Source organism: Pseudomonas sp. TH08 (assembly GCF_016651275.1).
Taxonomy (GTDB): Bacteria; Pseudomonadota; Gammaproteobacteria; order Pseudomonadales; family Pseudomonadaceae; genus Aquipseudomonas.
Genome location: NZ_JAEKEE010000004.1, coordinates 519,043 through 576,713 on the forward strand (window position 1 = coordinate 519,043; position 57,671 = coordinate 576,713).

Sequence of the window (57,671 nt, forward strand, 5' to 3'; positions counted from 1 at the left end):
CCATTGCCCGTCGCGCACGGCGTAATCGCGGAACAGGCCCTCGGTCTCGAAACCGAACTTGCGGTAGAGACCGATGGCCGCCTCGTTATCGGCGTACACCGACAGCTCGACACGGTGCAGATTCATCCAGTTGTCGGCGACGTCCAGCGCCGCTGCCAGCAATGCCGAACCCACACCCTTGCCCTGCCACGCCACCGCAACGGCCATGCCGATGCTGCCGGCGTGGCTGCGGCGAATCCGCGAAAAGTTTTCCAGGCCCAGATTGCCGATCACCCCACCCTGATGCAGCGCCACCAGCTGCAACACGCGCTCGTTGTCTGGCATCAGTCGCTTGCGCCAGATCTCGGTGGATTGAAACGGCATTTGTAGCACTTGCCGGGTTACAGCCGGATCGTTGTAGAGCGCAGTGATGCCCTCGACGTGAGATTCGTTGAAACGCTCGATATGAATGGCGGGGTTGTGCTCGGGCATGGCGGATCTGTCCGTGATCGATGTGTGGCCGACCACTCTAAACCGCTCTATCAAATACATACAAACTGTAGGAGCTGCCGAAGGCTGCGATCTTTTGATCTTGTATTTTAAAAATCAAAATCAACATCAAAAGATCGCAGCCTTCGGCAGCTCCTACAGGGGAATGGGGCATTGGGGTCAATGCTGAAACCATTCCTGGCGTTCGTTGAAGGTGTGGTGGATCAGTTCCACCAGCGCCTGCACTTCGGCCAGCGTTTGCGACTCGGCATTCACCGCCAGCCACGCCTGCAACTGCATCGACTCCTCGAACAATCCCGGCAATGCCACCAACCCACGGTCATAGCGGCTCATGTACATGGGCAGCAGGCCGATGCAGGCGCTGCAACGGATCATCTCCAGCATCAGCTCGTAGGACTGCATTTGCACCACCCCGGCCAAGCGTTGTTCGACGAGGTTGTTCCACGGGCGGAAGCTGTCGATCTGACGATCGTGCTGCCATTGCACCAACATGAAATCGGCGAGGTCGTCGGGGCTCTCCGGGCGCGCAGTGACGCGCGAATAGCGTTTGGCGATGTGCGGAAGGTAATCCAGTCGCGCAAGACGCTGCGGTTCGCTGGTGGCGAAGGTCGGGCCGGGGTGCGCAGAGTCGCCGTGGGCGAGCCAGAGGACAATGTCGGCGCTGACCGCACGCAGGGACAACTCGCTGTCGAGAGCGATGATCTCCAGGCGCACGCTGGCGTTGCGCCGCAGCAACGCGATCAGGTCACGACCGAGAATGTCATGCAGGATCGATTCGGCGACGGCCAGACGTATCAGCGGCTGCTCGACCACCGGCAGTTTGCGCTCGTTGGCCAGGGCGACCAGTTTTGCCTGGAGTTGCTGACCTTCGCGGGTCAGGCTCAGCGCACTGCCCTGAAAGCTGAACAAGGTATGTTTCAGCTCCTGCTCCAGTTGCGCCAATTGCTTGCGCAACAAGGTCGAACGCACATTGAGACTGCGCGCTGCCTGCATGAAACAGCCGCAACGGGCACTGACCAGAAAGTATTGCGCAACATCGCTGTCGATCGTCGCGGCGTGCGCCAGCCACGGTTCGCTGTTGTTATGTGGCCAACGAAAGTCGGCGCTGCCATGTCGTCCTGCGGGTTCGGTGAATGACATCGATGACTCCCTGTCGATCTTTGTATTTATGAATTCCACACATCCCATGTGGGAGCGAGCCTGCTCGCGAAAGCGGTGGGTCAGTTGACAATGACTAACCTGACCCACCGCTATCGCGAGCAGGCTCACTCCTTCAGGGGCAATGTGTGTCAGTTGCCCAGGACTTTGTTGAGTTCGGCGCCGTCGATGCTCAGCGTTGCGGTGTTGAGCATGCCGTCCAGATACGCCTGGGCAATCTGTTCCTGCCGCTGGGCACGCATGGCCTGAGTCAATTGATCGCGCAATTCATCCAGCGTCGCCGTGCGCGCTGGTTGCTGCTCGGTGAGTTTGATCACATGGAACCCGGCGGCGCTTTGCACAGGGTCAGACACGGCGCCGACCTTCAGCCGAGCCACCGCACCGCGCACTTCCGGCACCAGTTGCTGCAACGGTTGCAGGCCGCTATCGCCGCCCTTTTCAGCGGTCAGGCGATCCTGCGAATACTGGGTCGCCAATACGGCAAACTCCCCCGGCGCCGCCTGCGCTTTTTTGCTCAGCTCGGTCGCTTGTTTGCGCACAGCTTCCAGACTCTGCGCATCCGGCACCGCCAGGAAAATCTGGCTGACCCGATACAGCGGCGGCGTCATCCAGTTAGCTTTGCCGGCGTCATACGCCTGCTGCAACTCGGCCGCACTCGGATAGTTGGCGGGCACCTGGCTGACCGACTGCAAATAATCGCGAAAGACAATCTGCTCGGTCGCCGCACGGGTCTGACGCAGGACTTCCGGGCGCTGTGCCCAACCTTGCGCGTCGGCCTGCTCCAGCACCGCTTTCTCCGCCAGTCGCGCACGAATCCAGCGCTCCAGTGCGTCACGATTGCCGCGCAGTTGCTCACGGGTTTGCTCCGGCACTGTCGCCAGCAATGTCTGCAACTCCGCAGGCGTTACCTGCTGATTACCCAAACGCGCGACCGCCGGCCCCGTAGCAACCGCCGCCAGCGGCGACGATTGCTGGGCGGCGACCGGGTCATTGCCCGGTCGCACGGCCAACGCCACGGCCACCACCAACAGCGCTACAGCGGCAGCGCTGATCACCATGGCAGGCTTTTTCACAGCGCGACTTCCTCTTGCTCGGTCACGGCGACTTTAGCCGTCTGTGCCACCGCGCCGTTCTGGGCGAAGTCGCGCAGATAGACGATGAATTCCTGCAACAGGCGATCCCACAATTCGAGGTTGCCGCGCAGGTGATCGTTGCTGACCCCAGCCGCAACCACCACGTCCATTTCCATCACCAGAAACTCGCCCTGCAATGACAGACGCGCGAAACGCCGCGAAGCATTCCATCGCTCGGCGACACCTTCGGGCAACTCGCCCTGCACCCGCAGCGCGCAGCTGAAGGTGAAATCAACGTAACTGCCCCGCTCCACTGCCGGGTTGCCGAAACGCACGGCATAACCGATGCCCTGGCTGGCACTGAGCAACTGCACGATGCCGTTCTGCTCGGTCTGATTGACGCGATAACCGGCCGCTTGCAGGACTTCGGTCAGGGATTGCGGGGAAACGTGGCTGATCAATTGAGTCATGACTTCTTCCTTGTTCATCAGTGTGCGAGCGCCGCTTGTGGCGCATCGAATTGGGTCTTGTAGAGGTCGTCGCCAAAACCCTGGGCCAGTTCATCGAACTTGACCCGAGCGCTGCCCGCGAAGGGCTGGCGGATCTTCATCACCTCGGCCACATCGATGTTTTCGTAGGCGGTGAGGATCTGCTTGGCGACGCCGTACATCTGCTGATTCTTGACTGAACATTGCTGCACTTGTGTGTCACGTTCAGTCAATTGCGCTTGAAGCTTAGACCGTTCTGCCTCTTTGGCACGGGCCATGACCAATAGCTCGTCGTAGGCCTTTTTGAACTTGCCGGTCTGCTCGGTGCTGGCCGCGACTTGCGCCTGGGCCTGGCTGTGCAGGCTTTGCTGCTGCCCGGCCAGTTGCTCGGCAACGCCCTTTGCTTTGGCCAGTTCGGCGGTCAATTGCTTGATTTGCGCCTGCGCAGCCTTGGCCTCGTTCTGCGCCGCCAACTGCGCCGCGCTGGCCTGCGCCTGCTGACTTTGCAAGGCCTGCAACTGTTGAGTAGTGCTGCGCAACTGGGTGCGCAAGCGCTCTTCCATGCCTTCGGCACTTGCCCCGGTGGCGATCAGCAAGCCAAGTCCCAGCCATAACACACGCGTTTTCATAACCCTCTCCCGGCGCTTTAGAAGCGCGTGTTGATCTCAAGCTGCAAGACGTCGATGTCGAACGGCGCGCCGTACACCGCTTCGGTGCTCAACCAGCGACCCGTCGCATAAACGTTCTTTGCCAGACCGTAGTTGCCGCCGATGAAATAGCCTTTGGCGTTGGTGCCGCCGAGGTGGAATGAGGAATCGTTGAAGCCGTCCGGCAAGGCATCCGGCTGGATGTATTTGTAGCCGGCGAACATGTTCCAGTCGCCCTGTTTCTTCAGCTCCAGCGCGCTGCCGAGGGTGAACTGCACCATCCACGCATTGGCGCCGCTTTCGATCTGGCCATTGCTGTCGAGGTTGTTGACGATCTGCCCGGCGGAACGCTTGCGCATGTCGCCTTCGTCGTAGCTGAGGTTGTGGATGTAGTTACCCTGGCTGCGCAGCTTGAAGTCTTGCGGCAGGTCGGCATCCCAAACCACGTTGAGGTCGAGCAAGTTGAACTCGGACGCGAGGCCGACAAACTGCGGTTGTGGCGTTGTGCTCGGGTTAAGCGGGTTCGGCGTGATGTCACGCAACAGGAACACGCTGTTGCCCTTCTGCATGAACGCCGCACGGCTGCCATCGCTGTCGCAGCCCGGCGCGCCGGCCCACGGTTCGCAAGGGCTGGAGCGTTCGCCCTGGATGTCGTCGAAACGGTAGTAAGCCAACGCGCCTTTCAAGCGGTTGTTGCTGTTGATCGCCCACTTGGCGCCGACCTGCGCGCCGTACAGCCATTTGTTGTCGCTCTCTTCCTTGTCGAAACCGTTGCTGCTGGTGGTGTCGTTGGTGTAGTCCACCGGGAACGCGCCGACGGTGCCGAACACACCCCAATCGCGGTTGAGTTTGTGGTCGAAAATCGCCGCCACGCCGTCGAAATTCAAGTCGTTGGAATACAGCATGTCGGTGGACATGAACGGGTTGGCGAAACGGCCACCGGTCAGCGTCAGTTCATCCGTCGGCTTCCAGTTCAGGTAACCCTGATCGAGCCAGATGTCCTTCTTGGCGAAACCACCGCCTAGGCTTTGCGTGGTCGACACCGGGTTGTTGTCGGAACCGGTGCCGATGCGGATGCCAGCGGTCCATTCCGGCGAGATCACTGCTTTCATGCCCAGCCGTGCGCGAATGCGGAACTGGTTGGTGCGGTCTTCGCGGGTATTGAGCAGCGGCGGCAGGCTGGTGCTGCTGTTCGGATTGACGTCGTAGGGGCCATTGTTGTTGAGCTTGGCGAAGTCGACGATTTCGTTGCTGTTGTTATCCGAGTAGTAGCGCGATTCGTCACGCAGGCGAATGTCGCCGTCGAAGCTGATGCGCGAGGCCCAGTCCGGGAAAGTGTTCGGCGCTGCCCAGTTTTCCTGTTTGGCAGTGGCCATGACTTCAGCTTTGACCTGATCGCGGATCTGGTCACGCACAGCGGCCGGCACGTATTGCACACGCACATCGCCCGGTGCCGCAACAGGTCCGGCGGCCACTACGGCGCTGGACGCGGCAGCCTGCTTGGCCTGCGCCGCTTCGTTCTGCGCCTGAGCGATCAGGGCGTCGGCCTTGTCCTGTTTCAAAATGCCCTGCTCGACCAGCAAGCGGATCAGATTGATCGTGGCGTTCTCCGAGGGCGCAGGCGCTGCCACGGCCTGACCGACCAGGGTCGCAATGACCATGCCGACCGCCAGGGACAATCGATTCACGTTGGAAATCATCTGCACACAACTCCTTTTCATACAGCTCTATGAATTCGGTTAACCCGGACGCCGCCCTTGCAGGGACAGGCGCACAGGCAAAGTGATGGAGGCCGGAGGCCGTTCGCTCAGGGCCGGCGCACCGCGCAGCGCGGCCAGCACTTGCGTATCAATTTCGGGATTGCCGCTGGACTTGATCAGCTCGACCCGAGTGATCTCGCCGACGCCGCTCAGCCAGACATCGGTCTGCAGCGAAAACGCGAGGTTGCGCAGGTCAGGGTTCTCGCGCAGCAGCCGCTGAAAGGTGAACGCGAGGAACTGGCTGTAAGTCCCGGTGCCCAGTCGCCCGCCCCCGGCGCCGGCCATGCCGCCGCCCTTGCCCGCGCCGATGTTGAAAGCGTCGTTGCCGGACTGCGCATCGCCGTCCATTTGCATAGGATTGGCCAGGTCGTCCGCCGGCGATGGCGGCGCCTCTTCCTCAGGCTTGACCTCTTCGGGCTCCGGCGTTGGCTCGGGCTCGACGACTTTTTCTTCCACCGGGGTTTCCGGCTCCGGCGGTTTCTCCGGCGGCGGTGGTGGCGGTGGCGGCAACGGAATGATTGTCGGCACCTTCGGCGCTTCGCGGCGGATGCCACTCATGTCGTTGGCCCACTGCCACAGGAACCACGCGGCGAGCGCGCCGATGATCAGCCCGGCGCCCCACTTCGCGTACCGCAGCACAGGCTTCTGCACGGGCAGCGGCTCAATCGGGAGTTGTGCGGTCATGACTCAGCCCTGCGTCGGTTTGCCGGTCACCAGACCGACCTGAGACAGTTCGAGCCGGCGCAACAGATCCAGCACTTCAATGACTTTCTGGTATTGCACCGTCGCGTCGCCGCGCACGATCACCGGGAAATCCGGGCTCTGCGCCTTCTCGATGCGCAGGCGTTCTTCCAGCTCGGCCAGCGTCACCGGGTAGGCATCGAGGAACACCTGACCGCCGTCGTTGACCGAGATCGCCTTGGTCTTGGCCTCGGACAGCGACACCGAAGCGCTCGCCTTGGGCAAATTGATCTGAATCCCCGAGACCTGGGCGGTGGCAGTGAGGATGAACATCACCAGCACCACCATCAGCACGTCGACCAACGGAGTGATGTTGATGCTGTCTACCGCGGCATCTTCGTCATCGTCGTGGGAGGCATTTACGGACGCCATGTCAGTGCTCCTCAGGCCGGTACGGAATGGTTGGCGTGATGGCCGCGCGGGTGCGACGCCTCACTGAACTGGCTCTCGCCGTGCATCTCCGCCAGACGCGTGATGAACTCATCGACGAACACGCGCATGTCAGCGCTGACTTCCTTGTTGCGGGTGATCAGGCGGTTGTAGCCAAACAGCGCCGGGATCGCGACGAACAAGCCCATGGCGGTGGCGAGCAAGGCGGCGGCCATGCCCGGGGCAATCGCATTGATGTTGACGTCGCCGGCCATCGCCGTGCCGAGGAACACCACCATGATCCCCATCACCGTGCCCAGCAGGCCGATGTACGGGCCACCGGCGATGGCGTTGGACAGGGTCGAGAGTTTTGAGCTGAGTGCCTGATTTTCGCGAGTGCGCACGCCGTCCATCGAGCAGCGGATCGCTTCGATGGTGGCCGCTGAAACCGACGAGGTATCGGCGCCCTGTTCACGGCGAGTGCGGATCTCTTTCACCGCCACCAGATAGAGGCGCCACAGCGGCGAATGCTGCAAACGCTGGGCGAGTTGCGCGTCGTCGGCGAACATCTCCAGACGCGTGCCGACCTTGGCGAACTGCACGCGGAAGTCTTCGTTGGCCTTGCTGACGCGGCCTAGGGTGCGGTTCTTGCGCAGCATGATGATCCACGACTGGAACATCATCAGCACCAGCACGGCAATGATCACCCAAGCGTCGATGGGTACGGCGTTGAGCAGGAAGCCGAGGCTGCCGAAACCGAAACCGGATTGTTCTTCATCGACGCCGTAAGCAACCAGTTTCGATTCGGCGCCTTGCGAAGTGGCATCGGCCAGCAACAGCGGCGCCGGACGGGCGACTTTCGACAGGCGCAGCTCGTCGATGGCACCTACGAACGGTTGATAAGGGCTTTCGTGCAGGTCAGCACCGATGGCCATGACCGAATTGAACGCCGGCATGGCTTGCGCCAGTGTCGCGCCTTCGCGACCGTTGATGTACAGGGTGACTTTTGAGCCTTCGGCGGTCAGCGCGACGTGCTGCCATTGGCCGGGATTCAGCGGTTGCGTGGCGATGGCGCGCTGGCCGTCAATTTCCACGAATGGCACGCCCTGATTGACACCGATCAGCAAGCTGTTGGCACCTTCACGGCGCGCCAGAATCAGTTGCTCGCCATTGGCCTGATCCAGCCGCAGCCAGGCGCTGAAGGTGAACGCACTGCCAGCGTTGTGCTGAAGCGATGGACTGGCCGGCAGCAGCAACGGCTGGTTGCTGAACTGCAAGGCTCGCCCGACAACGCCGTCAATCGCCGCACCGGTCGCACTTTGCGCGGTGTTGCCGTAGGCAGTGGTGTCTTTGGCGGGAGTGCCGGTGGCGCCGTCGAAATGATAGAGCGCGGTGTAATTCGGGTCGAAGGTCAACTGACCGTTGCCGGTCGCCGGGGCCTTTTGGTTGCCGTAGTACATCCAGATGTCCTGGCGCTGACCGCCCTCGACATTCGGCACATCGACCCAGATCAGCGCCATGCCCATCAGCGCGTCGAAGCTTTCGATCTGGTGGTTGAGCACGGTCTTGTCATCGGCGGCGACGAAGCGCAGATCCGAGCCGTCCTCTTTCACGCCATCGAAGGTGAAATTGCCGGTGTGCAGGCGCACCAGCAGCGCGGTGCGGCCCAATGGCTGATTGATCGCCGCGCCCTGCGGCGTGGTGTCGACGGCGATCTGTTTGCGGTAATGCCAGTCGTCCTGCCACCAGGCCTGAGCCGTGGCCGGGAGCACGAAGCCCAGGCAGATCAACAACGAAAGGAAGAGGCGCTGCATGAACGTGCTCCTTGTCAGAAAGTGGCTTGAAGGTTGAAGTGCAGGCGCGATTCCTGTTTCGAGGTGTTCGGCCCTTCGAGTAGCGGGTAGCCCCAGTCGAGGCTGCCGGACAGCCATTTGCTCAGGCTGGCGCGGGTGCCGAGGCCGACACTGGCCAAGGCGTAATCGGCGTCCTGATCCGGCAGCTCATCGCGTAGATAAAGCTGTGCGCCTTCGGCAAAGGCATAGAAACGCCAGTCCTGCATCCAGGTGCCGGCGTACTTGGCCAGCGATGGCGTGCGAATTTCCTGACTGAGCAGCACACCGTCGTCAGCGGTGCGCTCGGCAGCCAGATAGCCGCGCACCGAAGTGGCGCCGCCGGCAGAGAACTGTTCGTTGGAAACCAGTGGCCCGGACGCTAACTGGAACGCAGCTTTGCTCGCGCTCTGCCAGTCGCTGTCGAATGTCCAGGTGTAATTGCCGTCGCCCTTGAGCACGGCGAAGCTCGGTTTGGCGCGGTAGCGTTTGTAGTCGAAGTCTTCGTCGGAACTGCCGTAACCAAAGAGGCTGCGGGTAGCCGCGACCAGGCTCAGGCCGAGGCCGAGCTGGCTCTTTTCGGTATAGCGATAGCCGTTGTAGGCGAAGGTGAAGGGCGCGTACTTGAGCGGCACCTGATCGCTTTCGCCGGACAGGGTCAGGCGTTCGTCGAAGTCTTTGAAGTCGACGCCGGCCGACAGCGAGTTCGACCAGTTGCCGCTGGAGGGCAACGTGTAGATCGCTGATACGCCGTAAGAATGACCTTTGCCGAGCACGTTGCTGCCACCGATGGTGGCGACGTTGCTGTCGGACTGGTAACCGGAGACCTGCACGCTCCAGCGCTCGCTCAGCGGCGCGGTGTAGGAACCCGACCAGACCTTGGCGTTGTCGGTGTCCTGCGGCGCGGTGAAGAACGTCAGGTTGACGCTGTGGCCGAGTTGCCAGAGGTTGTTGTAACCGAGGCTGGTGACTGCGCGCAGCTTTTCGGTGTCGGCGCTGTAGTCGTTGTTGAGGCCGACGCTGGCCGTCCATGGGTTCTGATCTTCAACCTGCAAATCGACGTCCATGGTGCCTGGGCGCTGACCTTCACGCACCAACGGCATGACCTGACGGCCCGGGGTTTTGTTGAGCTGCGCCAGTTCGCCCTGAACCTTGGCGAAGTCTGGTACCTCGCCTTCCTTCAGCGCCGGGACGTTGTCGCGGATGTCCAGCGGTGAGTAATGCTTGGCGCCGACCACACGCACCCGGCCAACCTTGGTTTCGCTGACTTGCATGTAGACGATGCCGTCGGCCACCGCTTGCTCCGGCAGCTCGACAAACACCGACTGATAGCCGCGTTCCTGATAGGCCTTCTGCAACGCATCACGTGCGCCTTCGATGTCGTTCATGCCTTTTTGCGGGCCGAGAAACGGGTACACCGCCTCTTCAATCGCCCGTGCATCAAGCACGGTATTGCCGCGCACGAAGTATTCGTTGACGTCGACCAAACGTTGCGACGCCGCTGTTTGCGCAGCCTCTTCGGCCAATGCCGGCTGCGCGCCTGCCGTCACCAGCAGCCAGCCGCACAGCGCCAGCCGTGACTTGAAAATCGGTTCCACACTACCCCCTGAATTCGCGATGACCTGTTGGCGTTTCAACGCCCGGCGTGTTGCCGCTGTTAATTGCTGACGTGCGGGGCGCAGGCGTGCTTGCCCAGCCAGGTGTGCAACAGCGCGAAGTTCAAGGAGAACTCGGGCATTTGCAGCAAGGCACCGCAGAACACTTCGCCGATGATTTTCTGGATGAGCAGCACCGCACGCGGGTTATTGAGCAGCGTGGCGATGTCGCGACTGAGGATGTTGAAGCTCCAGACTTTCTGATTCAGACCGAGGCCGACGAACCAGCGGAACAGCAGGTTGTAATTGAGCTGTTCATAAAGCTGCTGTTCGCTGGGCACCGAATAGAGCAGTTGCAGGAGCAGGATGTGCATGACCGTTTGCGCGGGGATGAGCATGCCGGGCTCGGCATTGAGGTCGTGCAACAGGTCGCGATGGGCGTCGAGCAAATCGTCGATCTGCGGGCGCAGCAGCACCAGCGAATGACCGGGCGGAATGTAGCTGGAGACCTCTTTCAAGGCGCCCTGCCAGTCATCCTGCGAGACAATCCAGACCCACGGCGCGCCGTAGCGATACACCGAAACCGGCTTCTTGCGCGCGGCTTCGACGATCTTCGACAAGCGTTGATCGAGTTCCTGCATGCCCACTTTCGAGTAGCGTTCCATAGTCCCCATTGCCTCACTCCCGGCGTCCCGCCTCGGCTTGTGAAAAGCGCCCCGTTGGGCCCCTCAAGCGCGTTACATAGGCATGACCGGACTGGCGATGTGCTACCGAACTTTTGTCATAAAAGCTTCATTACAGAATTGATCGGGATTTAACAGACAACACAAAACCCTGTGGGAGCGAGCCTGCTCGCGAATGCGGTGTGTCAGTCAAGTAGAAGGTAACTGACAGGACGCTTTCGCGAGCAGGCTCGCTCCCACAGGGGGATTCGTGGGGACTTTGGATCAGGTGTAGACAGGCCAGGTGTCGACGATCTTGCCGTTGCGCACGGCCAGCAGATCGCCGAATTGCAGGAGCACCGCTTCGGTCTGGGTCGGGCGCAGGAAGACCTGGTCTTCTATGGTCAGGCCGACGGTGCTGGAACCGTTGACCATTTCCTGATTCGAACTGCGGCCGTAGACACTGTTGCTTTGTAATCCGGACGGCGATTCGAACTCGGCCATCCAGTTGCCGCCATAGATGAAAAAGGTCTGGCGCTGATTTTGATCCCACCACGAAAAAAGCTTCGACTTGTCATCCAGTGCCGGGATGTTCACCGCCCCCGTGCTTTTCAATACCGGCGTGGCGATATAGGCCGCCGGCACATGGTCGACCAGCGACGGCAAATCATAGTGAGTCGGCTTGAGCATCGCCGTGCCCACCGACACTTCCGTGCTCAGCTTTTCGTTTTCATGCATGCGATAACTCGGGCTACCGGCGGTGTTCAGGCACAAGCCGTCGTGCCACAACTGCGGAAACTGCTGGCGGGTGAAATCAACGCAGCGCTGATAGATCGCCATGACCTTGGCAAACAGCTCTTCCGGCGATCCGAGAATCCCCGGCACGCCCATGCCCACGAACGGGTCATAACCCATGAACCCGGCGAACTGCAGATGCTGCGGGTTGGCGTTGATCAGCGTAAGCATCTGCCCCAACACATTCACATCACTGACACCGCCGCGATGCAGACCAACGTCCAGTTCGATGTTGATCCGCATCCGCGTGCCCAAACCCTGCGCCAGCGCGAGGTATTGCTGCAAACGTTCGGGGCCGTCGAGCAACCATTGCAGTTGCTTTGCCGGATCAAACGAGCCTTTGTGGGCTTGATAGAACAGCTCTGCCGAACGCACCGGCAGTGGCTTGCCGAGCAAGATGTCGGACTGTGGAAACGTCACGGCATCGTGATTGAGAAACGGCTGATGGAACGACATCAGTTTTTGCGTCCCTGCGCGTTGGGCGATGTAGCTCAATAACCCCGGCGACGGCAGCGACTTTTCTACCAATCGCAGTTGCTTGCCTGCGCGTCTTACCGATTGCATCACCACATCAATGTTGTGATCCAGACGATCCAGATCAATCAACAGCACCGGTCGCATCGGCCCTTTGTCCTTCAGCTCTTTATTCAGCGCACGGAAATATTCGCTGTACGGCGCGCCCCGATCCCCCGGCCGCAGCCACGCGCCAACGCCCACCAGTAACGCGCCGACCCCCAGTGTGCCGAGGAGGAAGTTACGTCGATTGACAGCCATCAGCTCACCCCCAGAATTGATGAAAGATGCGCGTTGAGAAATCGGCCATCTGGATCGAGCGCTTGACGCACCTCAACAAATTCGCGCCAGCGCGGATACAGCGGTTGCAGGTTCTTCGCGTTGAGCGTGTGCAACTTGCCCCAATGCGGCCGCCCGTTGTACTTCCAGAAAATCGGCTCCACAGCCGCGAAGAAGTTGTGATGGTCCATCTGGTAATGCTGGTGTACCGAGATCGAACAACTGTCGCGGCCCTCGAACATGCTCAGCGGGATGTCATCGGCCTTGACGTAGCGGTACTCGATGGGAAACCAGGTGCGTAGATCCTTGTCCTGAATCAGCTTGAGAATTTCACGCAGACACGCCGGACCGTGCTCCGCAGGCACCGAGTATTCCATCTCGTTGAAACGCACCGTGCGCACATTGGCGTAGATGTCGAACGAGTCGCCCACACGGTCATCGAAACTCGCCAGATGGCGCAGGCTGTTGAGCATCGTCCGGCGCAGGTCGGGGAAGTCGCTGGCGTACTTGTCGATCTTTTCGATCAAAGTGACGAACTCGTTGCCGCCCTCCTCTTCAGGCGGAATCGGCGGCGTGGCCGGATCGTCGGTTTCGTTGAGCGCAATGGACAACGCATAGTCGGAATGAGTGACGACGAGCATTTCCCAGTGCTGGTTTTCACGGGTGTTCTTGTCGAGGTCTTCCAGCAGCTCTTCGGTTTTGGCAATCCATTGGCGTTCGCGCAAGCGGTAGGCCGGGCGGTTTTGCAGGCGGATTTTTGTCGCTACACCGAGGGCGCCAAGGGATACGCGGGCAGCGTTGAACACCTCGGGATGGCGCTGGCTATCGCAGTCGAGCACATCGCCGCTGGCGGTCACCAATTGCATGCCACAGACGTGAGCGGAATAAGACTGAAAGTTTTTCCCGGTGCCGTGGGTCGAGGTCGAAATCGCCCCGGCAAGGGTCTGGTAATCGATATCAGCCATGTTTTGCAGGGCCTGGCCGATGTCTTTCAGTGGAGCACCCATGCGCGACATCGGCGTGCCGGCGGCGAATTCGGCTTGCAGGGTTTTCGCATCGTGATCGAGCAGACCGTTGAAGTAACTCAGCGAGAGCAACGTGCCGTCGGTGGGCACCAACGCGCTGAAGGAATGCGCCGAGCCGACCGGACGGATCTTGCCTTGCGCCTGCCTGATGACGGTCGTCAGCTCATCGAGATTCTTCGGCGCCAGTCGCGCCGCCGGCAGGCAACTTTGCCCGCCCGACCAGTTGCGCCACGGAATCAAGCGTGGCGCGCGCAGTAATTGGCCCAACGCCGGGTTGCTCGCCAAGGCACTGAACGCGCCGACGATGCTTGCCCGCTGCAACAACTGACGCCGTGTCAGATCCATGGTCATGCCGGGCACCTTATTGTGGGAGGGGCTGGTCGGCCATGAAGCCGATCAGTTGCAGGAATTGTTCTTCGCTGCATTCAACGCACTGGCCCATCGGCGGCATGCCGTTGTAGCCGTTGATGGCGTGATCGAGCAGCGTGTCAGTGCCCTGCTGGATGCGCGGTGCCCAGGCTTTGCGGTCGCCAGTGAGCGGCGCGTTGGCGGCGGGATTAGCGTGGCAGAGCTGACAGCTGTTGGCGTAGATCTGCGCCAGGGCCGGGTCTTTGGGCACGGCGTTGTTGGCGATGCTGGAACTGGTCGTCGGTTTGGCGTCATCGCCACAGCCGGCCAGTGCGATGGCCAGAGTCAGCAATGCGATGCATCGGATTGAACGCATGACGTTCCTCGCGTGGGATGCCGCTTATTGTTGTAATCACACCTTAAGACAGCGGCAGACAACGGTTGAGGGCATTGCGGGACAACGAGGGGGGCAAACGGGGCCAGCCAATGTTTCGGGCGAGCCCCCTGTAGGGATTTCGGTTCGGCCAGCCGCCCTCTGCTCTGCGCCTTTGCGTGACATTCGAGTGACATTTGCGGGTTTAAATTTCGGCGCATTCAGGCGTATAACCTGTACAGACTTTTCAATTGCACGCCGACTTCAAATACGGGGTAGCGACATGACCACAGCAAACATCCTTGGCAACCTCTTCCCTTCTGTCAGCGACATCCCGGAAAAATACCGCCTCGACGGTCAGGTCGAGCAACGCGAATACCTCGTCGATGGCGAGTTACGCCGCTGGGACGGCCCGCTCGCCACGGTGCGCAGCCCGGTTTATCTGAAGGGTGACCATGGCGACGAACAAGTGATCCTCGGCAGCACGCCGCTGCTCGATGCCGACACCGCCCTCACCGCTCTCGACGCCGCCGTGCGTGCCTACGATCGCGGCCAGGGCCTGTGGCCGACCATGCGCGTAGCCGAGCGCATCCAGCACGTCGAAGCCTTCCTCGGCCGCATGCGCCAGCAACGCGACGCCGTAGTCAAACTGCTGATGTGGGAAATCGGCAAGAATCTGAAGGACTCGGAAAAAGAGTTCGATCGCACCTGCGACTACATCGTCGACACCATCAATGCCCTGAAAGAACTCGACCGTCGCTCCAGCCGTTTCGAGCTGGAACAGGACACCCTTGGCCAAATCCGCCGTGTTCCGCTCGGCGTCGCCCTGTGCATGGGCCCTTACAACTACCCGTTGAACGAGACTTTCACCACGCTGATCCCCGCGCTGATCATGGGCAACACCGTGGTGTTCAAACCGGCCAAGCTCGGCGTTCTGCTGATCCGTCCGTTGCTCGAAGCGTTCCGCGACAGTTTCCCGACCGGTGTGATCAACGTGATCTACGGCAGCGGCCGCGAAACCGTCAGTGCCTTGATGGCCAGCGGCAAGATCGACATCTTCGCCTTCATCGGCACCAACAAAGCCGCCAGTGACCTGAAGAAGCTGCACCCGAAACCGCACCGTTTGCGCGCCGCACTGGGCCTGGATGCGAAAAACCCCGGCATCGTTTTGCCGGAGGTCGATCTCGACAACGCCGTCAGCGAAGCGGTCACCGGCTCGCTGTCATTCAACGGTCAGCGCTGCACGGCGCTGAAAATCCTCTTTGTGCATGAAGACGTCGTCGACAGCTTCATCGAGAAATTCAACGCCAAACTGGCCACACTCAAACCGGGTATGCCGTGGGACAGCGGTGTGTCACTGACGCCATTGCCCGAGTCGGGCAAGGTCGATTACCTGCATGGCCTGGTCGCGGACGCGCGCAGCAAGGGCGCCGAAGTGGTCAACCCGAATGGCGGCGAATCCCGCGAATCGTTCTTCTACCCTGCCGTGCTCTACCCGGTGAACCCGCAGATGCGCGTTTATCAGGAAGAACAGTTCGGCCCGGTGGTGCCGATCGTGCCGTACCGCCATCTCGACACGGTGATCGATTACGTTCTGGAATCGGATTTCGGCCAGCAGTTGAGCATCTTCGGCACTAACCCGGTAGCGGTCGGGCGTTTGGTCGATACGTTCGCCAACCAGGTTGGCCGGATCAATCTGAACGCCCAGTGTCAGCGCGGGCCGGATACTTATCCGTTCAATGGCCGCAAGAATTCCGCCGAGGGCACGTTGTCGGTACACGATGCGTTGCGGGTGTTTTCGATCCGCACGCTGGTGGCGACCAAGTTCCAGGACAGCAATAAGGATTTGATCAGCGAGATCATTCGCGGCCGCGATTCGAGCTTCCTGACCACTGATTACATCTTCTGACGAGGGCCTCGCACTGAGTACTTACAGCTCCCACCGACTGCCACCGCTATTGCGCCGTGTTCTACGTCCATTGCTGGACCCGTATCGGCGCTACCGACACGCACGGCTGATTCACGCCGTGCGCGTGGCATTGGGTTTGCTGGCGACAATCCTGCTGACCACCGGCATCAACCTGCCCCACGGCGAGTGGGCTTCGGTGACCATGCTGGTGGTAATCGGCGGCTTGCAGCACCACGGCAACATCGGCAAGAAAGCCGCTGAGCGCGCCACCGGTACGTTGATTGGCGCAGGCGTCGGCTTGTTGTTGGTAGCACAGCAGGCGTGGCTCGGCATGCCGTGGCTGACCTACTTTGCGATGGCGGTGGTCTGCGGATTTTTCTCCTATCACGCCATCGGCAAGGGGGGTTACACCGCCCTGCTCTCGGCGATCACCGTATTCATTGTCGCCGGGCATGGCGACAACCCGATCACCGACGGCTTGTGGCGCGGCGTCGACATCCTCATCGGCATCGCCCTGGCCCTGGCGTTCTCTTTCGCTTTGCCGCTGTACGCGGTGTACTCGTGGCGCTACAACCTCGCCGATGCCTTGCGTGATTGCGCCACGGTATACGGGCGAATCATCAGCGGCCAGCCGGTCAGCGCCGATGAGCACCTGAAACTGATGAGCCGTTTGGGCGCAGTCATGGTGCAACTGCGCTCACTGATGCCGTCGGTGTCCAAGGAAGTGAAGATTTCCATGACCGAACTCGATGCGATCCAGCGCAACCTGCGCATGTGCATCAGCACGCTGGAGATCCTCGGCAACACCCGCCCGGACGCCAATGATCCGCACGCCATGGCTCATCTGCAATCGGCGTTAAAGGCCGAACATCGGCAGATCCGTGTGCAATTGATCGGTATGGCGCGGGCATTGAAGACCGGTGCCGCCCAACGCCTCGACCGGCCACTGGAACTGCCCGACGCCAGCCTTGACGAGCCGGTCTACAGCCCGCTCGATGGCTACCGATTGCTGACCCGGCAACTGGCGGCCAACGTCGGCGAAATGCGCCAGCGCCTGGCGAAAACGGCGCCACGCTGGAACATCTGAGAGCTACCGCGCGAGCAGACGCCGTGCCTTGAAGCCCCAGCCCTGTTGCATGCCGGCAGCAGCCAGCAAAATTGCCGCCACACCCAGCCATTGCAGGGTTTCCAGGCGATGACCGAAGGCGAACCAGTCAACGAAGATCGCCGCAATCGGATAGATAAACGACAGTGCGCCGGTCAATGCGGTCGGCAGTTTCTGGATCGCGCCGTATAGCAGCACGTACATCAGGCCAGTGTGGACGATGCCCAGCGTCACCAGGCTGGCCCAGGCACTCGGCGCTTGTGGCAGTGCGGAAAAATGCGCGAACGGTGCGAGCAGCAACACCCCGGTGCACACCTGAATCAGCGCAATCAGGTGGGGTGGCGTACCGGTCAGGCGCTTGATGATCAACGCGGCAATCGCGTACAGCAGTGCCGCGCCCAGCGCCAGGCCAATGCCCATCAGATAGTCGTTACCGCTCTCGCCTTGCGTGCCGTGGGCGCTGACGATGGCGAGCATCCCGGCAAACGAAACGCCCAGCCAGAACAGCTTGTGTACGGTGATTTTTTCGCCCAGAAACAGCGCTGCCAGTCCCACCAGCATGAACGGCTGTACGTTGTACACCGCGGTGCCGATAGCAATCGAGGCCCGCGAGTACGAGGCGAACAGCAGTAACCAGTTGCCGACAATCGCCACAGCGCTGAGCACGGCCAGCAGCAACGTTGTGCGGGTGAGAATTCCCGGTCGCAGAAAGCCGAATGCCGCGCAAATCAGCAACAAGGTGCCGGCACCGAATACACAGCGCCAGAACACCACATCCAGCACTGGTTGCCCGGACACCAGCACGAACCAGCCGATCGTCCCGGATATGAGCATGGCGGCGGTCATTTCAACTGTGCCGCTACGGAGTGTTTTGTCCATTATTGATCTCCTGTGGTCGTGGCAAAAGTATGCCGATCCCGCCGTTCAACTCTCCAGCACTAAAAGCAGGCTAAACTCGATATTTGCCTTTTTTATCGCGGGTAATTTTGCTTGATTGCCTAATACTGGAGTTTGTTCATGACCGACGATATTGATCAGATCCTCATCAACGCATTGATGGAGGATTCGCGGCGCTCGCTGAAAGCACTGGCGCAGCTCAGTGGATTGTCTTCGCCGAGCGTGGCCGAACGTCTACGGCGACTGGAGGAGCGTGGCGTGCTCAAGGGCTACACGGTCGAAATTGATCCAAAATGCTTTGGTTATCAGTTGCAGGCCATCGTGCGAGTGCGGCCACTGCCGGGACAACTGCAAGAAGTGGAACGGCAGATTCAGTCCATTCCCGAGTTCACCGAGTGCGACAAAGTCACCGGCGAGGACTGCTTCATCGCCCGTTTGCATGTACGTTCGATGGAGCAACTGGACACCCTGCTCGACCGCCTTAATACAATGGCTGAAACCAATACAGCGATCGTCAAGAAGACCCCGGTCAAGCGTCGCTTGCCGCCGATGGCGTGAGTGCTTTTTCGTGATGTTCTGCGTGGGTTGCCGTTGTCTTACGCCATCTATAAGCAGCGGCATTTTGATCAACTGATTGAAAACCTCCGGACGCCGAGGCATCCGGAGATTATCGCGGTTTACTCGAGCAATTGTTGCAGGCTTGGGTCACGAATCACTTTTTGCTGTGGCTGCGAGGTGTCATCGCCAGCCTTGAGCATTTTCAGTTTCAGGTTCTGCACTTTCGCGCAAGCATTCTTGCCGTCAGCGTAGATCCCGCTCATGTCGCACTTCCACTCGTAGTAATTAATCAGCCCACCCGACAGTTGCAGGCTGTAGTCGGTGCTTTGTGCACTCGGTGTGAAGGCATGGCCTGCTGGAATGTTCTGGAACCAGCGCATCCATTCAGGTGATCCCGGCTTCGGCGCGTTGCTCTGAAAAGTCGGGTTCATGATCGCCAGTTGCGGCGACTCGGCGGTGGCGTGGCAGCTCAGACAGGAGCTGTTGGGATTGTCCACCGGGCCGTTGAGGCGACCGTTCCAGCCCAGATGAGTGGGTGGCAGTTCCTTGTCGGCGTTGATGGCGGTCTGTTGCAGCGCACTATTAATCTTGGTAACGGTTGGCTCCGGGTTGGTGAAGTCATTGCCGATTTCTTGCGGATCATTGCCCCACATGATCCCCACCGGTACCAGATTGTCCCAGCCGGCCTTGCCGGTTTTCTCACCGTTGTACTGGAAGGTACCGAAAATCCAGCCTGTATCGCTCATGCGCGTGTCACGCACGGCGATGTCCATCTGGATCAGCGCGACATCTTTGATCTTGCGATTGACGGAAGTAAACGTGTCGGTGATGTAGCCCTGCCACAGAACGGGGTTAACCAGAAAAGGCACGGTGTTGCGGTCGATGTCGGCGAACAGGGCTTTACACACGACAGTGCCGTTGGCAAAGCTGTTCGGTTTCGAGGTGTACTTGGGATCGGGGTTTTGCGGGTCTTTCCAGACCTCGCCGATGGTGTAGGCACCGATATCGTTGTAAATGCCCACCGCATAGGTCTGGCCGGTGGCGACCTGGGTCGGCGCCAATTGCTTGGCCTTGATCTGCGCTTCCTTGGTCAACCCATGAATACCTTCGCGGCCCAGTGGGCCATAGTGTTGCCAGGGCATGTGATACCACTGACGCACCTTGTTTTTCTGTACATCCCAGTTGTTATCGACGTTGCCTTCCAGGCAGTAATTTTTCACTTCCTCCATGTAGCCGCGCCAGGTCTCGAAATTGTTATCCGGCTTGGCCGGCAGTTTCTTGAAGAACTCCGGGCAACGGCACTTGCGGAGGTTTGGCCGGATAACTCTGGCTGAGTTGAAACAACGGGCCAGAGTATTGGCTGCTCGGGGGTTGATACCCGAAGTCGGGATAGACGCCGGCGAGGGTCGAAGCACTGAACAGCGCGGTAGTCACGGCCAGTACAGCCAGTTTTCCTTGGGGCTGGTTCATCGATGATCTCCTTGTCTTGGGACAACGCCTGTTCTGGTCCGAGACATGCCCGGCCAGCAGGGCCTCCATTATTGTTTTTACTATCAGTGTCCCGGTCCTATGACCGGGGTACGGTCACGGTTCAATCGCTTTTTGGGTGAGCTATCTCCTTTTTACTGGACGAACGAACACCATCGATCCCGGCCGAAAGGCCAGGCAGTCGACTTCAAGGGGAGGCAAACGTCAGGGGGAGACGCACGAGGGATCTTGCATACCGACTCCTGTCGATCAATTACCGTCCTTCCTTGCTTACAGGTGTAGGTCATTTCAATCAAAGCGCCAGACTTTTCCCTCTATTTTGTAAGTAAAAGGCCATCACTCGTTTTACAGGCAACAAAAAACCCGCCGAAGCGGGTTTTTTGTTGAAGCGGCTGACTATCAGTCATCGCGGCTCATGATGCCGAAGATCTGCAACAAGCTGATGAACAGGTTGTAGATCGATACATACAGGCTGATGGTCGCCATGATGTAGTTGCGCTCGCCGCCGTGGATGATGGCGCTGGTCTGGAACAGAATGCAGACCGACGAGAACAGCACGAAACCTGCGCTGATCGCCAGTTGCAGACCGCTGATCTGGAAGAAGAAGCTCGCCAGCGTTGCACCCAGCAACACGAAGAAACCAGCAGTGATGAAACCACCGAGGAAGCTCATGTCCTTGCGGGTGATCAGCACGTAAGCCGACAGACCGCCGAACACCAGCGCCGTCATCGCAAACGCCGAGCTGACCACTTCAGCGCCGCCCTGCATACCCAGGTAGCGGTTGAGGATCGGGCCAAGCAGGAAACCCATGAAACCGGTCAGCGCAAACGCGGACACCAGGCCCCACGCGGAATCACGGAGTTTGTTGGTGAGGAAGAACAGCCCGTAGAAGCCGATCAGCACCACGAAAATATTCGGGTAGCCAACACGCATCTGCTGAGCCACGAAAGCCATCACACCGCTGAATGCGAGGGTGAGAGCCAGTAAGCCGTAAGTGTTGCGCAGGACGCGGCTAACCTCTAGCTGCTCAGCCTGCACGCTGTTATTAACTGCGTAATCCTGTTCGCGCATGGCGACACTCCTGTTGGTTTGAAACGTTCAGTCGCAAAGATCATAACAGACGCTCTGTAACAAGCCATGCAGAGAGTTTGACAGTGTGTTTCATTCAGGTATTATGGCGCCCGCAACGCAACGGAGGTGTGGCCGAGTGGTTTAAGGCAACGGTCTTGAAAACCGTCGACTGTAACAGGTCCATGAGTTCGAATCCCATCGCCTCCGCCATATTTGTACCGACAAAGCCCTGATTATTCAGGGCTTTGTCGTTTCTGGGGTTTGCTCATCTGCAATCAAGGCTCCAGCGTATAACCCCAACAAAAAAGGCCCATGACAAAAAAACTTCATGGGCCAAGGGAGGATCAGGAATTTTTGATCAGACCCTAAAGTGTCTGGCTCCCCACGACCTCACCACCACCAAGTGCTTTGTACAGTGCAACCAGATTGTTGATACGCGACAGTCTGGTCTGCACCAGGGTCTGCTGAGCGCTGTAAAAGCTGCGCTGTGCATCCAGGGTGTTGAGATAGGTATCGACACCTTCTTCATAACGCTTTTGCGCCAATTGATAGCTGCGCTGATTAGCCCCAACCAGCTGACTCTCGGCCTTCAACTGCACGTCAAGTGATGCTCGCGTCACCAGCGCGTCGGACACTTCGCGGAATGCCACCTGAATCGCCTTCTGGTAATTGGCGATTTCGATAGACGTGTTCACCTCGGCAACATCGAGATTGGCCTGATTACGGCCCCAGTTGAAAATCGGCAGGTTGATCGACGGAATGAAGCTCCAGGCCCCCTGCCCTCCGGCAAACAATTGACCGAGATCGGAACTCGCCGAGCCTGCCGATGCGGTCAGGCTGATACTGGGGAAGAACGCCGCCCGGGCCGCGCCGATGTTGGCATTGGCCGCTTTCAAGACGTGTTCGGCTGCCAGAATGTCCGGACGATAGGCCAATAGCGCCGAGGGCAGGCCCGGCTGCAGGCCTTCCTCAACGCCGAGTGCGTCGAGTTCGATGGCCGTGAACGACGCTGCGGGCAATGGCTTGCCCACCAGCAACACCAACGCATTTTTGTCCTGCTCGACGGCGCGACCGTAGCGCGCCTCACTGGCTTCGGCGATGCGAACGGTGCTTTCGGCCTGACTCAAATCGAGTTCAGTGGCGACATCCAGGCTATAGCGATTGCGCACCAGTTCGTAGCTATCACGCTGGCTGGTCAACGTCTGGCGGGCAATCGCCAGCAACTGTTGATCGGCCTGCAATTGATAGTACGAGGCGGCGACTTCAGCTATCAGTGCCAGCCGTACACTTCGTCGCGCTTCAAACGTTGCGAAGTAGCTTTCCAGGGCCTGCTGGTTGAGGCTGCGAACGCGGCCAAACAAATCCAGTTCATAGGCGGTGAATCCAACACCGGCGCTGTACTGATGAGTCGTGCCGGTCGCCCCGCTCGGCGCAACATCGCCGGGCAAGCAGTTGTCGAGAACGTTGGGCGATGGCTTGCAGCAGATCGTCGCTGACCCGCATCTGCACCGGGTCAGCCTGATCCTGCTGCATCGCACGGAACTGGTCGCTGACAATTATCTGGTGTACTGCCGACTGACGCGCATCCTGAACCGCATCAAGACTTACGTGGTTGCCGTGTTGAACGTGCGCTTCAAAGAAGCCGACGGCTCGCCCTGCCAGGACATTCCGGTCATTGCGACGTCAATCAAAACGCTGCTGACCGGCTCCATGTATGAGTGGCTGCTCAATCAGGCCGAAGTCGATCTCAAACGTATTCCCGCCATGATCGAGGCCCTCTGCTCACCGTTGCAGAGTAAACATCAAACCTCGCTCAGCAGCGCATGCTTGAGCACCGAGTCGGTGGTCGTTTGATAATGCCGGGAGAGCAATTCACACGCCTTGTCGATGTCCTTGGCGAGGGCCGCGTCCATCAACTGGCGGTGTTCATGGGGTACATCGCGATGGCTGCTCTCTGCGTAATGCATCGACAGAAATCGATACCGCGCCGTCTGATCGCGCAGCGACGAACACAAACGCAGCAAGGTCGGCGAATTGCAGCTGGAGATCAGCGCCTGATGAAAACTTTCATGGGCGTTTTCCCACTCAGGTTTCAGCAAGCGTTCCGGGCCTTCGACGATGGTCAGACGATCGAGCCGGTGATGCGCCGCGAGCACCCTGCTCTCCCACTCGACGTCGCCCAGACGAATGGAATCGGCCAGCGCTTTGCACTCGACGTGCAAGCGAACCGCAGTGATGTCGGCAATTTCCGCGGCGGAAATCCGCCCGACACTGAAGCCCTTCTGATCCGCCGCTGACACAAAGCCGCTACTGGCCAGGCGCGATAACGCTTCTCGCAGGGGAATCACGCCCACCGCATAGGCGTCAGCCAGTTCCTTGAGGCGCAGGCGAATGCCCGGGGCCAGCTGTCCATTGATGATGTCCTGGCGAATCCGGGATTCGAGTTGCGAGGCCATGGTGCGCTTTTCAGCAGGCTCCACGGTTTGCCAGTTGATCAGTGGGGAATTCACGGTCGGCTCCTTCTTTGCGTCGTCCGCTTGAATCATACACAGACTCGAAAATTTCTCATATTCGCAGAAATATATATTTTTCTGTTGACCGTATATTTTTTGGATCTAGTTTTATGACCACGCAGTCGGCTGCCCTGTCACGACCGACTCTTTCCAAACCAACAAGAGAAACCGTCATGCGCTACGTCCGCTTCCTCAATCAAGGTCAACCAGTCCTGGGTGTCGTCACTGCCGAAGGCGTCCGCGTGCTAGGTGCCGAATCCCTTGAGTCGCTACTGGCCCGCGGTGTCGACCTGACCACTCACGGCGCTGAAGCCAACGGCGCGCTGGTCGAGATTGCCGAAGACGCCTATCTGCCATTGATGGCCCGCCCGACCAAAATCGTCTGCGTCGGCCTCAACTACGCCGACCACACCAAAGAATCGCCTTACGCCCAGCCGTCCTACCCGACCCTGTTTCCGCGCTGGAATTCCAGCCTGACAGCGCACAACAAACCGCTGATTCGCCCACGTGTATCCGACACCCTCGACTACGAAGGTGAAATGGCCGTGGTCCTGAAGAGCGGTGGCCGGCACATTCGCAAGGAAGACGCGCTGGAGCACGTCGCCGGTTATGCGCTGTTCAACGAAGGTTCAGTGCGTGATTACCAGTTCATCTCGCCGCAGTGGACGGTTGGCAAAAACTTCGATGACACTGGCGCGTTCGGGCCGGTACTGGTGACGGCCGATGAACTGCCGGCAGGCGGCAAAGGCTTGCTGCTGGAAACCCGGGTCAACGGCAAGGTCGTGCAATCGGCCAACACCAACGACATGCTCTTCGACGTGGCGACCATCATCTCGACGCTGAGCGAAGCGGTCACCCTCGAAGCGGGCGACGTGATTGTCAGCGGCACCCCGGCCGGCGTTGGCTTTGGCATGAACCCGAAGGTGTACCTGAAAGCAGGCGATATCGTCGAAGTGTCCATCGAGGGCATCGGCAAACTGGTCAACCCGGTGGTTGACGAGGCCTGAGCCGACAGCGCTGCAAACTCTGCGCAGGGCGGCCCTCATGCCCTGCGCGCAATAACTACAATAATTAACAATGGAGGCAATCATGAGCGTATCCCATGGTGTGCATTCAATTGATCATTACGCGCTGAACGTTCCCTCGCTGGACGAAGCCTGCCAATTCTTCGAAAGCTTTGGCCTGCAGGTAGAACGTCAACCACAGCAACTCCTCCTGCGCGCGGCGGATGGCCATGTGTGGGCGAAGATCCTGCCCGCCGCGTCCAAGTCGCTGGCTTATCTGAGCTTCAATTGCTATCCGGAAGACTTCGCCGCACTGCGGGGGCAAATCGAACTCGCTGGCGGTCGCTTTGAAGATCGTCAGGAGAGCGGAATCTGGTTCCGCGATCCCGACGGCAACCTGTTGCAGGTCAAGGTCGGTGAAAAAACCATGCCCGACCATAAGTCGGCGCATTGCAGCACCAGCACACCCGCCGACCATCGCGGCGCAACAACCCGAGATGGCCTGGCGCAAGTGCGCCCTCGCCGTCTGTCCCATGTGCTGTTGTTCACCCCGGACGTACTCGGCGCGCTGCATTTCTACGAGCAGGCACTGGGCCTGAGGCTCTCCGACAAGTCGCTGGACATCATCGCCTTCAGCCATGCCCCGCACGGCTGCGATCATCACCTGGTGGCATTCGCCAAAAGCAGCGCCAAGGGCTGGCACCACGCGGCGTGGGAAGTCGACAGCATCGATGAAGTCGGCACCGGTGCCGCACAAATGGCGGATGCCGGCCACACAAAAGGCTGGGGCACCGGGCGCCATTGCCTGGGCTCGAATTACTTTCACTACGTGCAGGATCCATGGGGCTCGTTCTGCGAATATTCGGCAGACATGGACTACATCGGCGAAGGCAGCGAATGGCCTGCCGGCGATTACCCACCGGAAAACTCCCTGTACCTCTGGGGCCCGGACGTCCCGGACAACTTCATTTTCAACACTGAAGCGGACACCCCGGCTCCCGCCTGATCCGCCCTGCCGCACAGCCATTGACCTGACATTCCTGCATGGCGCGAGTCCTCCCGATCGCGCGACGGCCGCGCCATGCCCGGGCATTCATTGCGAAGTACACGAGGCACAGTCATGAATCAGCACATTACAGTCGATGTCGCCATCGCCGGCTATGGCCCGGTTGGCCAGACGTTGGCCATTTTGCTTGGCCAGATAGGTTATTCGGTCGCCGTATTCGAGCGCTGGCCGGCGCTTTATCCGCTGCCGCGCGCGGTGTTCCATGATCACGAAATCCGCCGCGTGTTCCTGTCGATGGGGCTGGGTGAAGAGCTCGCGAAAATATCCCAACCCTCGGCGCGTTATCAATGGTTCAACGCCGACTGGAAAGTGTTGGTCGAGATCGACTGGTCGGCGGAATCGATCAGCGACGGGCCGTTCGGCTACCTGTTCAATCAGCCGTTGCTGGAAGCGGCGCTGGATCGCAAAGCCAAAAGCATCGACACCGTACAGATCCATCAAGGCTGGGAAGCCTCCGCGCTCAAGCAAGACGCCGATGGCTGCGACATGTTGCTCAACCGGGTGATTCGTCAGGACGGCAAGTTCACGCTGGGCGAAGAACAGCGAAGCGTGCGCGCGCGTTATGTGATCGGCGCCGACGGCGCCAACAGTTTTGTGCGCCAGTCGCTCAACATTGAATGGCAGGATCTCGGTTTCCAGGAAGATTGGTTGGTGGTCGACCTGCAACCAAAATCTGGCGTGGAACTGGACGTGCCGGACATCGGCCAATGGTGCAACCCAGAGCGCCCGACCACCATGGTGCCCGGCGGTCCGGGTTTTCGTCGCTGGGAGTTCATGCGCCTGCCCCACGAAACCCTCGAAGAGCTGCAAGACACCGACAAGGTCTGGTCGCTGCTGTCGCGCTGGGTCACCCCGCAGACCGCCGATCTGGTGCGCCACGCGGTTTATCAATTCCGCTCGCGCATCGCCGCCAAATGGCACAGCGGTCGGGTGATGATCGCCGGTGATGCCGCCCACGTGATGCCGCCATTCATGGGCCAGGGCATGTGCTCGGGGATTCGTGATGCCTGGAACCTGTCCTGGCGCCTCGACCTTATGCTGCGCGGTCTGGCCGACAATAGCCTGCTGGACAGCTACACACTGGAACGCAAACCGCAGATTCGAGCAGTGATCGAAGCGTCCATGGCGATGGGCAAAGTGGTCTGCGTGTCCGACCCGGTAAAAGCCGCCGAACGTGACGCCGCGTACTTGAGCGGCAACGTTGCGCCGCTGCCACCGTTCCCCGGTTTGACCGGCGGCCTGTTGCAGGAGGAAAGCCCAGTGCGCGGCATTCTTGGGGTACACGGTTCGATTGAAATCGACGGTCACGTCAACCGCTACGACGATGTGATTCAGCGCGGTTTCCACCTGTTGGTGCGCGGTGACGAAGACCCGTTGGCGCAACTCGACGCGCAGCAACTGGCGTTCATTCGTGGCTACGGCCTGCAAGTCGTGCGCCTCGCGTCACAATCCGACAGCGCCAAAGGCATCTACCGCGACGTGTCCGGCAAGTACTTGCAGTTCATGGCTGAGGCCGGACTCAAGGCCGTCATTGTGCGCCCGGATTACTACTGCTACGGCGGTGTGGCCGAGCTCTCGGCGCTGCCAAAACTGCTCAATTCCCTGCGTCAGCAATTGCAGCAAAACGTCGATCAGCAAGCCGCCGTCAATGACGCCCGAGCCTGCCACGTCTGACACCGAGTTTTCGCGGGCATGGATGCCCACCCCCATCAAAGTTCTGACAACAAAAACAAGAGACAGACAATGCACAACATCAAGGTGAAAGCGCTTGGTGCGGTTCTAGCCGCCTTCGCGACGCTCAATACCCACGCCGCCGAGCCAGCTGAAACGGGCGAAGGCACGCTGTTTCGCAGCCTCTTCGGCGACACGCTGGAAAAGGAATACGGGATAACGGTTTCCGGATTGTTTGACGTCGGTTACTCGCGCAATAACCGCTCCACTCACGACGAACGTCAGGACGGCTTGAGCAATCTGCCGCTGGTGGGTTTCGCTGACGAAGGACTGGAATGGGGTGGCCTGCACCTGTTCGTCGACAAAGCGCTCAAGGGCGACATGATCCCACGTATTACGCCTTTGCCCGGCCCGGCGCCAACCGAAGCATCTTTCGGTTTTACCTTTGAAATGAATTACGGGCGCAACGCCCAATTCGCCCGCACTCAAGGCTGGGACATGCATTGGGACGTCAACTCGCCCGGTGATGACGACCTGGCCAAGGCCCAGCGCGACAAACAAAAATTCCTCGCCATCCCCAACATCGCGGCCACCGCTTATCTGCCCTACGGCCTCGGCATCACGGCCATGGCCGGTGTCTTCGGCCCGGCGCTGGGTTATGAAATCCCGCCGAACATTCGTGCCGCACGCAACCCTTTCGCCAGCAAAACCTACGCGTTCGTCAGCGAACCCGGCACAGTCAGCGGCGTCCTGCTCGGTACTCGTTTATACAACGGCGCGTCGGGAATTCTCGGTGCGGAACTGGGCGTGGTGCAGGGCTGGAATAATTTGCGCGACAACAACGACAGCAAGTCGCTGATGGGCGCGTTGCGCTGGCGCACCGCCGACATGCAAACCTGGATCGACTACGAGTTCATCCTCGGCGATGAACAGAACGACAGTTTCAGCGATGTGCAGGCGCCGACCTCGCGCCTGGTTTCGGCTGACGGCCAATTCAAACAACAGCACTCGCTCAACGGTTGGCATCGCTTCGACGCGAACTGGTCGATGGGGGCCGAAGTGGTATATGGCCGTCAGGACGGTGACGGCAAAGCCAGCACCGTCGACATCATCAACGGCCCCGGTTTCGACGGCGCGCACTGGTGGGGCGCCAACGCGGTGCTCACTTATCAGCAACGCCCGGATCTTTCGTACTCGGTACGCGCCGAGCACTTTGCCGACCCTGACGGTTTCATCCTGCTGCCCGCCTCCACCGCGCGCGGCAACTTCAACGCGGTGACCGCTGGCCTGCGTTATGACCTGAACAAGTACATCTCGCTGCGTCCCGAAATGCGTTACGACGTGTTCGATGGCAATGCCGACGATCATCCGTTCGGCGCCGGACGTGATCGAACCCAACTGACCGGACTCGTCGAGGCCCTGATCTACTTCTAAGCCACCGGCGGCCAGGCTGCTGGTATGGCCGCCTCCCTCAACTCCAACGAGTAACAACCATGAACAACAATAAATCTGCGTGGGATGTTCGCTACGAGTTCAAAGCAGTGGCCTTGCTGGCACTGGGTTTCGGTCTGGTGGGTCTGGATCGGTTCATCATCCTGCCGCTGTTTCCGGTGATGATGAAAGACCTCGGCCTGAACTATCAGGATCTGGGCAACGTGACGGCAATTCTGGGTCTGGCGTGGGGGATTTCTTCGATTTTCATGGGGCGGCTGTCTGATCGTATCGGCAGACGCAAAGTGTTGATCCCGGCGGTTCTGGTGTTTTCGCTACTCGCAGGACTTTCCGGTCTGGCCAGCGGGATCGGCGGGTTGATGCTGATCCGCGCGATCATGGGCATTTCCGAAGGTGCCTTCACGCCGACGGCGCTGGCGGCCACGGCAGAGTCTTCGCACCCGGCACGACGCGGGATGAACATCGGCATCCAGCAAGCGTTTTTCCCGATCCTCGGTTTGGGCCTGGCACCGATCCTCGCCACTCAACTGTTGCTGGTGGTGCCGTCGTGGCGCTGGGTGTTTGTGATCGTATCGCTGCCGGGCTTTCTGCTGGCCCTGGCGATGTACCGGCACTTACGGGAAACCCGTGCCGCCGCACCACAGCAAAACCCCTGCCAGACCGCCGTCGATCAACCGCGCTGGCTCGACGCCCTGCGCTATCGCAACGTGTGGCTGAACATCATCGGCATGTTCTGCATGCTGACGTGCCTGTTTGTCGTCAGCGTGATGATGCCCAATTACCTGATGGACTATTTGCACCTGGACGTACAGCAAATGGGCTTTGTGATGTCGGCCATCGGCCTCGGTGGTTTCCTCGGGCAACTGATCATGCCGGCCGTGTCCGACCGCATCGGGCGCAAACCGGTGGTGCTGATATCGTTCGTCGCCACAGGCATTTTCCTGTGGTTGTTGATGGGTACCGGCGCCGAGCCAATGAAGTTGTTCGCTCTTCTGTTTCTGACGATTTTCTTCAACTTCAGCATGATCTGCATGACGGTCGGGCCACTCACCAGTGAGTCTGTGCCGGCAGCCCTGACTTCTACCGCGACCGGGCTGGTGGTGGGTGTCGGCGAGATCTTCGGCGGTGGCGTGGCGCCGGCCATTGCCGGTTACATCGCCCAGCATCACGGCCTGGAAAACACTCTTTATCTGGCCCTCGGCGCGGTGTTGACGGGATTGCTGGTGGCGACTTTATTGCGCGAAACAGCCCCCGCCAAAGTGGCTGCGCCAGCCGTCGCAAACATCGACAGCGTTTAAGTCACTGACGCCTTTCGGGGAGCGAAAGGATGTCTGAATCGGCGTGCTGTAAACCACAGCACGCCCCGTCATGAACACGCTCTTCAACACGGGCGGTGACCTTCCGCCCGTCCCTGCGAAGACGTCCCCACAATACCTGAGCGCTACCGGAACCCAAGGCCAGTGCCAGCAGCACCAGCAAGATCAAGCCCCAATTGGACGGACTCGGCTGTTGGCCAAGGATGAGCATTGAACTGACGATGCCAAATACCGGAATCAACAGTGACAGCGGTGCCACGCGCGACACCGGATATTCACGCAACAACAGATTCCACCCCCAATAACTGAAGTGCGTCGCGGCATAGACCTGGAACGCCAGTGAAAACAGCGTCATCGCATTGAGCTGCGCAGGTAACGCGGTGAACGGCGCTGCGCCATGCAACAACCACGTCATCAGCAATAGGGGAATGGGTGGGAACAGACTCGCCCAGACCACGAAAGCGAAGATCTCGCGCACTTTCGACACTTTGATAATGATGTTGCCGATGCTCCAGGCTACGGCGCTGGCAATGACCAGCGCAAAACCTGCCGTCGATGCGTCGCCGGGCCTGCACAGCACAATCCCCAGCAAACCTGCGGCAGCGAGCCCACTGGCCAGCCATTGCAGTCGTCGCACGCGCTCGCCGAACAACAGCACACCCCAGCCCAGAGTGAAAAATGCACTGAGCTGGATCAGCAGCGATGCCGTACCGGGCGGCACGCCCCATGCAATTCCCTGGTTGATCATGGCCCACATGGCGACGCCGAAAATCAGACCGTAAGCGGCCACCCAACGAAAGGCTACGCGGGGTCGCTCGACGATAAAAACCCAAGGCAAGGCCGCCAGTGCGAAACGCAATGCAGTCAGCAACAGTGGGTCGATGTCGGCGAGACCGAGGCGCGTCACGGGAAAGTTAATCCCCCAAACGGCCGTCACCAGCACCGCGAGTAAAAGATGTTTCTTCTGCATGGTCAGGCATTTTCCAGAGTTGAGCGTCAGTGCTCGTGCCTGAAGAAATATGCCGACAATCAGACTGGCCCGCTTTCAACCGCAGGCCAGATTTCATTAGAATCGGGCCATGCGCGAAATAACCTTGCCCCCTTACGAAAATACCTCGCACGACGCTGTCGTGACCGCACGTGAATATGCGGACGGAACGCTGTTCCCGACCCACGACCATCCACGTGGACAATTCGCGTACGCGGCTAAAGGTGTCATCACCGTGTTCACCGAACAAGGCAACTGGGTGGTACCGCCCCAACGCGGCATATGGGTACCGGCGCAACTGTCGCACGCGATGCAGATGCGGGGTCCGGTGACGCTGCACAATACCTATATCGACACTGCTGCCGCACAGCGACTCGGTTTGTCGGCGCATTGTCAGGTCGTAGACGTGTCGCCGTTGTTGCGGCAGTTGCTGTTGAAGGCAATCGAAGTGCCTGCGGGATACGTCACCGAGGGCCGCGATGGCCATCTGATGGGGTTGCTGCTGCATGAAATTGCCGCAATGCCTGCCCTGTCGCTGAATGCCCCGCTCCCCGCCGAGCCACGCCTGGCGTTGATCTGCCGCGAGTTCCTCGCCCGGCCTTCACTGGAGGTGGGGATCGATGACATGGCTCGACGCGCGGGCATGAGCCGCCGCAGTTTCACCCGCCATTTTCGGCTGCATACCGGCATAAGTTACGTCGAATGGCGCCAACAGGCCTGCCTGCTCGCGGCGATCATTTTGTTGGGGGAAGGTCAGTCGATCACAGAGGTCGCCATGGTCTTGGGTTACAGCAGCTCAAGTGCATTTGCGACAGTGTTCAAACAGGTATTGGGCGAAGTGCCGAGTCGGTATTTTGCGGGGCGGCCGCAATAAAGTGCAGCCAATAACGCACTTGATTGGGTAAGGGCACAGCCCTTTCGCACGCTTGCCGCGACGGGTTCGTGATAAAACTTACCGAATACGCAACGTTTTGCAGGAACATCATTGAATGCCCAGAAAACAACCGGTCAGTAAAGAGACCGCAACCGCCGCCGACATCGAGCGCTCGATCCAGGCCTTGAACAAAATGGCCGAACGCCTGTGGGGTGACGGTCGAGAAGCCGAGGCCAAAGCGCTTCTCGATGCACTTGATGCGTTAAATAGAGCGCTGGACCGGATCCGGATTGGCGAAAGTCGCAGGGTTGTTACCCTGCATTAAGATCGTCACTGCCGAAATGGCAGGTTCAGGGAAGAATCGATGCGCGTCTTGAAATTACTGCTGGCTGTTGTGTTGGTGCTGTGCAATTTCGACTCTACCTATGAAAAACCGCGCAGAGTCTTTACTGCGGGATTCGTCAGATTCTGCGTGATAGTGGCTCTGATGGAGGTGCTGATACTCCACCAGATTTACTACGGCCAGGGATCTTAGGGCTATGGTTTGAGGATCAACAGTGGCTCGCCTTTCTTGACGATGTAGGTCGCCAACTCTGAGCCCTTGTCCCCGCCGACATTCTTCGCGATATGCGCAACACCCTCCGGGATAAACAGCGAATCGCCAGCCTTCAGCGTCATCGGCGCCCTGCCCTCCAGTTGATATTCGAATGTACCGCTGATCACAAACGCGACCTCGACACCGGGATGCGCATGCCGTGGCGAGGTCACGCCTGGTCCGAAATCGACCCGCGCTTGAAGCACTTCGCGATCGGCGGCGCCGAGGTCCTGACGCACCAGATCGGTACGGCTCAGGCCTTGCTGCCAACTTTTGGGTTGGATGTCAGCGGCGTGTGCGACGCCGGTCAGGGACACGAGTATTGCAGCGGTTAACAGAAGCAATGGACGGCGCATGATGTTGCCCTCTTGAGCGTAAGGTTGGGGTGACCTCTACTCTGCGTGGGGCATGTATGGCGGATGTGTCGTAAAACCCGATGTTTGTTATCGGCGTGTGTATCCGACCGGCGTCGATACACGTTTATACAAACGTTTCGCGGTCTTGCTGCATCGCCAGCAACCATGTTCTCAACGCGACGATTTTTCTCGAATCGGCCGTTTCATGTGGCGTCACCAGATAAAAACCCAAGGGATCTTGCAGGCGCAGACTGAAGGGCGCGACCAGACGCCCCGCACGCAAGTCATCATCGACATAGGTCGAACGGCCGATGCACACGCCCTGCCCGTCCACGGCCGCCTGCACCGCCATCAGTGCCAGGTCAAAAGTCAGCCGTGGCCCGGCAGCCAAATGCGATGGTTGGCCAGCCGCGCCCAGCCAGGTGCTCCAGTCATCGGCCGTCACGCCACTGACCTGCAACAGAGTGTGGTGAGCGAGATCCGCAGGTACGTTCAAGGCTTTCGGGCCGCTGAGCAATGCCGGGCTGCACACCGGGAAGATTTCATCGGACATCAGAAAATCAGCGCGCAGGCCTTTCCAGTCGCCACGGCCGTAGCGAATCGCCGCATCGATTGCGCCCTTGCGAAAATCCACCAGATCGGTGGATGCACTGACTCGCACATCGATCTCGGGAAATGCCTGCTGAAATGACGGCAGCCGCGGCAGCAACCACTTTGACGCTACCGACACCAGCGTACTGAGGGTCAACACGCTGTTGTTGCGCGACGCCAGCAGTTGCTCCGTTGAATAGCGCAACTCATGAAACGCCGCCCGAAGGCCAGGAAAGTACGCCTGCCCGTCGTCGCTGAGCGCCAAGCCATCCTTGAGCCGCAGAAACAGCTGCACGCCGAGCTCGTTTTCAAGTCGACGAATCTGATGACTGATCGCCGTTTGCGTGACATTCAGTTCTTCGGCCGCTTTGGTAAAGCTCATATGCCGAGCGGCGGACTCAAAGGCTCTCAAGCCGTTCAGGGAAGGAAGTCTGGCGATCATTGGCAATCCTGCGCTCATGAGATTTTGTCATACGCTAACAGCACAAATGACCTTTGCGAATCCCCACGCCGCAATGGATTCTGGCGCCTCCTCCTTACCAGGCATTGCCATGAAACTGTATTTCGCACCCATGACCTGCTCGCTGTCGCCTCACATCGTTCTGCGCGAGCTGGAGTTACCCTTCGAACTGATTCGCGTGAATAACCAGAGCAAGTGCACCGCCGATGGCCGTGACTTTCGCACCATCAATCCCAAGGGCTACGTCGCAGCGCTGGAACTGGACAATGGCGAGGTGCTGACGGAAGGGCCGGCGATCCTGCAGTTTCTCGTTGATCAAGTTCCCGGCAACACGCTGGCACCGGCACAGGGCACTTGGGAGCGCGTACGGTTACAGGAACATCTGAGTTTCATCAGTTCGGAAATTCATGGTGGCAGCGCACCGTTGTTCAATGCGGACTTGCCGGACACGGTCAAAACGATGTTCAAGCAGAAGCTCTGCAAACGCCTCGATTTCCTCTGTCACCAGCTCGCAGATCAGCAATACCTGATGGTGACGTTCGGCGTGGCCGACGCTTATCTGTTTACCGTTCTGCAATGGCTGCCGGTGTTCAATATCAACATCGAGCATTGGCCGACGCTGGCGGCCTATATGAAAGGCATTGCCGAGCGCCCAAGCGTTCGCTCGGCAATCGCAGCAGAAAACGCCACACAGCCGGTCTGATCTCGCCGCGCCGCCAAGAGACGTGTATCAGCACAATGGTCGGTTTGTTGCTCATGGTCCTGCTCGTTGTCGGTACAGAGCAAACGGGCCATGTCGACGATGAATCTGTAAACTGGCGCGATCCTTACTCACTCGAACAAGAGATCAGCATGGCCAACCAAGACATCACGTTCACTCCGGATCCGGACGCCGACTCGATTTCTTCCGACGTCGCGACGTTCGGCGGGATCATGGTTTCCACGCAGATCCCGACTCATGCCGATGGCAGCCTGGAACTGGGCGACATCACGCTGCAGAGCGAATGCACGCTGCAAGCGCTGAAGGTTGCGCTGGAACGCGCCGGCAGCTCGATGGATCGCGTCATGCACCTGACCATCTACCTCACCGACATGGCTGACCGCGCCGCGTTCAACGAGGTGTACAAACGCTTCTTCGCCAAACCCTGGCCGGTGCGCGCCGCAGTAGGCGTGGCCTCCCTGGCCGTCGAAGGCATGCGCGTGGAAGTCACCGCCATGGCCGCCAAAGCCTGATAGTGTAAACACCGCATCATTGTGGGAGCTGGCTTGCCAGCTCCCACAGGTTTTGGTGTCAACCATTGCATCTGTGTCTGGCACAAAACCCTGTAGGAGCTGTCGAGTGCAGCGAGGCTGCGATCTTTTGATCCAATACATGAAGATCAAAAGATCGCAGCGTCCCGCAGCTCCTACATAGAGCAACCTTCGGGCAGCACGGGCGTGCCGGGCGCGCGTTTCGGGGGTAGAATGCGCGCCTAACCGTGACAGCCTGACTAAAAAAACTATGTCCTTGCCCAAGCATCATCTGGAATTGCTCAGCCCTGCCCGCGATGTGGCCATCGCCCGTGAGGCGATCCTGCACGGCGCCGACGCCGTCTACATTGGTGGCCCGAGCTTCGGCGCCCGCCATAACGCCTGCAACGAAGTGAGCGAAATCGCCGATCTGGTGGAGTTCGCCCGCAAGTATCACGCGCGGATCTTCACCACCATCAACACCATCCTCCACGACAACGAACTGGAGCCGGCGCGCAAGCTGATCCATCAGTTGTACGACGCTGGTGTCGACGCGCTGATCGTTCAGGATCTGGGCGTGATGGAACTGGACATCCCGCCGATCGAGCTGCACGCCTCGACCCAGACCGACATTCGCACCCTGGAGCGAGCAAAATTCCTCGACCAGGCCGGTTTCTCGCAGCTTGTTTTGGCCCGTGAGCTGAACCTGCAAGAGATCCGCGCCATCGCCGACGAAACCGACGCCGCCATCGAATTCTTCATCCATGGCGCGTTGTGCGTGGCGTTCTCCGGCCAGTGCAACATTTCCCACGCGCAGACCGGGCGCAGCGCCAACCGTGGCGACTGCTCGCAGGCCTGCCGTTTGCCGTACACCCTTAAAGATGAAAAGGGTGGCGTGATCGCCTACGAAAAACACCTGCTATCAATGAAAGACAATAACCAGAGCGCCAACATCCGCGCCCTGGTCGAAGCCGGCGTGCGCTCGTTCAAGATCGAAGGTCGCTATAAGGACATGGGCTACGTGAAAAACATCACGGCCTATTACCGTCAGCGCCTCGACGACGTCCTCGAAGATCGTCCGGACCTCGCCCGCGCTTCCAGCGGCCGCACCGCGCACTTCTTCCTGCCGGACCCGGAAAAGACTTTCCACCGGGGCAGCACCGACTACTTCGTGACTGATCGCAAGATCGACATCGGCGCGTTCGACTCGCCGACCTTCACCGGTCTGCCGGTCGGCACCGTCGAAAAAGTCGGCAAGCGTGACATGCAGGTCGTGACCCACGAGCCACTGTCCAACGGCGATGGCCTTAACGTGCTGGTCAAACGTGACGTGGTCGGTTTCCGCGCTAACATCGCCGAAGCCAAGGGCGAGTTCGAAGAAGACGGCGAGAAGCGCTACCGCTACCGCGTCGAGCCGAACGAAATGCCGGAAGGCTTGTTCAAGCTGCGCCCGAACCACCCGCTCAATCGCAACCTCGACCATAACTGGCAACAGGCACTGCAAAAGACCTCCTCCGAGCGTCGTGTGGCGTTGAGCTGGTTCGCCCGTCTGCGCGAAGAGCAGTTGGAAATCACCGCCACCAGCGAAGAAGGCATCAGCGCCAGTGTCACCCTGGACGGCCCGTTCGGCGTGGCCAACAAGCCTGAGCAAGCGCTGGAACAGTTGCGCGATCTGCTCGGTCAGCTCGGCACCACGCAGTACCACGCCACCGACATCAAACTCGATGCGCCACAGGCATTCTTCATCCCGAACTCGCAGCTCAAATCCCTGCGTCGCGAAGTGATCGAAGCCCTGACCGCCGCCCGCGTCGCCGCGCACCCGCGTGGCGGCCGCAAAGCCGAAACCAGCCCGCCGCCGGTGTACCCGGATTCGCACCTGACGTTCCTCGCCAACGTGTACAACCAGAAGGCTCGCGACTTCTATCACCGTCATGGCGTGAAGCTGATCGACGCCGCGTATGAAGCGCACGAAGAGCCAGGCGAAGTGCCGGTGATGATCACCAAGCACTGCCTGCGTTTCTCCTTCAACCTGTGCCCGAAACAGGCCAAAGGCGTGACCGGTGTGCGCACCAAAGTCGCGCCGATGCAGTTGATCCACGGCGATGAAGTGCTGACGCTGAAGTTCGATTGCAAGCCGTGCGAGATGCACATCATCGGCAAGATGAAAGGCCACATCCTCAACCTGCCGCAACCGGGCAGCGTGGTCGGCCACATCAGCCCCGAAGACCTGATGAAAACCATCCCGCGCGCACCGCACTGAGTGCAGAGCCTGCGCGGTGCCTCGGCGCCGCGCAGGCCATCCCTGCTCTGCCAGGCCAAATCGCAGGCATAAAAAAACGCCAACTTCTTGCGAAGTTGGCGTTTTTTCGAATATGGCAGGGGCGGCTGGATTTGAACCAACGCATGGCAGGATCAAAACCTGCTGCCTTACCGCTTGGCGACGCCCCTACAGCTCTTGTCAGCGGCTCCGTGAGGATCGCTGCGAGAACGGGGCGTAATTTACCAACATTAGTTTGGTTTGTGAAGCACGAATTGAAATATTTTTTGTTTTAAAACAGCCACTTATTATTTTTGGCCGATTCAGGTCAAGGATCAGGCCGTTTCGCGCCGTGCATCACACTGTGTACCAACCCCGCCGCGATACAGCGACACTCAACAACGCCCCACTTCGACACAGCCCAGATACGTCCTCGCGCTCAAATGCACTCAAGGTTTGAAGGATTCATTCAGAACCCTTGACCAAAGGCTCGCACAGGAGACGTCACCATGAAGATGGCACTGCACACCCGCAAAACCGCTTTCGGACTTTCGATGCTGGCGCTGTCGTTGTTCGGCGCTTTTGGCACGGCTCAGGCACAAACCACTGAACCTGCTGCGGTCAGCTATTCGGCGCCCTCGCCCTTCGGCCCGCTGAAACATGTGCAGGCGGGTGTGCTTGATGTGGCCTACGCCGAAACCGGCCCTGCCGATGGCCCCGTGGTGATTCTGCTGCACGGCTGGCCCTACGACATTCACAGCTACGACGAGGTCGCGCCGTTGCTGGCAGCCAAGGGTTATCGCGTGCTGATGCCGTATGCGCGGGGTTATGGCGATACGCAGTTCCTCTCAAAAGACACCCTGCGCAACGGCCAACCGGCGGCGCTGGCCAGTGACGTCATCGATTTCATGGACGCACTGAAGATCAAGCAAGCGGTGCTCGGCGGTTATGACTGGGGCGCACGTTCGGCGGACATCGTCTCGGCGCTGTGGCCGGAACGGGTCAAGGCGCTGGTCTCGGTCAGCGGCTATCTGATCGGCAACCAGGCCGCCGGCAAGAATCCGCTGCCGCCCAAGGCTGAATTGCAGTGGTGGTATCAGTTCTACTTCGCCACCGACCGTGGCCGCGACGGCTACCAGAAAAACACCCACGACTTCGCCAAGCTGATCTGGCAACTGGCGTCACCGCAGTGGAAATTCGACGACGCCACCTTCGACCGCTCCGCCAAAGCCCTGGAGAACCCGGATCACGTCGACATCACCGTGTTCAACTACCGCTGGCGTCTGGGCCTGGTACAGGGCGAAGCGAAATACGCGGCGCTGGAGCAGAAACTGGCCACCGCGCCGTCGATCAGCGTGCCGACCATCACCCTTGAAGGCGACGCCAACGGCGCACCGCACCCGGCGCCCGAGGATTACGCCAAACGCTTCACCGGCAAATACCAGTTCCGCTTGATCAACGGCGGGATTGGCCACAACCTGCCGCAGGAAGATCCGCAGGCGTTCGCCAAGGCTGTGATCGACGCCGATCACCTGTAGAAACAAAAAGCAGTCAGCCGCAAAGGCTAACTGCTTGATTGTTTGATGGTTGGGGTTGAGGCTTGAGGGATGGTCAACTTTTGCAGATTCTTTGCCTGAACTGGCGTCATCGCGAGCAGGCTCACTCCTACAGGAGAACGCATTCCAAATGTAGGAGTGAGCCTGCTCGCGATGCCGCCTCACCAGACACCCACAAGCCCGACTAACGTGCGTGATTACTCGGTTGGCACAACGATATCCAGCGCCTTGTTCACCGCCAACTCCCCCAACATGACCACCTGCGCAATACCCAGCAGGGTATGGCGGTTTGATCCCTCCAGCATCCCGGCAAAATTGCCGAGCATGACCGAAGCGGACGCCAAGGACCCGCAAGCGTTGGTCAGCAACGACTCAGTGTCTGCGTGCGGGTTGGCCATGAAAAGAGCGTTGGGCGTGTAGGGTGTGGCCACGATCGCGGCAGGCAACAGGTAATGATCAAGCGCACGCTCGGCCGCTTCGTGGAGCTTTCGTGAATTGGGCGACGCATACGGCGACGCCGGATCGGTGATCGGTGGCTCGGGTGGCTTGGACATCAGCTGAAGCTCCAACAAGAACCGGTTCAGGTTCCTGGATAGAAAACGTGAAGCACCGCGTTCGCGGATGCTTCCGTGCAATGAGGGGGCACGCCCCCTCACCCATCTACACCGCGACTAGTGCGGTAAGCGCTGGTTGTCCAGGACTCGACCCACCACCAGCTCGCTGAGCATGATCACCTGTTGCAGGATCAGCATCTTCCGACGCTGCGAAATGTCTATCGAATCGGCGAGCTCACGCGCCATGTCACTGGCAGAAGACAAGGTTTCAGTCGCCTCGACGAGCAGCGTTTCGTCATCGACCGTCGGGTCGATGAGGTAGATCCTGCCGGTCTTGCGGGTGGGGATTGAAGTCTTCAGTGCGGAGGGATTGAGGTAGAAGTTGATGGCGCGTTCGGTGGCCTCTTTGATGTTTTGAGGTTCTAGTGCGGCGTCGTAGGGGATTGGGTCGGTTTCTGGCGGATTTGGCGTTACTTTGAACATTTATCTAATTCCAAAAGTAGGGCCACGCCCCTTCTCTACTAAAAGAAGGGTGGCAGCTGTGCGCAGGTTAGTAGACCGGTGGAATTAGCAAAACCGGCGCGCCCGAGAGCGCCCTGCGCACAACCACCATCAAGTGCAGGAAAAGACTTACCTGACTGAATGGGACTCGTGCGCTTACTAATTCTATCCGAGCTACTAAACCCGACCACTGATGGGCAGTGGCAGGTCAACGATAGAGCCCGAGGGGTAAGCGCACAAGCCGGCGGATTCTGGCGTATGCGTAGGCAAAGGCACAAGGATTTGTAGCCTTTATGGCGTAACAGTTCGTGAAAGTTAAACGTGTTTGCAGAATCTTGTTTAAGCCGCGTGTCAGTCGTAAATCCTTCGCTCATTTTTTGATCGACCGGCTGCTAGTTTGGCGATTGGCTAGGCATGATGGTACTGCTCCGCTAGCCCGACTTTTATTTGCCCTGCGGCATTCAGTACGCAGGCCTGCGCTTCAACAAACACCACGCGTTCGAGTTAAAGCTTTGCAAGCAAACGGTTAAACGCACGTGAGCAGCCTCGTTGCTTTGCATCTCTGATCATCGAATCGTAAGTGGACGGTTCAAACGTTTCGCGAACCGCTTTCTTCGCTATGTCATTGAACTGCGCATTATCAAAATCACATTCTACTGTTGAAACAACATAAGAATTACGCTTGGACCACTGGTCAAATCTTATTACGATTTTTTCGTCAAAAATCAGTGCCCCATCACTTTTATCTTCGAAGAAAAAGAACTCCATACGATTCGTATCGACCTGCCCCGTTGACGTAGCAAATGGCTGCTTTCTTAAAAGCGATGTCAGCCTTACCCCACCTGCAATACCAAGACCGCCCCCCAAACTCTCGCTCGCAAAAAATACTGCTTGAAGACAACCGTTATTTTTCTACGGAAATAAGGAACTTCGTATGCTTTCTCGAAAGAATGAAAACCAATCGGATCGCCGATCAGTTCAAAATCGGCGTTTATGAAATCCGACTCGGAAAAGCCGTTCAACCCAAAAATACCTGGCTGAAGGTTACCCGCCCCCTCTATGAACAACTCAACAAGCTGATGAAAATCAGTAGAAATCATATATTCCCTTATTTACGCGCTACCGGGTTCGTACCCGCGGCATGGTGCTCACTTAGAATGGTACCCACCTGTTTCAGTTGAGGCACACGCGAAGAGTTTGGATCTGCATCAATGCCCGCCTGTGCGGATTTCGCAAGCCGATCCACATTCATCGGTTTATCGAGGTATCTTAAAACACACTCACACGCCTTACCCCATTGAGAGTTGGGCATTGCTCGCGTTGCCTTGTCGGATGGTTCAAGTACCACATGGGTTCCTTGAGCATTCGGTATGAGGGCGATGTGCCCACCGGCTCGCGGCAAACCATCCCCGCTTACATTTACGTGAACACCTCGATTCGTCACGTCTTGCCCAGCAGTATTCGCACCTATTTTATGACCTGCGAGACCTAAAGGGTCGATGAGCAGGACGGGGTTAGCCCCATAAAAATAAAGATTCAGTCCACCCGCATAGCTGATTGGGTCTTGACTGATAAAGCGACCTACGCATGGATCATAATATCGATGCCGATTGTAATGCAGCCCCGTTTCATGATCATGGTACTGCCCTTGGAATCGAATAGGGTTAGCAATCCCCTGCTGCCTCGCCCATCCCGACCACTCCTCTGTGATATCTCCCCAAGCCTTGTACTGAGCACGCCATACGAGGTCACCGTTTTGATCGGTCAGTTCTTGAGGCGTGCCAAGATGGTCGCACTGATACCACGTCAATACATCAATGGATGGCGACACCGCTGAGTGATTCCAAAGCGGATCCTCCTCCAGGCTGTAGTCGTCGCCATAGCTGGGTAGCCCCACCAGATTGATGGAATGATTCGATATGGCCTGAGCAACCGGAATGAACGTACCCGGCTCAAACACATAGTGAATTGTGCGCCCCGTCTCGCCATCCTGCTGGGCAGCACGACTTTCCCAAGCCAGGTTATCGCCATCCCAGCCGTACAATGTGAAACCACACCCATGCTCTCGCTGCAAACGTGACTGCTCAGCGCTGTTCCACAGTGAGCCTGCTTCCGGTCGCTTCTTGTAATGCACCTTGGAGTTTTTCAGGAGTCGCCGCCCAAGTGCATCGTAGGCATATTCCACCGATAGTATGCCGTCATCAAAATGCACCAACCGATCAAGCAGGTCCCAACGCATTTGACTGGAAGCACCATCCCGCCAGCGCTTTATCTGATTACCACGCTCGTCGTATTCGTAGTGAGCGCCGGCGTACTCATGCAGCAGGTTATCGAGCAGCTTGCTGCGTGCCGGGGTCAGCTCGAGTGCCCGCCGATGCTCAGCTGTCTTCTCATCCAGCAAGTTACCCGCTGGGTCAAAGTCGAACGTCTCGACACCCAAACGACTGACTGCGCTGAGCAACCTGTTGACCGGATCATAACGGTACGACAGCTGACCACGACGCGTATCGTTGATTTCGTTCAGTTGTCCTGCTGCGTCGTAAGTGTATTCACGCTTGAGCACAACCGACTTGTCATCACTGCGCCCCAGCACTTGATCCTGCAACCGCCCAATCGGGTCCCATTTCTGAGTCTGTACTAAACGATTGCCTTGATGCCGAGCCACCTCGCGGTGCATGTCATCGCGCTCGTATCCAAGCAACTCATGCTCGTTAAGACGCAATGCCAAGAGATGGCCGCTGCCATAGGTCAACCAACTGACACGATGCCCGTCAGGGCGAATCGTAGCGACGCGCTGATTGAGCACGTCGTATTCATGTTGCCAGACAGCAACAAGTGGTTTTTCCAATCCAAGATAATGCTGATGCTCTCGCACCATATTGCCAGCGGCATCATGGAACCACTGCACACGACTGTCGGCGTTGCTCGCAAGGATCATCTTACCCCGGCCGTCATAAGCGTAATGTTCCGCCTGAGACTCATCACCAAGGGTGGCGAGACGCTCCGTCACACGCCCCATTTCGTCGTAAGCAAGCGTTACAACTCGCTCACCGATCGCGATCTTCGACAAGCGCCCGGTAGCTATGTCGTATTGATACCGAGTCAGGCGACCGTCAAACCCTGTCTCAGTCAACAAACGTCCAACAGGATCATAGAGAAATTGTGCCGAGCGCTCATTCTGATTTTCTAACGCTTGCAAGCGTCCCAAGCGATCCCAGCGATAACGCAAAGTCTGTTCGGCAGCATCCACCCGTTCAGAGATGAAACCCGCCGCCGTATAGCTCCAGTTCGTACAACGATCCAATCCATCGACATGCGCCAACAGCCGACCTTCCGCATCGTGTTCAAAACGCTCTTCCGTTTTGTCGGGGTGCTTGATCAGCGCCACGTGTCCAGACTTGTATTCATACTCGGTGCTCTGCCCGGCGGCATCGGTTGCACAGATCATCAGGCCCCGATCGTCATACTCCCATGCAGTGGTCTTGCCGGAGCAATCGACATATTTGAGCAACTGTCCGGCATCGTTGTACTCAAGCGTTTTCTCATTGCCATTAGCGTCCTTGATCGCAATCGGCAAACCTTTCTTGTCATAGGCGTACTCGGTTTTGTTACCGAGCGGATCGACCGTTTCAATCAAATTCCCAACGTCGTCGTAAGCTCTCAGCCAAAGTCCACCTTCTGCATCCAAGATCTTGATCAGTTGATCCTGATCGTCATAGGCGAAGTGCACCACGCCGTTATCGGCACGAATATGCTCAAGTCGATTACTGCGTTCGTCGTAGATGAAGCGGTCTGTCGTGCCGTCGGGATGAACATGCCTTACGACGTTCTTGGCCTCATCACGGAACAGCCATTCCGAAAGACCGTCCGCATGGCGTATGCGATAGGTATATCCCAGGCTGTCGTAGTAGTGCCACGTCTCATTGCCATGAGCATCGGTGACATAAGTCAGACGAATGTTTTCATCCCATTCCAGGCGAGTATCAAAGCTCCCGTCATCTGCCCATTCACGCACGGCTTTTGCATCAGTGCCCGTGCCCTGCCATTGCAAGTTCATGCCGCGCCCGGTTCGGTCGGTGTAGCGAGTAATCAGGTGATACTCGTACTGGTACCACCAAGCGGCGCCATTTTCATCCTGCGCCTGAACCAGGTCACCCTGCCCGTCATATTCGTAAGCACATAGCTGACGCTGCGGGGCACCATCACAAATTTCCCACAGCCCGGTCAGTCGGCCATAGGCATCGACCATAGTGCCGATGTGGCGGTGAACCTTGGTGATGTCATGTTCCTGATAGGTGATCAGATCTGACAAGACCGGCATTTCCCCGTGACGGTGCTCATAATGCAACATGATTCCAGCGCCATTGCGTAACTCAACACTGACCAGCACGTAACTGTGCCCATGACGGCTGTAGGTCTCCTTGCGCTCGAAACCACGGCATAGGAGTAACTGACCCTCGATAACGTGCAGCAGGGTAATGTTCTCTATCGCGTCGTAATGGAATTGGCCGATCTTGGGTAGCGGATAGGTGTGACTTCGACCGCCTGCATCGTGGAACATCAGGCCTTCGTCGTGCTCATCGATGCGAGTCGTAAACGATGTGATCCAGCGCGCTCCCAAAATGCCCGAATCATAGGCGCCAAGGTCTGAGCAATAGGTGCGTGTCCAATCAATGGGAAATGCGCCGGGCAAGCTGAAGTCCGAGTGATCAAACGTCTCCGTACCCATGGCAAAGTTGATGCGCTTACAGGTTGCAGGACACACTTCGTTTTTTCGTCATTAGGGCGCGACTTCGGCCTTGACTCACCCCGGCTGATTTCCACCTTGCCGTCACTGGCGATGCGTCTGGACTGACTGGTAGTGCCTGGTTTTACGTGACCGCCCTGCCCGTGCGCGTTGCGCATACGCCAAGCCGCAACAGCGCTGGCCAACACCACCAACAACGCGCCGATGGAGCTTTGAACGGCAGGGTCACTCAACTTGTTCAACTGCGTGCGCAACTCAGGCCCCATGGCGCGCAACGATTTCGTATGAACAAGAACCTTCTTCTTCGCTTGCTCTGGCAAGAGATGTTCGGCCGCACTGTTGGCGACGCCTTTGCCGGCCGCTGTGTAAACGTTCGCCGCAGCGCCAAAAATGTTGCTGATTGCGCTCATCGGATCATGGAGCAACTGCCTACTGGCAGCGCTTGCCATCTGCTGTGCTTCTTTCAAATTACCTTTGGCGTCGAGTTGTCCGTTTACAACTCTCTCCAAGCCGACGGCAATTTCGTTGAGAATTTTCTCGCCCAGTTCTCCTGCATCACTGAGCAAGTTTTTGAGTTTGGCTTGAGCCTGCTTAACGAAATCATCGATCACGCCCACGATGTCAGCGTTCAAATGACCGACCACGACGTTGATCAACGCATCGCCCAGGACCAGCTTTCCGACCTTGGCGACTTCCTGGCGTACAAGGAACAGCGTCGGTCGCAAGCTCATGCGCGCTGCTGCCATGTTCGGCGGCATAGGCAAAACGCCGATCAAGTTGATCCCGAGACTGACCCAATTAAGAGGATCTTGTTTGGGGTTGTTCGAAAGCGTCACAACATCGTTCAGCGCATCGACCAACGCCATGATGTTGCCGACGACAGGCAGGGCCCCCGCCACCGTTTTGATGCGCTCCAAGGTGACCAGATCACCACTGATCTCTCGCAACCAGGCATCGAATTGAGCCGCACTGCGACCCACGTCTTCGACCATGATCAGATTCAGAGGAACAACGGCAACTTGGGGTTCACGTTTGGTTGCGACAGCGGTATTCGTCGTCATGGGAGCGTCTTACCAGCCAACAGGCTTTGGAATTCAGAAATAACGTGAGGCGCATCGCATACTCGGCATTCGACCGAGGCAATGGGGCCAAAGATGAAGTCAACTGATCAACTGATCACTGCCCCTTTCGGGCCGCTTGCAATTAACGCAGCACCGCAGGCGGTTTTCATGCCGTCGAGGGCGATGGGCGTACCGTCGACGGTGTAGGTGCTGCTGCCCTCGGCAATCGGGAATATCCCTTTGCACAGAGGGCAACTGACCTTGTGACCGAGCCCGGCAATGGGTTTGCCGTTGAGGTCGGTCCGGGAGAAGGATTCGAGGACTTTGCCACCGTGGGTGGTGGAGTCGCCGAGGCGAATTGCGTCTTTCATGGTGTCACTCCTTTGACGGGCAAGCTGGATGCCGCTATTGCGACATCAACATCAAGAAACGAAGGCGGCAAGCACATCGCTGGCAATCAGCTCTTTTCTGGCGTCTTGCTGATCGGCGTCAGTCACGCGCCAGACATTCCAACCGTTTTGCAGTTGGCGCTCACCGAATCGATCCATCACCGATTCCAGTGCGTTTTGCTTTTGCACTGGCAAGGCATTGAGTTTTTCCTCACTGAACGCGTTGTAGTCAAAAACATCCCTGATGTAGTGAACATCGACTGCGTTTCGAGTGGCCGCTGCCCATTTGCCGACCTGGCTGCGCCCCTCCCACATCAAAGGATGCGACTCGTCCGGGGTGTAATGGCCCAAACCGAACCCGGTTCCGTACCCCTGGCTTTCCTGGTAGGCATACAGGTATTCAAAGAGCTCGGCAAAACCCTCTAGACGCCAGAACGATTCGATCAGTTGATCGAGGCTCATGACCTCGTTTGCGACGCTCAAGAGCAAACCGTTTCTGCGGGAAAAGATTGCACTGACATTACAGTTCATCAGTTCGTCGCATTCATCCTTTGGCCAGATTCGCTCGGAAAAAAACTCTATCGCTTCGCTCTCGGATGCCTGCAGAGTTTTTTCATAGTTCTTCTCGGAAAATTTGACGACCTTCCCGGATTTGCTGCCAAAGCGATCAATATCCATGCCCGCTTGCGCAAACCATGCCTTGAGAAACGGGCTGACCGCTGACAGTTGTACCAACGCCTCTTTTTTCAGATGGGCGACAAAGAAGTTGTAATGCTGACTCATATCTAGCGTCTCTTCGTTCTATTGGTTCTTGTGTAGTCACCGGCTCGAGGGCCCAGTGCGGACAAAGTATTAGCCGCTTTACTGTCCAGTTTTTCAAAGCGGTCAGTCGGCGAAGGCACCTCGACGATATCCACCTTACCGTCATGACGCAGCCCGGTCACGTCCGGACGAGTCAGAGGATCTGTCGGCACACCCGTCACCGTTTTAACGGCGACATCAACACCGACTTTCTGATACTGGCCGCTTTTCGCCATCTCCTCGGCAATGGCCTCGGATTGTTCGGCATGACCGACGCCGCCGGTCTTTTGCCCGGTGCCGACGATTGGACAACCGTTAACGACTCGTATCGGTTGTTTCTTGAGCCCGAAAGGGTCCGTCCATCCCACCGGGTTCGGCGCGTAGCAATAGAGATTGACCCCACCGAGATAACCGATCGGATCTTGACTGATGAACCGTCCAGCGCCCGGATCGTAATATCGATAGCGGTTGTAATGCAGCCCGGTTTCAACATCGTGGTACTGCCCTTGAAAACGAATGGGATTGCGCACACCTTGCCGCTGCGCCCATGGCGAGTACTCTTCGCTTGCCACACCCCACGCTTTGTACTGAGCACTCCAGGCAATATTGCCGCTCTCGTCGGTCAACTCCTGCGGTGTACCCAAGTGATCACACTGGTACCAGAGCACCGCATCGAAGGGTTCTACGCGCGGCTGATGATTCCACAACGGATCGTCGTCCAGGCTGTAATCGCCATGATACTCAGGCACCTCCATGAGGTTGATGGGGGCGTGTCGAAGGGCCTGTGCCACTGGAACAAAGGAGCCCGGCTCATAGATATAGTGCACCGTGCGCCCGGTGCCGCCCTCAAGGTCGGCGGGGCTGCTTTCCCAGGCGAGATTGTCACCGTCCCAGCCGTAAAGCGTGAATCCACAGTCGAACTCGCGCTGTTTACGCGCCTGTTCGTGACGGTTCCACTGCGAGCCGGCTTCCGGACGCGCCGTGTAATGCGCCCGGGAGTTTTTATGCAGACGCCTTCCCAGTGCGTCATAGGCGAAATCCACCGCCAGATGTTTATCTTCGAAATGCACTAACCGGTCGAAAAGGTCCCATTGCAAACAGGCGCGATTGCCATCGTGCCAACGCACTGTCTGGTTACCACGCTCGTCGTATTCATAATGCGTTCCGGCGTATTCGCGCAGCAGGTTATCCAGCACCTTGTGGCGCGAAGCGTCCTGATCAAGCGGACGGCGTATTTCGTTGACCTGTTCGTCCAGCAGGTTACCGGCCGGATCAAAGGCAAAGGTTTCGGTGCCCAGACGACTGGCAGCGACCAGCAGTCTGCCGACAGGGTCATATCGGTAGCTCAACGCACCACGGCGACTGTCATTGATGTCGGTCAGTTGGCCGACGGCATCAAAGGTGTACTGGCGCTTGAGCAGCGTGGACTTGTCATCAGAGCGCACGAGCAATTGCTCCTGCAACCGTCCGACCGGGTCCCATTTCTGCGTTTGCAGCAGCCGGTTGCCCTGATGACGGGCGACCTCGCGATGCAAGTCGTCGCGTTCGTACCCGACCAGTTCCTGCTCATCCACCCTCATCCCGAGCAGATGGCCGCTGCCGTAGGTTAACCAACTGACCCGATGCCCGTCCGGGCGAACCGTGGCAATACGCTGGTTGAGGGCATCGTATTCATGCTGCCAGAGCGCAACCGCCGAAGTTTCCAGCCCCAGGTAATGCTGGTGCTCACGCACCAGATTGGTAGCCGGGTCGTAGAACCATTGCAAGCGACTCTGGTCATTACAGGCCATGGTCAAATTGCCGTTACCGTCATACGCGTACGATTCGCTCTGAGACTGATCCCCCAGATAGGCACTGCGCTCGATCAGACGCCCCATCGGGTCGAAACTGACACCAATGCGTCGACTGCCGTTGATGATGTCCGCCAGCCGCCCCGTTTCCGGGTCATAGCGGTAGCGCGTCACGCGCCCGTCAAAGCCGCTTTCCTCAAGCAGCCGACCGATCGGGTCATAGCGAAAATGGGCGCCCCGCTCATTCTCGTTTTCCAGGGTCAGCAAGCGGCCCATGCGATCCCAGCGATATCGTAACGTCTGCTCGGCCGCATCCATTCTTTGCGAAATCAGGCCGGCGGCGGTGTATTGCCAGGTTGTGCAACGCTCCAGCGCATCGACATGGGCCAGCAAGCGCCCTTCGGCATCACGCTCAAAACGCTCTTCGGTCTGGTCCGGATGCTTGATCAGCACCAACTGCCCGGCCTGGTAGTCATACTCGGTGCTTTGTCCGGCGGCATCGGTAAAGCAGCACATCTGACCGCGATCGTTGTAATCCCAGGTACTGGTTTTCCCGGAGCAGTCGGTGTACTTGATCAGTTGATCGGCGTCGTTGTATTCAAGGGTTTTTTCGTTGCCGATTGCATCCTTGATGGCAACGGGTTGGCCGGACGGGCTGTAGGCGTATTCCGTCTTGTTACCCAGCGGATCGACCGCTTCGACAAGATTGCCGCGATCGTCATAGGCACGCAGCCAGACTCCGCCTTCCGCGTCCATGATCTTGATCAGTTGGTCTTGATCGTCGTAGGCGTAATGCTCCACCGAGTCATCCGGGCGGATATGTTCAACCCGGTTGCCACGCTCGTCGTAACTGTAAAGATCCGCGGTTCCGTCAGGGTGAACGTGGCGCAAGACATTCTTGGCTTCATCACGGAAGAACCACTCTGAACGCTCGTCCGGATGGCGAACGCGATACGTGTAGCCAAGGATGTCGTAGTAGTGCCACGTTTCGTTGCCAAGCGCATCGATCACATAGGTCAGACGAATGTTTTCGTCCCACTCAAGGCGTGTATCGAAGCTACCGTCATCCGCCCACTCGCGAATCGCTTTGGCGTCCGCACCGTGGCCGTTCCACTGCAGATTCATGCCGCGACCGGTGCGGTCGGCATATCGTGTAATGAGGTGAGACTGGTACTCGTACGATCTGATCGCGCCGTTCTCGTCCTGCGCCTGAGTAAGATCGCCATTGGCGTCATATTGGTAGGCGCAAAGCTGACGCTGCGGCACACCATCGTAAATTTCCCATAGCCCGGACAAACGGCCTTGGTCATCGATCATGGTGCCCAGATGCCGATGGACTTTGGTGATGTCATCCTGATAAGTGATCAGGTCCGACAACACTGACAAGTCGCCGTGCCGGTGTTCGTAATGCAGCATGATCCCCGCGCCGTTGCGCAACACCACACCGCTCAACAGGTATCGCTGACCTCGCCGCACGTAGGTCTCCCGGCGTTCGATACCACGGCACAAGACGATCTGGTTTTCAGACGCGCGAACGACGGTAACGTCTTCGATGGCGTCATGGTGAAATTCCCCGGTTTGGGGAGCGGGTATGCGTGAATCCGACCGTCAGCGGCGTGGTAGGCAAGGCCTTCATCGACACAATCGAAACGCGCGGTGAACTCGGTGACCCAGCGCGCGCCCAGCTCGCTTTGATCGTAAGCGTCGAGTCGGGAGCTATAGGTGCGAATCCATTCAATCGGGAATGGGCCAGGCAGGCTGAAATCGGTATGACTGAACGTTTCCGAACCCAAGGCAAAACTGATGCTGCGAGTGGTGGTCGCGGCGACGCCATTCTTACAGGCGTTGCAGTGCGCGGTGGCGGGCGCCTGAAGGCTAGTCGACTCCAGCCGGCCCTCACCCGCCTGATGCCGCGCTTGACTTGTCGCATTGGGTTTGACCGATGTTCCCTGACCGTGAGCCCGGCGCTTGCGCCAGGTGACCACGGCGCCCGCCAACATCTGCAGCAGCCAGCCGATGGAATGCTGGACGCCGGGATCACCGAGTTTTTTCATTTGCGTGCGCAACTCCACGCCCAACGTGCGCAGCATGGAGGTGTTGCTCAGCACTAAAGCCTTGGCACTGTCCGGCAGCAGATTCTTCGCCGCACTGTTGGCGACGCCTTTACCCGCGGCCTTATAGGCGCTAAACGCAGCGCCAAATATATTGCCGATGGCGGCCTTCGGGTCATGTAGCAATTGCCCGCCGGCGGCACTCATTTTGGCGCTCGCGGCTTTCATGTCGCCTTTGGCATCGAGCTTGCCGTTGACCACGGTTTCCAGACCCTTGGCAATCTCGTTTACTGCTTTTTGGCCAAGCTCGCCGGCGTCGTCAAGTATGCTTGCCAGCTTGGGCTTGGCCTTTTCCACGAAGTCATCGATCGTACCAACGATGGTCGCATTCAAGTGGCCGATCAGCACTTCTATCAGCGAGTCCCCCAGCAACATCTTGGCGCTGTTGCGCAACTCCTGACGGACCAGAGACAGTGTCGGACGCAAGGTCATTCGCGCTGAAGCCATCGTCGGCGGTGCCGGAAGCACACCGATCAGATTAATGCCCAGACTGACCCAGTCCAGTACCTGACGCTGTTTGCTTTTGGCCAAAGTGACAATGTCGCCGAGCGCATCGACCAACGCCATGATGTTGCCCACCACCGGCAAGGCACCCGCAACGTTCTTGACTCGATCAAGCGTCACGACGCCGCCACTGATGGATTGCAACCAGGCATCGAATTTTGCCGCACCACGTCCGACATCCTTGATGTCGATGGTATTGAGCGGTACCACCGCCACTTGCGGTTCGCGCTTTTTCTCGGCAGCGGGAGTTGGTGTGGTCATGACAGCACCTCACCTGGCAGCAGACTGGAGAACGAGCCAAGGTCCGGCGTTTTTATCGCGGTTTTGGGTAACGATACCGATGGCAGACTCGGCAACTTGCCGGCCTTGCTCGCCGCCCCCAAAATCCCCGACGCGCTCGGCATCGCAGCGCTCGCCAGTTTCGGCAATCCAGCCACCCCGCCCTGCACCACCCCTTTGACCTGCTGCGCCGTTTGCATCGCACCTTGGGCGGTCTGCATCGCACTCATCCCTGTTTGCGCCATGTCCTTGCCCTTTTCCAGGATGTCCCAGCTCTTGCTCGGCAAGACCTGTGCGACCATCGCCTGCACCTGGCTCGGCACTTCTTCAGCCCCCGGCGGGTTCAACGGCCATTCCGGTTTACCGATGTAGCTGCCATCGCTCCAGGTGTCCGCCGGGTCCTTGCCGAACAGCACGCGCGCCGGCCCCGGTGCGGCGCCCGCGACGCTGGCGAAACCTTTGCCGTCGAGCTTGCCCTTGATGCTTTTGCCCAGTGCGTCGATGACTTCGTAATCGCCTTCTTTGATGCCCTGACGCCCGGCGTACTGGTTGAACAATTCCAGATTGCCCTTGCCCGGTTTCGGTGGTTCCGGGAATACACCGGCCAGACTTTTCGCCCCGGTGTAGGCGAAATTCGCCGCGTGCGCGGTGTACGGGCCGCTGGTGGCGTGGGTGATGCCGCCGGCGTTGTAGGTGGTCGCGCTGCCGCCGCCCTGAATCACCAGCTCGGTTTTCGCAGTGATGGTGATGCGGTCTGCGTTGGCGGTGATGTTGAGTTTGGCCAGCAGGTTGATGCTGTCCTTGAGTGCCCGCACATCAATGTCGCCGGACGCCGCGACCAGACGCCAACCCATGCTTTGCACGAACAGACGCATGCCCCGGCTGGCACTGGCGAGCAGGCGTTTGCCGATCGACAGGCTGGTGTGCCCGGTGCTGCTCAGCGCCAGGTGTTCGCCCGTGGCGATGTGGCTGGAGCGCGGCGTGGTCAAAGCGATGCCGGCCGGGCTGGCGAGGACCAGATGCGGCTCGGTGAATTCCGGGAATTCGTTGGCGGTGAGGTTGGCCGGGCCGCTGCCGAGCACGCCTTGATGCTGGGCGTGCAGCGCTTTGGCAACGTCGTCCTGATCGCCCGCTTCCTGAGCCTGAAGCTCTTTGGCTTGAACGGCGAAGCCATCCTGCTGATCGCTCGCGGTAGCGAGCCGCTCGGCGGTTTCCGGCAGGTCCTTGTGGTGCTTGGATTCGTTCGGGCGCGGTTCGGTGGTGATCAACAAACCCGCAGCCGCACGTACGGCACCGTGGCGATCGGTGCGCAGTTCAAAACCTTCGCCGCGTGGCTGACCGCCGCTTGGCCGCGGATGGGTCAGATAACCGAGGTTGATCGCACTCGCACCGTGGTCACTGCGCAGCGCGATGCTGATCTCGCTGGTGGTGTCGTCGATGCGCAGTTCGTTGGCGCGGCTGCCCTTGTATTCCTTGCTCTTGACCGTGGCCAGGGTCTTGAAATCCGGCAGTTTGTACGGCGGCAGATTCGCGCCGTGGTACAGGCAACCGGTGATCAAAGGCTGATCGGGATCGCCCTCAAGGAAGGTGATCAGCACTTCCATGCCGACTCGCGGAATATTGATCGAACCAAACGTTTCCGCGGCCCAGCTCGACGCCACGCGCATCCAGCAACTGGTCATGTCGTCGTGCTTGCCTTCACGGTCCCAGAAGAACTGCACCTTCACCCGGCCGTACTGGTCGCAGTAGATCTCTTCACCTTCGGGGCCGCAGACCACAGCGCTTTGCGTGCCGAGGACTTTTGGTTTCGGGTGATCAAGCGGTGGGCGGTAAGGCACGTCCCACGGGATCGCGCTGAAGCGGTTGCGGTAGCCCTGGTGAAAATCGTCCTTGTTGTCAGTGGTGTCGCTGGTCACCGACTCTTCCAGCACCTGCGGCTGCTTGCCTTCGTGGAAGATTTCGGTGAGCAGCCAGAGGTCATTCCACGTCGGATTGGCGTGGTCGGTCAGGGCGAGGAAATGCCCGCTGACCAGGATCGGTTGATCGCTGTTGCCTTCGGCCAGACGATAGTCGCTGCGATGGCGTTCCAGGGCGCGATTGGCCAGGTGCTTGCCACGCTCGCGGTCGACGAAACGGCCCGGGTAATCGTAATCTTCGAGGTCCGGTTGGGCGCTGCTTTTGGCGTCGCTTTCCAGCTCGATCTTCGGTTTGACGAAGTCGTAATCGCGGCGCGTGGTGCGGCTGGTGCGGGTGGCCAGACGCAGACCGAAACGCTTGACCACCGGTTTGTCGGCGACCAGTCCGGAGTCCTGCTGATAGGCCACCGGCGCCAGTTTAGGGAACACCGTCTGGTCATCGCCGAAGGTCAGTTTGTGGCCGCTGGCGGTGTGCTGGAAGTGGTAGTGAATCCCCTCCTCCTCACACAGACGCTGGATGAAATCGAGGTCCGACTCGTCGTACTGCACGCAGTAGATGCGCTCGGGATAGATCGCGCTCAGCTGGAAGTGATAATCGCTGGCGAGGATGCCGTGTTCTTCCAGCACCTGACTGATGATCTGCTGCACGGTCATCTGCTGGAAGATGCGCTGATTCACCCGATGCGCCAGGTACGCCAGTTGTGGGCGCAGGGAGATTTTGTAGCGCGTCAGCCGCTTGCCCGCCTCGCCCTGGGCGATGCTGTAGACCAGCCCATGAATGCCGCTACCGCTCGGCGACAACTGAAGAAACGCCAGTTTGTGCAGCACGCTTTCGAGGTTGATCGAAGCCTTTTCGCTGACCAGTTCCAGTTCGAACTCGAAGGGGGTATTGAGTGCCTCTCGACCGGTGAACGACAGCACCTGGAAATCGCTGTCGACGCCATCGACGGTCAGATTGAAATGAGGCTGATTGGCCGGTGAGAACATCCCTTGTTCCTCGCGCAGTGCTGCAACGCGCCATAGCCTCTGGTGGGCCGGTGGCGAAAAATTCTTTAAGTCGTGAACGTGCCTCGACCGGCGAAACCGGCCGAGGCGGTAACACCATCAGCCGTAATTAAACGACTGGAGCACGCCAGTCATCGGAACCCGAAGTACCGGATACTTCGTGGGTCCAGGTGATTTTGCGGTAGGTGAATTGCACTTCTTCCAGGTGCGTGAAGTGCGCGTTCGACGGGTCCTGGCAGTTGTGCATTTTGTTGTTGATGGCGACGATGATCGCGTCTTCCAGTTTGGTGGTGTAGTAGTGCTCTTGGGTGCCTTGAGCCGAAGTGCGGTACCACTGGATAACGATTTCGCTCATGCGCTCGCCCGAAGTCAGAGCAGCTTGCAGCAGAGGCGATGCCTTGTCGTAGACCTTGGTGATCACCACTGGCTTGTGCACGCGTTGGCCGGTTGGCTGACCGGATTGTGGGTCACGCGGGATGATCACGTCGTGAGTGAATGCCTGAACCATGACCTGGTCTTCATGACCTTCCTGGTAAGTGTTGCCAACCGAGTCGGCTGTGAAGGCGCCGGCAGTGATCAGACCTTGTTTTTCGCCAGTGACGGACATGTACGCGGGTGTTGCCATGGGGATGCTCTCCTTGCTCAAAAAGACTCACTCGACAGGCACCATTGCCCATCAGAGTGGCGATGAGCTATCAAACTTCATGCCAGATATTTCGAACCCCTTTTGGATCAATGCTTTGAGCTGGACCTAGCGCATTCCTACGTCGCTTAAACCAAAATAAACAAAGAAAAGTGCGCAACTTCTTGCGCAGTGCTGTGCAAGAAGTTGCGCACTCGTCTGTACAGAACGGATTACTTGGCCTGGAGAGATGTGTCCACATGGTTATCCACATTCGAGTGCGCAAGAAGTTGCGCACATTGGTGTGAGGGCCAAAATCAGGAATCCAGAACCCCTCACCCTAACCCTCTTCCGGAGGGAGAGGGGACTGACCGGGGTGTTTGGGGGAGGTACGCCGACGTGTGAAACCGTGTTGAACTCGGGTTAATAGACGGCTTGTTATTTAACGAGGCGTTTTTCTTTCGACGGTCGATAGCCGAAATACGAGCTGTAGCATTTGCTGAAATGGCTTGGCGAAACGAAGCCACACGCCACCAGCACTTCCACCTGCGACAACTCGGTGTGTTGCAGCAAGCGCCGCGCTTCGGTGATGCGCAGCTCCAGGTAATAGCGCTGTGGCGTGGTACCGAGTTGCTCCTTGAACAAGCGCTCCAACTGACGCCGCGAACGACCGGCGTAAACCGCCAGTTGTTCCAGTTCCAGCGGCTCCTCAAGATTGGCATCCATCAGCTTGACGACTTCGCGCAACGGCGCACTGACGCAGATGTTTTCATCCGGTTTGATGCGTCGATAGCGCGATTCCTCGAACGCCAGAATATCTTCGATGCCCTCGACCAACGCCTTGCCGTGCAAGCCTTTGATCCAGTCCAGCGCCATGTGGAAAGCGCCAGAGGGGCTCGACGCCGTGAGCCGGTCGCGATCAATCACGTAAGGCTCGCTGCTGACCTGGGTGGACTTGGCGATTTCGGTGAGCGCCGGGCGATGTTCCGGGTGGATCGCGCAGCGATAGCCGTCAAGCAAACCGGCGCGCCCGAGAAACCACGCGCCGTTCCACAAACCGGCGAGGGACACGCCCCGCTCTGCCGCTGCGCGCAACAGGTGGGTCAGCTCATCCGCTGCCTTCAGCTCGGTTCGGTAACCGCCGCACACCACTAGCAGATCCAGATCATCCAGCGCCGCCAGATCAATCCGTGCGTCCGGACGAATAACCAGGCCCAGATCGCTGATCACTTCAGCTTCGCTCAAGCCAAACGTGCGCGACGCAAACAGCTCGGCGCGCAGCAGGTTGGCGGTGATGATGGTGTCCAGCGCCTGGGTGAAGGCCGGTAACGAAAAGTGTTCGAGCAGCAGAAAACCGGTGCGCGTCATGCGGGTGTCAGCCGATTGCTCACTCAGATAGCGGAGGTTTTTCCCCTTCATGCCTCCGCTGAATTGGCGTCGTTCGATCAAGGTCTGGTCCATCGGTCATGTTGTTATCCGCCGATAGTTGGCCCGATCCGCCGCAGAGTCAATCACGCCTGTGGTTGATGACTGGTCACGCAGTGAATTCCGCCGCCACCCGCGGCAATCGCGTCGATGTTGAGCTGGACGATTTCGCGATCCGGATACAGCTTGGCCAGCAGATCAAAGGCCTTTTGGTCCGCCGCTTTGTCGCCGAACTCCGGGGCGATGATCGCGCCGTTGATCACGAAATAATTGATGTAACCGGCGGCGAAGTCCGGGTTGTTCTTGTTGAATTTGGTGGTGCGCGGCTTGAGCGGCGGCGAAATCGTATGAATCTGCAGCCTGCGGCCATCAGCGTCAGTGGCGTTTTTGAGAATCTCCAGGTGCGCCAGCGTGACCTTGTGATCGTAGGACTCCGGGTCGGTGTCGAGGTTGGCAATCACCACGCCCGGTTTGATGAAGCGCGCGTAGAAATCGACGTGAGCGTCAGTGATGTCTTTGTTCTTGATCCCCGGCAGCCAGATGATTTTGCGCAGGCCCAAGCGCTCCTTCAATTCTGCCTCGACATCAGCCTTGCTCCAGTCGGGGTTGCGGTTGCTATTGATCCAGCTGCTTTCGGTCATGATTCCGGTGCCATGGCCATCGACTTCGATACCGCCGCCCTCGCCCACCAGTTCGCTGCGCTGATAGGTCGCTTGCGCATCGGCAGACACCAGTGCGGCGATTTTCGCGTCTTTGCTGTGCTGCTGTTTGTTGCCCCAACCGCTGAAGTTGAAATCCACGGCACCCAGCCCGCCCTTGTCGTCGATGACGAAATTGGCGCTGATGTCACGCATCCAGATGTCGT

At 58.7% G+C, this 57,671-nt stretch carries 49 protein-coding genes, 2 tRNA genes and 1 pseudogene (2 of these 52 only partly in view); 16 read left to right on the forward strand and 36 right to left on the reverse strand.

Annotated features, from left to right (window positions below; genetic code table 11):
• From JFT91_RS19415 to JFT91_RS19480, 14 genes are all read right to left on the reverse strand, one after another.
• Nucleotides 1-471: the 5' portion of a GNAT family N-acetyltransferase gene (locus JFT91_RS19415; protein ID WP_201204132.1), read on the reverse strand. It extends 48 nt beyond the left edge of the window; 471 of the gene's 519 nt are visible here — the first part of the coding sequence; the start codon lies at nt 469-471; its stop codon lies off the left edge, out of view.
• Between the two features lie 177 nt (nt 472-648).
• The gene (locus JFT91_RS19420; protein WP_201233534.1) at nt 649-1,629 is read right to left on the reverse strand and encodes a LysR family transcriptional regulator; all 981 of its coding nucleotides are present in this window, start codon (nt 1,627-1,629) and stop codon (nt 649-651) included.
• Between the two features lie 149 nt (nt 1,630-1,778).
• Nucleotides 1,779-2,720, reverse strand: a complete 942-nt coding sequence (locus JFT91_RS19425) for a peptidylprolyl isomerase (protein ID WP_201233535.1) — start codon at nt 2,718-2,720, stop codon at nt 1,779-1,781.
• The gene (locus JFT91_RS19430; protein WP_201233536.1) at nt 2,717-3,190 is read right to left on the reverse strand and encodes a YbjN domain-containing protein; all 474 of its coding nucleotides are present in this window, start codon (nt 3,188-3,190) and stop codon (nt 2,717-2,719) included. The genes JFT91_RS19425 and JFT91_RS19430 overlap by 4 nt, the downstream gene beginning before the upstream one ends.
• 17 nt (nt 3,191-3,207) lie before the next feature.
• Entirely contained in the window at nt 3,208-3,837 is a 630-nt protein-coding gene (locus JFT91_RS19435) for a DNA repair protein (RefSeq protein ID WP_201233537.1), read from the reverse strand.
• A gap of 17 nt (nt 3,838-3,854) precedes the next feature.
• Entirely contained in the window at nt 3,855-5,555 is a 1,701-nt protein-coding gene (locus tag JFT91_RS19440) for a putative porin (protein ID WP_201233538.1), read from the reverse strand.
• Between the two features lie 39 nt (nt 5,556-5,594).
• Nucleotides 5,595-6,299 carry an energy transducer TonB family protein gene (locus tag JFT91_RS19445; protein ID WP_201233539.1) on the reverse strand — a complete coding sequence of 235 codons (705 nt, stop codon included), beginning with the start codon at nt 6,297-6,299 and terminating at the stop codon, nt 5,595-5,597.
• A gap of 3 nt (nt 6,300-6,302) precedes the next feature.
• Nucleotides 6,303-6,728: an ExbD/TolR family protein gene (locus tag JFT91_RS19450; protein ID WP_003224462.1), complete on the reverse strand. Its 426-nt coding sequence runs from the start codon at nt 6,726-6,728 to the stop codon at nt 6,303-6,305.
• An 11-nt stretch (nt 6,729-6,739) separates the two neighbouring features.
• Nucleotides 6,740-8,539, reverse strand: coding sequence for a DUF2341 domain-containing protein (locus JFT91_RS19455; RefSeq protein ID WP_201204141.1), 1,800 nt, complete (start codon nt 8,537-8,539; stop codon nt 6,740-6,742).
• Between the two features lie 14 nt (nt 8,540-8,553).
• On the reverse strand, nt 8,554-10,152 hold the full coding sequence (locus tag JFT91_RS19460; protein ID WP_201204142.1) for a ShlB/FhaC/HecB family hemolysin secretion/activation protein: 1,599 nt from the start codon (nt 10,150-10,152) through the stop codon (nt 8,554-8,556).
• 59 nt (nt 10,153-10,211) lie between these two features.
• Nucleotides 10,212-10,823 carry a transposase gene (locus JFT91_RS19465; protein WP_201204143.1) on the reverse strand — a complete coding sequence of 204 codons (612 nt, stop codon included), beginning with the start codon at nt 10,821-10,823 and terminating at the stop codon, nt 10,212-10,214.
• 273 nt (nt 10,824-11,096) lie between these two features.
• Nucleotides 11,097-12,305, reverse strand: coding sequence for a DSD1 family PLP-dependent enzyme (locus tag JFT91_RS19470; protein ID WP_201234020.1), 1,209 nt, complete (start codon nt 12,303-12,305; stop codon nt 11,097-11,099).
• Nucleotides 12,306-12,379: 74 nt separating this feature from the next.
• Nucleotides 12,380-13,708: a D-arabinono-1,4-lactone oxidase gene (locus JFT91_RS19475; protein WP_201234021.1), complete on the reverse strand. Its 1,329-nt coding sequence runs from the start codon at nt 13,706-13,708 to the stop codon at nt 12,380-12,382.
• A 76-nt stretch (nt 13,709-13,784) separates the two neighbouring features.
• Nucleotides 13,785-14,147 carry a c-type cytochrome gene (locus tag JFT91_RS19480; protein ID WP_201233540.1) on the reverse strand — a complete coding sequence of 121 codons (363 nt, stop codon included), beginning with the start codon at nt 14,145-14,147 and terminating at the stop codon, nt 13,785-13,787.
• 280 nt (nt 14,148-14,427) lie between these two features.
• On the opposite strand from JFT91_RS19480, the gene JFT91_RS19485 reads away from it, so the two are divergent.
• Both JFT91_RS19485 and JFT91_RS19490 read left to right on the forward strand, forming a co-directional pair.
• Nucleotides 14,428-16,053 (forward strand): NADP-dependent glyceraldehyde-3-phosphate dehydrogenase, encoded by a 1,626-nt coding sequence (locus JFT91_RS19485; protein ID WP_201226108.1) that lies wholly within the window; start codon nt 14,428-14,430, stop codon nt 16,051-16,053.
• A 49-nt stretch (nt 16,054-16,102) separates the two neighbouring features.
• The gene (locus JFT91_RS19490; protein ID WP_201226109.1) at nt 16,103-17,140 is read left to right on the forward strand and encodes an FUSC family protein; all 1,038 of its coding nucleotides are present in this window, start codon (nt 16,103-16,105) and stop codon (nt 17,138-17,140) included.
• Between the two features lie 3 nt (nt 17,141-17,143).
• Here the strand turns inward: JFT91_RS19490 and JFT91_RS19495 are convergent, their stop codons facing one another.
• Entirely contained in the window at nt 17,144-18,037 is an 894-nt protein-coding gene (locus JFT91_RS19495) for a DMT family transporter (RefSeq protein ID WP_201233541.1), read from the reverse strand.
• 138 nt (nt 18,038-18,175) lie between these two features.
• On the opposite strand from JFT91_RS19495, the gene JFT91_RS19500 reads away from it, so the two are divergent.
• A complete protein-coding gene (locus tag JFT91_RS19500) occupies nt 18,176-18,613 on the forward strand; it encodes an Lrp/AsnC family transcriptional regulator (protein WP_201204153.1) in 438 nt (145 codons plus the stop codon).
• Between the two features lie 119 nt (nt 18,614-18,732).
• On the opposite strand, the gene JFT91_RS19505 is transcribed toward JFT91_RS19500, so the two are convergent.
• The 3 genes from JFT91_RS19505 to JFT91_RS19510 form a co-directional block, all read right to left on the reverse strand.
• A complete protein-coding gene (locus JFT91_RS19505; RefSeq protein WP_242489318.1) occupies nt 18,733-19,842 on the reverse strand; it encodes a hypothetical protein in 1,110 nt (369 codons plus the stop codon).
• A 25-nt stretch (nt 19,843-19,867) separates the two neighbouring features.
• Nucleotides 19,868-20,083: a hypothetical protein gene (locus JFT91_RS29705; protein WP_242489319.1), complete on the reverse strand. Its 216-nt coding sequence runs from the start codon at nt 20,081-20,083 to the stop codon at nt 19,868-19,870.
• A 417-nt stretch (nt 20,084-20,500) separates the two neighbouring features.
• A complete protein-coding gene (locus JFT91_RS19510) occupies nt 20,501-21,172 on the reverse strand; it encodes a Bax inhibitor-1/YccA family protein (protein ID WP_008081508.1) in 672 nt (223 codons plus the stop codon).
• 122 nt (nt 21,173-21,294) lie between these two features.
• Here JFT91_RS19510 and JFT91_RS19515 point away from each other — a divergent pair.
• A tRNA-Ser gene (locus JFT91_RS19515) sits at nt 21,295-21,382 on the forward strand.
• 155 nt (nt 21,383-21,537) lie between these two features.
• On the opposite strand, the gene JFT91_RS19520 is transcribed toward JFT91_RS19515, so the two are convergent.
• Complete coding sequence (locus JFT91_RS19520; RefSeq protein ID WP_242489320.1) at nt 21,538-22,620, reverse strand: efflux transporter outer membrane subunit; 1,083 nt, start codon at nt 22,618-22,620, stop codon at nt 21,538-21,540.
• On the opposite strand from JFT91_RS19520, the gene JFT91_RS19525 reads away from it, so the two are divergent.
• Nucleotides 22,583-23,026 (forward strand): TetR family transcriptional regulator C-terminal domain-containing protein, encoded by a 444-nt coding sequence (locus tag JFT91_RS19525; RefSeq protein WP_201233542.1) that lies wholly within the window; start codon nt 22,583-22,585, stop codon nt 23,024-23,026. The two genes, JFT91_RS19520 and JFT91_RS19525, sit on opposite strands and share 38 nt — an antisense overlap.
• On the opposite strand, the gene JFT91_RS19530 is transcribed toward JFT91_RS19525, so the two are convergent.
• A complete protein-coding gene (locus JFT91_RS19530; protein WP_347340320.1) occupies nt 22,975-23,682 on the reverse strand; it encodes a GntR family transcriptional regulator in 708 nt (235 codons plus the stop codon). The genes JFT91_RS19525 and JFT91_RS19530 overlap by 52 nt on opposite strands.
• Before the next feature lie 176 nt (nt 23,683-23,858).
• Here JFT91_RS19530 and JFT91_RS19535 point away from each other — a divergent pair, with 176 nt between their 5' ends.
• The 5 genes from JFT91_RS19535 (at nt 23,859) to JFT91_RS19555 (ending at nt 30,176) form a co-directional block, all read left to right on the forward strand.
• Nucleotides 23,859-24,692 carry a fumarylacetoacetate hydrolase family protein gene (locus tag JFT91_RS19535; RefSeq protein WP_201233543.1) on the forward strand — a complete coding sequence of 278 codons (834 nt, stop codon included), beginning with the start codon at nt 23,859-23,861 and terminating at the stop codon, nt 24,690-24,692.
• 82 nt (nt 24,693-24,774) lie between these two features.
• Nucleotides 24,775-25,695: a VOC family protein gene (locus JFT91_RS19540; protein ID WP_201233544.1), complete on the forward strand. Its 921-nt coding sequence runs from the start codon at nt 24,775-24,777 to the stop codon at nt 25,693-25,695.
• A 114-nt stretch (nt 25,696-25,809) separates the two neighbouring features.
• Entirely contained in the window at nt 25,810-27,429 is a 1,620-nt protein-coding gene (gene mhpA, locus JFT91_RS19545; RefSeq protein ID WP_201233545.1) for a bifunctional 3-(3-hydroxy-phenyl)propionate/3-hydroxycinnamic acid hydroxylase MhpA, read from the forward strand.
• 69 nt (nt 27,430-27,498) lie between these two features.
• Nucleotides 27,499-28,860 carry an outer membrane beta-barrel protein gene (locus JFT91_RS19550; protein WP_201233546.1) on the forward strand — a complete coding sequence of 454 codons (1,362 nt, stop codon included), beginning with the start codon at nt 27,499-27,501 and terminating at the stop codon, nt 28,858-28,860.
• 59 nt (nt 28,861-28,919) lie between these two features.
• Nucleotides 28,920-30,176 (forward strand): MFS transporter, encoded by a 1,257-nt coding sequence (locus JFT91_RS19555; RefSeq protein ID WP_201233547.1) that lies wholly within the window; start codon nt 28,920-28,922, stop codon nt 30,174-30,176.
• A 1-nt stretch (nt 30,177) separates the two neighbouring features.
• Here JFT91_RS19555 and JFT91_RS19560 read toward each other — a convergent pair whose 3' ends face one another.
• Entirely contained in the window at nt 30,178-31,164 is a 987-nt protein-coding gene (locus JFT91_RS19560; protein WP_201233548.1) for an EamA family transporter, read from the reverse strand.
• Nucleotides 31,165-31,273: 109 nt separating this feature from the next.
• Between JFT91_RS19560 and JFT91_RS19565 the strand changes: the two genes are divergently transcribed.
• Together JFT91_RS19565 and JFT91_RS19570 are read left to right on the forward strand one after the other, a co-directional pair.
• Entirely contained in the window at nt 31,274-32,056 is a 783-nt protein-coding gene (locus tag JFT91_RS19565; RefSeq protein ID WP_201233549.1) for an AraC family transcriptional regulator, read from the forward strand.
• 115 nt (nt 32,057-32,171) lie between these two features.
• Entirely contained in the window at nt 32,172-32,381 is a 210-nt protein-coding gene (locus JFT91_RS19570) for a hypothetical protein (protein ID WP_201233550.1), read from the forward strand.
• Between the two features lie 212 nt (nt 32,382-32,593).
• On the opposite strand, the gene JFT91_RS19575 is transcribed toward JFT91_RS19570, so the two are convergent.
• Both JFT91_RS19575 and JFT91_RS19580 read right to left on the reverse strand, forming a co-directional pair.
• Nucleotides 32,594-33,007, reverse strand: coding sequence for a cupin domain-containing protein (locus JFT91_RS19575; protein ID WP_201233551.1), 414 nt, complete (start codon nt 33,005-33,007; stop codon nt 32,594-32,596).
• Between the two features lie 124 nt (nt 33,008-33,131).
• The gene (locus JFT91_RS19580) at nt 33,132-34,040 is read right to left on the reverse strand and encodes a transcriptional regulator GcvA (RefSeq protein ID WP_201233552.1); all 909 of its coding nucleotides are present in this window, start codon (nt 34,038-34,040) and stop codon (nt 33,132-33,134) included.
• A 109-nt stretch (nt 34,041-34,149) separates the two neighbouring features.
• On the opposite strand from JFT91_RS19580, the gene gstA reads away from it, so the two are divergent.
• The 3 genes from gstA (at nt 34,150) to JFT91_RS19595 (ending at nt 37,548) form a co-directional block, all read left to right on the forward strand.
• Nucleotides 34,150-34,761: a glutathione transferase GstA gene (gstA, locus tag JFT91_RS19585; RefSeq protein WP_201233553.1), complete on the forward strand. Its 612-nt coding sequence runs from the start codon at nt 34,150-34,152 to the stop codon at nt 34,759-34,761.
• A 149-nt stretch (nt 34,762-34,910) separates the two neighbouring features.
• Nucleotides 34,911-35,291, forward strand: coding sequence for a RidA family protein (locus JFT91_RS19590; protein ID WP_201233554.1), 381 nt, complete (start codon nt 34,911-34,913; stop codon nt 35,289-35,291).
• A 268-nt stretch (nt 35,292-35,559) separates the two neighbouring features.
• On the forward strand, nt 35,560-37,548 hold the full coding sequence (locus tag JFT91_RS19595; RefSeq protein WP_201204173.1) for a peptidase U32 family protein: 1,989 nt from the start codon (nt 35,560-35,562) through the stop codon (nt 37,546-37,548).
• A gap of 113 nt (nt 37,549-37,661) precedes the next feature.
• Here JFT91_RS19595 and JFT91_RS19600 read toward each other — a convergent pair.
• Nucleotides 37,662-37,736 (reverse strand) — tRNA-Gln (locus JFT91_RS19600).
• 318 nt (nt 37,737-38,054) lie between these two features.
• Here JFT91_RS19600 and JFT91_RS19605 point away from each other — a divergent pair.
• Nucleotides 38,055-39,083 (forward strand): alpha/beta fold hydrolase, encoded by a 1,029-nt coding sequence (locus JFT91_RS19605; protein WP_201233555.1) that lies wholly within the window; start codon nt 38,055-38,057, stop codon nt 39,081-39,083.
• Nucleotides 39,084-39,298: 215 nt separating this feature from the next.
• On the opposite strand, the gene JFT91_RS19610 is transcribed toward JFT91_RS19605, so the two are convergent.
• From JFT91_RS19610 to JFT91_RS19665, 12 genes and pseudogenes are all read right to left on the reverse strand, one after another.
• Nucleotides 39,299-39,655: a DUF6124 family protein gene (locus JFT91_RS19610; protein ID WP_201204175.1), complete on the reverse strand. Its 357-nt coding sequence runs from the start codon at nt 39,653-39,655 to the stop codon at nt 39,299-39,301.
• 117 nt (nt 39,656-39,772) lie between these two features.
• The gene (locus tag JFT91_RS19615; protein ID WP_201233556.1) at nt 39,773-40,138 is read right to left on the reverse strand and encodes a DUF6124 family protein; all 366 of its coding nucleotides are present in this window, start codon (nt 40,136-40,138) and stop codon (nt 39,773-39,775) included.
• Between the two features lie 522 nt (nt 40,139-40,660).
• On the reverse strand, nt 40,661-40,924 hold the full coding sequence (locus JFT91_RS19620) for a hypothetical protein (protein WP_201233557.1): 264 nt from the start codon (nt 40,922-40,924) through the stop codon (nt 40,661-40,663).
• 65 nt (nt 40,925-40,989) lie between these two features.
• Nucleotides 40,990-41,256 (reverse strand): hypothetical protein, encoded by a 267-nt coding sequence (locus JFT91_RS19625; protein ID WP_201233558.1) that lies wholly within the window; start codon nt 41,254-41,256, stop codon nt 40,990-40,992.
• An 8-nt stretch (nt 41,257-41,264) separates the two neighbouring features.
• Nucleotides 41,265-44,849 (reverse strand): RHS repeat-associated core domain-containing protein, encoded by a 3,585-nt coding sequence (locus JFT91_RS19630; protein ID WP_277953331.1) that lies wholly within the window; start codon nt 44,847-44,849, stop codon nt 41,265-41,267.
• Between the two features lie 1,222 nt (nt 44,850-46,071).
• A complete protein-coding gene (locus JFT91_RS19635; protein ID WP_201233560.1) occupies nt 46,072-46,335 on the reverse strand; it encodes a PAAR domain-containing protein in 264 nt (87 codons plus the stop codon).
• A 51-nt stretch (nt 46,336-46,386) separates the two neighbouring features.
• A complete protein-coding gene (locus JFT91_RS19640; RefSeq protein ID WP_201233561.1) occupies nt 46,387-47,031 on the reverse strand; it encodes a hypothetical protein in 645 nt (214 codons plus the stop codon).
• A gap of 455 nt (nt 47,032-47,486) precedes the next feature.
• Nucleotides 47,487-51,820, reverse strand: a pseudogene (locus tag JFT91_RS30280) (RHS repeat-associated core domain-containing protein); the annotation flags it as partial.
• Nucleotides 51,817-54,741 carry a type VI secretion system Vgr family protein gene (locus tag JFT91_RS19650; protein WP_201233562.1) on the reverse strand — a complete coding sequence of 975 codons (2,925 nt, stop codon included), beginning with the start codon at nt 54,739-54,741 and terminating at the stop codon, nt 51,817-51,819. The gene JFT91_RS19650 and the pseudogene JFT91_RS30280, both read right to left, overlap by 4 nt.
• 127 nt (nt 54,742-54,868) lie before the next feature.
• Complete coding sequence (locus tag JFT91_RS19655) at nt 54,869-55,384, reverse strand: Hcp family type VI secretion system effector (protein WP_007958075.1); 516 nt, start codon at nt 55,382-55,384, stop codon at nt 54,869-54,871.
• 435 nt (nt 55,385-55,819) lie between these two features.
• Nucleotides 55,820-56,842, reverse strand: coding sequence for a transcriptional regulator SouR (gene souR / locus JFT91_RS19660; protein ID WP_201233563.1), 1,023 nt, complete (start codon nt 56,840-56,842; stop codon nt 55,820-55,822).
• Nucleotides 56,843-56,892: 50 nt separating this feature from the next.
• A protein-coding gene (locus JFT91_RS19665) for an agmatine deiminase family protein (protein ID WP_201204181.1) crosses the window boundary here: on the reverse strand, nt 56,893-57,671 show its 3' portion. Its footprint extends 343 nt past the window's final position; only the last 779 of its 1,122 coding nucleotides appear in the window; the start codon falls outside the window, past its right edge — the gene reads right to left on this strand; its stop codon occupies nt 56,893-56,895.

Bases quoted from the DNA above. Each gene is read 5' to 3' on its own strand.
- JFT91_RS19550 (WP_201233546.1), top strand. From the start codon at position 27,499: ATGCACAACATCAAGGTGAAAGCGCTTGGTGCGGTTCTAGCCGCCTTC.
- JFT91_RS19420 (WP_201233534.1), bottom strand. From the start codon at position 1,629: ATGTCATTCACCGAACCCGCAGGACGACATGGCAGCGCCGACTTTCGT.
- JFT91_RS19570 (WP_201233550.1), top strand. From the start codon at position 32,172: ATGCCCAGAAAACAACCGGTCAGTAAAGAGACCGCAACCGCCGCCGAC.
- JFT91_RS19615 (WP_201233556.1), bottom strand. From the start codon at position 40,138: ATGTTCAAAGTAACGCCAAATCCGCCAGAAACCGACCCAATCCCCTAC.
- JFT91_RS19555 (WP_201233547.1), top strand. From the start codon at position 28,920: ATGAACAACAATAAATCTGCGTGGGATGTTCGCTACGAGTTCAAAGCA.
- JFT91_RS19505 (WP_242489318.1), bottom strand. From the start codon at position 19,842: ATGGAGGAAGTGAAAAATTACTGCCTGGAAGGCAACGTCGATAACAAC.
- JFT91_RS19560 (WP_201233548.1), bottom strand. From the start codon at position 31,164: ATGCAGAAGAAACATCTTTTACTCGCGGTGCTGGTGACGGCCGTTTGG.
- JFT91_RS19455 (WP_201204141.1), bottom strand. From the start codon at position 8,539: ATGCAGCGCCTCTTCCTTTCGTTGTTGATCTGCCTGGGCTTCGTGCTC.
- JFT91_RS19575 (WP_201233551.1), bottom strand. From the start codon at position 33,007: ATGCGCCGTCCATTGCTTCTGTTAACCGCTGCAATACTCGTGTCCCTG.
- JFT91_RS19635 (WP_201233560.1), bottom strand. From the start codon at position 46,335: ATGAAAGACGCAATTCGCCTCGGCGACTCCACCACCCACGGTGGCAAA.
- JFT91_RS19640 (WP_201233561.1), bottom strand. From the start codon at position 47,031: ATGGATATTGATCGCTTTGGCAGCAAATCCGGGAAGGTCGTCAAATTT.
- JFT91_RS19595 (WP_201204173.1), top strand. From the start codon at position 35,560: ATGTCCTTGCCCAAGCATCATCTGGAATTGCTCAGCCCTGCCCGCGAT.
- souR (WP_201233563.1), bottom strand. From the start codon at position 56,842: ATGGACCAGACCTTGATCGAACGACGCCAATTCAGCGGAGGCATGAAG.
- JFT91_RS19625 (WP_201233558.1), bottom strand. From the start codon at position 41,256: ATGATTTCTACTGATTTTCATCAGCTTGTTGAGTTGTTCATAGAGGGG.
- JFT91_RS19485 (WP_201226108.1), top strand. From the start codon at position 14,428: ATGACCACAGCAAACATCCTTGGCAACCTCTTCCCTTCTGTCAGCGAC.
- JFT91_RS19440 (WP_201233538.1), bottom strand. From the start codon at position 5,555: ATGATTTCCAACGTGAATCGATTGTCCCTGGCGGTCGGCATGGTCATT.
- JFT91_RS19435 (WP_201233537.1), bottom strand. From the start codon at position 3,837: ATGAAAACGCGTGTGTTATGGCTGGGACTTGGCTTGCTGATCGCCACC.
- JFT91_RS19540 (WP_201233544.1), top strand. From the start codon at position 24,775: ATGAGCGTATCCCATGGTGTGCATTCAATTGATCATTACGCGCTGAAC.
- JFT91_RS19535 (WP_201233543.1), top strand. From the start codon at position 23,859: ATGCGCTACGTCCGCTTCCTCAATCAAGGTCAACCAGTCCTGGGTGTC.
- JFT91_RS19500 (WP_201204153.1), top strand. From the start codon at position 18,176: ATGACCGACGATATTGATCAGATCCTCATCAACGCATTGATGGAGGAT.
- JFT91_RS19450 (WP_003224462.1), bottom strand. From the start codon at position 6,728: ATGGCGTCCGTAAATGCCTCCCACGACGATGACGAAGATGCCGCGGTA.
- JFT91_RS19510 (WP_008081508.1), bottom strand. From the start codon at position 21,172: ATGCGCGAACAGGATTACGCAGTTAATAACAGCGTGCAGGCTGAGCAG.
- JFT91_RS19445 (WP_201233539.1), bottom strand. From the start codon at position 6,299: ATGACCGCACAACTCCCGATTGAGCCGCTGCCCGTGCAGAAGCCTGTG.
- gstA (WP_201233553.1), top strand. From the start codon at position 34,150: ATGAAACTGTATTTCGCACCCATGACCTGCTCGCTGTCGCCTCACATC.
- JFT91_RS19620 (WP_201233557.1), bottom strand. From the start codon at position 40,924: ATGGAGTTCTTTTTCTTCGAAGATAAAAGTGATGGGGCACTGATTTTT.
- JFT91_RS19565 (WP_201233549.1), top strand. From the start codon at position 31,274: ATGCGCGAAATAACCTTGCCCCCTTACGAAAATACCTCGCACGACGCT.
- JFT91_RS19465 (WP_201204143.1), bottom strand. From the start codon at position 10,823: ATGGGGACTATGGAACGCTACTCGAAAGTGGGCATGCAGGAACTCGAT.
- JFT91_RS19655 (WP_007958075.1), bottom strand. From the start codon at position 55,384: ATGGCAACACCCGCGTACATGTCCGTCACTGGCGAAAAACAAGGTCTG.
- JFT91_RS19605 (WP_201233555.1), top strand. From the start codon at position 38,055: ATGAAGATGGCACTGCACACCCGCAAAACCGCTTTCGGACTTTCGATG.
- JFT91_RS19610 (WP_201204175.1), bottom strand. From the start codon at position 39,655: ATGTCCAAGCCACCCGAGCCACCGATCACCGATCCGGCGTCGCCGTAT.
- JFT91_RS19580 (WP_201233552.1), bottom strand. From the start codon at position 34,040: ATGATCGCCAGACTTCCTTCCCTGAACGGCTTGAGAGCCTTTGAGTCC.
- mhpA (WP_201233545.1), top strand. From the start codon at position 25,810: ATGAATCAGCACATTACAGTCGATGTCGCCATCGCCGGCTATGGCCCG.
- JFT91_RS19590 (WP_201233554.1), top strand. From the start codon at position 34,911: ATGGCCAACCAAGACATCACGTTCACTCCGGATCCGGACGCCGACTCG.
- JFT91_RS19430 (WP_201233536.1), bottom strand. From the start codon at position 3,190: ATGACTCAATTGATCAGCCACGTTTCCCCGCAATCCCTGACCGAAGTC.
- JFT91_RS29705 (WP_242489319.1), bottom strand. From the start codon at position 20,083: ATGAACCAGCCCCAAGGAAAACTGGCTGTACTGGCCGTGACTACCGCG.
- JFT91_RS19495 (WP_201233541.1), bottom strand. From the start codon at position 18,037: ATGGACAAAACACTCCGTAGCGGCACAGTTGAAATGACCGCCGCCATG.
- JFT91_RS19650 (WP_201233562.1), bottom strand. From the start codon at position 54,741: ATGTTCTCACCGGCCAATCAGCCTCATTTCAATCTGACCGTCGATGGC.
- JFT91_RS19480 (WP_201233540.1), bottom strand. From the start codon at position 14,147: ATGCGTTCAATCCGATGCATCGCATTGCTGACTCTGGCCATCGCACTG.